The following is a 57,671-nucleotide window of genomic DNA, read 5'->3' as shown; positions in this document are numbered from 1 at the left end:
CCCGCCGCCACCGCCCGGTAACTCCATCAACGGGACGCCGATCCCGCCGCCGCCGCCCGCGCCCGCAGCGGACGGGGCGGTGCCCGTGGCGCCGAGTGCCTACGGCGCCAACGAGTCCGGTGGCCCGTCGGTAGCGGTCGCGCATTACAACCCGCAGACGGGGGAGTACATGACTCCCGACGGGTTGCTGCAGCAGCAGACGAATCTCGCCGGCAACGAAGCCAAGTCGTGGAAGGACCTGTTGCCGACCTGATCTGATCGGAGCGATACGGTTACGAAACCGCCTGTGCGCGAGCGGTGATCAGACCCTCTGCATCTTGACGGGCATCTCGATCACCACGGGCTGGTTGCTGCCGCAGGCACCGCTCGGGCCCTTGGTCTGGTCGCGCCCCATGAGGAAATCGGTTTCGTGGGTGTCGCGTTCGTTTCTGGCCGGGTTGAAGCCCATGAGGATGAACTTCTGGTGGCCGGGCGCGAAGCTGCCGTCGGGGCACGGTAGCCAGTTGGGGATGTCGTGGTCGACATACCAGAAGTCCTTGAGCCGAATGGTTGCGGTCCAGCCGCGGTCGCTTTTCACCTCGCCGATGCACTCGATCGGACTGACGCAGCTGGTGCTGACGGTCCAGGTTTGAACCACCGTCTGCTGGTCGAAGAACACGTCGGCACCACCGGGCGCCATGCCTCGCTTCGCCCATTCGCCGTCGGACATCACGCGGTAGGTGCCGTTGAGCGCGACCCCGAAATCGTCGGCGTACACCGGCGTCGCGGTGCCCACACTTCCGGCCAAAGCGATTGCCGCGGCGCTCGCGGCTAGACCTACTGCACGCATGCCGAAAGCCTATCGTGGCCAGTACATATCCTCTCCGAAAGGGAGAATTTCGTTCCCGTCATATGTGAGAATGGCGCAGTGCGATCCGTCGTCGCAGTGTTGGCTGCCCTGGTGACTCCCGCGTTGATGGCCGTTGCGCCGCCCGTGGCCGCGCAACCCGCGCTGCCACCGCTGCCACCGCCCGGTGCGGAGTGCAACCACCCGAACTGCACGCCCGGGATCCGGCCGGGCGTCGTGCTGGGTTCCTACTGCAACAACACCACTTACTACGTTTTCGGGGTGACGTCGTGGGGGCGGTTGGTGTTCTGCGGATCTCCGCGACGCTACGAGCCGCGCTGGTTCCGCTCACCGGTGATGCACGGCATCAAGATAGAGAACGATCTGTGCCCCGCTCTGGACGGCGATGTCGCCCAGGCCCCCGACGGCCTCTTCCTGACGTGCGTGTCGAAGGATGGCCGGACTTACTGGGAGCGCGGCGACCTCTGAGCCGTTCTACCAGAACGTCGAGACTGCGCACAGACCGCCGAAACCGCGAAAAGTACGATCCCTCCGCAGTTTCGGCGTCGTCCCTGCCCGTCAGCCGATCGGCTTGAACTCGATGTTGATCTCGGTGAGCCCACGCAGGATGAATGTGGGCTCGTAGACGTACCGACGGGCGTCGATCGGCCCGTGCTTCTCCTCGCTGACCGTGATGTCGGCCATCCGGTCGAGGATGCGCTCGATCGACACCCGGCCTTCGACGCGCGCGAGCGGCGCGCCAGGACACGAGTGGATGCCACGGCTGAACGCGATGTGCTCGCGTACGTTCTTGCGGTCGAGTGAGAACTCGTGCGGGTTGTCGAACCGCCTGGGGTCGCGGTTGGCCGCACCGGGGCTGACCATCACCGTGGTCCCCGCGGGCACCGGGGTGTCGCCGAGAGCCGTTGTCTTACGGGCCATCCGGAACACGCTCTTCACCGGGCTGTCCATCCGCAGGCACTCCTCGATGAAGATCGGGATGAGGCTGCGGTCGTCCCGCAACTGCTGCTGGATGTCGGGCCGGTCACTGAGCACCCGCATGGCGGCGCCGAGCAGTTTGGCGGTGGTCTCCTGGCCCGCGGCGAACAGGAACGTCGCGGTGCGGACCACGTCGACCACCTCGGGCGTCGAACCGTCCGGATACTTCGCGGTGGCGATCGAGGTGAGCACGTCGTCACGCGGCGACTCGCGGCGCTCCTCGATGTAGCGCGCGAACTTCTCGTCCGCCCACTCGAGCGGGTTGGTCGCGATCACCTCGTGATCGAGGCCGCCGATGTTCGAACCGGGGCGCTGGGCGCCGAACGACTCGCGGAACGCCTCGTGGTCCTCCTCGGGGACACCGAGCAGGTCGGCAACGACCAACAGCGAGAAGGGTTTCGCGTACGCGGCGAGGAACTCGCACTTGCCGTCGGCGATGAACTCGTCGATGTGACGGTCGGCCAACCGCCACATGAAGTCCTCGTTCTCCTTGAGGCGCTTGGGCGTCAACAATCGCGCCAGGATGGACCGCGCGTCGGTGTGCTGCGGCGGATCCATCGTGACCATGTGCTCGAACATCGGGATTTCGGTGCGGTGTTTCTCCAGTTGCTCGCAGATGTCGTCACCCTCGGGCGTGAACGGCATCGGCGTGAACGGTCCCATCACCGCAACACAGGAGGAGAAGTTCTCGCTGTCCTTGTAGACGCTGTTGGCGGCCTCCCAACCGGTCACCGCGAGCACACCGTTGTTGATCGGGCAACAGATCGGGTCCTTCGAGCGGATGTGGTCGTAGTAGGGGTGCGGGTCGGGGACGAGGGAGGGATCGGTGAAGTAGTCAACCGAATCAAAATCAGTGGTCATGGTCTGTGAGCCCTCCAGGGTCGACGCTTACCCGCGTGGTGATGAGCGGCCCACGCCGCTCCGCGAATTACTTGGCTGAATATGCTGAGCACTTGCTTAGCATGGGGTTAAGGTCGGGGTCAAGATCACACAACGGGCCCGCCACTACGATCGGCGTGTCGGAAGGGGCGGGAAGAGAAATGATCAAATGACATCGCCTTCTGGACCGGCGCGAAGGATCGGAGCGCCGGACGCGAAGAACCGCGGCGTACTGCTCGACGCCGCCGAACAGTTGCTCCTCGAGGAGGGCTACGCGGCCGTCACGTCGCGACGGGTGGCCGACAAGGCCGGACTCAAGCCACAACTCGTGCACTACTACTTCCGCACCATGGAAGACCTGTTCCTGGCGGTGTTTCGCCGGATGGCAGAGGCGGGCCTCGAAATGCTCACCGAGGCGCTCGCGTCGCCGCAGCCGCTGTGGGCGCTGTGGCGGTTCAGCACCCAGCCGGAGGCTACGCGGCTGACGATGGAGTTCATGGGTCTGGCCAATCACCGCAAGGCGCTGCGAGCCGAGATCATCTACTACGCCGAACGGTTCCGTGAGGAGCAGAACAAGGCCATCGCCGCCGTGCTTGAGCGGTATGGCGCCATGACCAACGAGGTGCCACCGGTGGTGTGGACGGTGTTCGCGACCAGCGTTTCGCAGGCGCTGGTGGTAGAACGGGCGCTCGGCATGACGACCGGCCACGCCGAAACATTTGCGTTCTGCGAGAAGTGGATTCGTCGACTGGAGGGTGAACCGCGGCCGGCCGATGGCACGGGTCCGTCAGATGCTCACCAATTCCGAATCGAGCAGAGCGCGCCCTTGGGACCCTGATTGGTGGCGACGACCACCCCGTCCACCGCGAGCACGCAGTGGATGTTCGGCTTCGCCTCGCCGGGGCCGCTGGTCGCCGTGACCATCGCCCATCGATCCGGGTCGGCCAGCTGCACATCAAGGTTCCACTGCTGATCGGGGCCGACCTGGGCCCGGGCCTTCGGGCTGAACTGATAGGGATTGTGGCTGTAGGCGGCCCAGTTCGGCGGATCGACGTCGCGGTAGTAGATCTCGACGTAATACGGCTGCTCGGCGAATACCGAGTACTTCACATTGTGCAGCGCTGGCGGCGGAGGGCCCTGCGCCACCGCCGGCGCGCTGACCGCCAGCACGCCGCCGGCCGTCAGCACGGTTGCTGCAACGACACCGAGCAAAGGCCGGGCCGGGCGACGGGGGCTGCGCGCGAAGATCATTTCCGGATCTTAGAACGATGTTCGCGGGTCAGGCCCCGAATCGAGAACCGCATCAGAGCGCGAGGATCGTCGCCGACGCGGTACCGGGAGCGCCGTACACCTGGGCCAATCCCACCTTGGGCTCTCCGGGCACCTGGCGGTCACCGGCCTCGCCGCGCAACTGCCGCACGAGTTCGTGCACCTGCCGCAGCCCCGAGGCCCCGATCGGCTCACCGTTGGCGATCAACCCGCCGTCGGTGTTGATCGGCAGCGAGCCGTGGATCTCGGTGGCACCGTCGGCGAGGAGTTTCTCCTGCTCGCCGTCGGCGCACAGGCCGGTCTCGGCCATGTGGATGACCTCGGCGCCCGCGTCCGTGTCCTGCAGTTGGGCGACGTCGACGTCCTCCGGGCCCAGGCCCGCGGCCTCATAGGCCGCCTTGGCGGCGTACACGGTCGGGGACGCGTCCTCGTCCAGCGGCGCTGACGTTGCGTGGACTTCGTAGGCGCCGAAGCGACGGGTGCGAATCTCGGTGGCCCGCACGTACACCGGCTTGTCGGTGAAGCGGTGCGCGATGTCGCCGCGGCACATGATGACCGCCGCCGCGCCCTCGTCGGGCGCGCAGAACATGTACTGGGTGAGCGGATAGTTCAGCACCGTCGAGTTGAGGATTTCGTCTTCCGGAATTGGCTTGCGGCGAAACGCATTCGGGTTCAACGCGCCGTTGCGGAAGTTCTTGGCCGCCACCTTGGCCAGCGTGGCCTGCGAGATGCCGTGCTTGTGGAGGTAGTGGTTGGCCTTCATCCCGAAGAATTTGGTGGTGACGAACTGGCCGTTCTCGGCGTACCACTGGGGCAGTGCCAGTTTGGCCGGGTCATCGGTGAACGCTCCGCGCGGATGCTTGTCCAGGCCGATCGCGATGCCGATGTCGTACTTGCCGAGCCGGATGGTGTCGGCGGTCTGCTGGATCGCGCTCGCGGCGGTGGCACACGCGTTGAACACGTTGGTGAACGTGATGCCGGTCAAGCCGACGAGGCGGGTCACCGCATCGGGATTGGAGACCTCGTAGCTGCCCCCGAAACCGAACTGGATGTCCTTCCAGTCCACACTGGCGTCGGTGAGCGCGGCCTGGATGGCCTCGGCGCCCATCTCCATCGCCGTCTTCGGAAATCGGCCGAACGGGTGCAACCCCACGCCGATGATCGCCACGTCGTTGGTCATCTCGGTCTCCTGTGTCTAGACGGGCTTGAAGGCGAAGGTGACGACTTCATTGCCCTCGTCGTCGGTGGTGAACGGCACCATCGTCAGCTCGACGTCCATACCGAACTCCAGCTTGGCGGGGTCGTTCTCGGTGAGCCGGCCCTCCACGCGGATGACGTCCTCGAGCTGGACCAGTCCGACGCCGAACGGCACGAAGTCATTGCCGGTCGGACCCTTGTATGGCGCGCCGGGGGGAAAGCCCTGGGTGGTCCACGCCACGAGCGTGCCGCGTCGGGGCAGTTTCACCTCGGACATCTCCCCGGCACTGCACCTCGGGCAGCGCTGCTGGACCGGGAACGCGGTGGCGCCGCATGCGCCGCACCGGCTTCCGATCAGCTGCGGGTTGTCATCGGGCCAGGTCGAGATTTCGGGCGCGAGCGCCACTTGCTGTGTCGGCACGCGCCGACGATAACCGGAAATGACGTTCTCGTCTAGAGAGAACCTGGTCGTCATCCCGGGGCGCCGGCTGTTAGCCTGCGCGGTGTGGACGATGACAAAGCGCAGATCGCCGAGGTGTTGATTCGCTACGCGACCGGAATCGACTCCAAGGACTGGGCGCTGTTTCGCACCTGCTGGACCGACGAAGTCGACATCGACTACGGCGATCTGGGGACCTTCACCGATGCCGACGCCTTCACCGCGCTGATGGAGCAGATCCACGGCGGCATGGGGCAGACGTATCACCGCATCTCCAACATCGTCATCGACGTGACGGCCGACCGGGCGACCGCGCGGTCCTACGTCCACGCCGTGTTGATGGCCGTACCCGGCGACGGTTCGAGTTGGATCGATGCGCTCGGCCATTACGACGACGAACTCACCCGCGCCGGCGACGGTTGGCGAATCGTCAAGCGCACGACCAACATCGCGCGTGTGATGAGTCCGGCGCAGTGACATCCGAGTTCGCGGCGCGGTACGGGCCGTGGGCCGTGATCGCCGGAGCGTCGGAGGGTATCGGTGCCGCGCTGGCCGACCAATTGGCCTCGCGCGGCCTCGATCTGGTGTTGATCGCGCGCAACGGTGCGCTACTCGGCGAGGTAGCGGCCACGGTTCGTGATCGATACGGCGTGCAGGCGCACGCACTCGTCCAGGATCTGACCGACCCGGACGTCGTCGCGAAGGTCGGGGCTGCCACCGACGGCCTCGACGTCGGTCTGCTCGTCTACAACGCGGGGGCGTCCGATCGGACGACGACCTTCTTCGAGAACGACCTCGACGATTCGCTCAAACAGGTCGCGCTGGACTGCATCGGGCCGATGGCGCTGGCCCGTCACTTCGGACCGGCGATGGCGCAGCGGGGCCGCGGCGGCATCGCGATCGTCGCGTCCCCGGCCTGTCTCGCCGGCTCGGCCACGCTCGCGGTGTATTCGGCGGTCAAGGCGTTCCAGCACACGTTCGCCGAGGGACTGTGGGCGGAGTTGCGTCCGCGCGGCGTGGACGTGTGTTGCACACCGCTCGGCATGACCTACACCCCGGCGCTGGCGCGGATGGGCGTCGAGTACGACCCGCAGACGCAGATGCGCTCCGAGGACGTCGCCGCGGAGATCATCGCGAACATCGGCAACGGCCCCACCTATGTCGTCGGCGAGAACAACCGTGCCATGGCGTCACAGGTGTGGACGATCGACCGGCGCACGCTCGTGGAAATGATCAGCGCGGCCTCAACCGATTTCGCCGCCAAGAGGAAGGGTTGACGAGCGCGCTGTGACGGTCCTACCGGGTCCGATCCGTCAGATCGGTTATGTCGTCAATGATCTCGACCGGGCGGTCGGGAGCTGGCTTCAACTCGGTGTCGGCCCGTGGTTCGTCATGCGGGAGCTCACGCTGGCCGCGCAGTACCGAGGCGAGCCGTGTGAGATCACCCAGTCGCTGGCGCTGAGCAACAGTGGAGACCTGCAGGTCGAGCTGATCCAGCAGCACAGCGAGGCGCCGAGCATCTTCACCGAGTTCCTCGACGCCAATGGCGAAGGATTTCACCAGTTTGCTCACTGGGCAACCGATTTCGACGCGACCATGCGGGCCGTGGCGGCGGCGGGATGGCCGGTCGTGTGGTCGGGTGGCGAGGACGTCGGCACCCGGTTCGCCTACGTCGAGCCGCCGGCCGGTCCAGCACACGTCGCGCACATCATCGAGATCATGGAGCTCACGGAGGTCACCAGCGGGATGGCGCAGTTCGTCCGCGACGCCGCCGCGAACTGGGACGGCAGGGATCCGATCCGGGTGCTGGGCAGTTAAGGCCGAGCAGACGCAAAGTGTCCCAAAATGACCGGTTACAGGGGCACTTCACGTCTGCTCGCGCCATAAAGGTGCGCGCCTACTTGGTGCGGTTCATCGCCTTGTCGGCCGCGGCCCAATGCTCGTCGGACACCCACAGCCGCGCGAACGCATCGACGGCCTCCTCGGTCGAGGCGCCCTTCATCACGCGCTTGATCTCGCCTGCCGCACGGTGCGCGAGCTGGCGGGCGATCGCGCGCCAGTCCTCGTCGAACGACTCGCGCGGCAGCACGCGGTCGACCAAGCCGATTCGCTCCGCCTCGGCGGCCGCAAGGACGGTGCCGGTGCCGGCCAGCAGTAGCGCCTTGCTGTAGCCGACAAGCGGGACCAACCGCTCGGCTCCGCCCCAGGCCGGCATGATCTCGAGTGCCACCTGGTTGAAGCCGATCTTGATGTCGGATGCCGCCAGGCGAATGTCGGCCGCGACGGCGAACTCCGCACCGCCGCCGAGCGCATGCCCGTTGAGGACGGCGACGGTGACGCCGGGAAACGCCGCGATGCGGTCGCACACCGAACGCATGCGCCGCGCCATGGCGGCCGCATCGGCCACGGTGCGCAGCGCGGCCAGAAGTTTGAGATCGCCGCCCGACACGAACGCGCGATCACCGGCGCCTCTGATCACCAGGGCCGTGGCGCCCTCCGCTCCGTCGAGCGCGGTGTGCAGCTGCTCCATGGTCTCGGGTGCGATCGCATTGCGCGCCTGCGGGCGATCGATGGTGATGACGGCCAAACCGTCGTCCAACTCGAGGTCGACCATCAAACGTTCTCCATTTGCGGTATTGGCATTCTCGTAACCAGAGAATAACATCGCCTCGAGTCGGAGCTGCCGCCCAAGTGTGGGGAGTCCATGCGCAACATTCCGGTCGAGCTGACCAAACGCTACGAGGAAGAAGGTTGGTGGACCCCCGAGACGCTCGGTGAGTTGTTGGCCCGCAACCTGGCCGCACATCCGGACACCGGGTTCTGGGTGCACTCCGAGGTACGTCCGTACGCCGGCACGTTCGCCGACGTCGAACTGCGGGCCCGGCGTCTCGCGGCGGGTTTGCGCAAGCGCGGGGTGGGACCGGGAGACGTGGTCGCGCTGCAGCTGCCCAACTGGATGGAGGCCGCGGTTGCGTTCTGGGCCTCCACGTTCCTGGGTGCGGTCGTGGTGCCGATCGTGCACTTCTACGGCCGTAAGGAGCTCGGCCACATCCTCTCGACGTCGCAGCCGAAGGTTTTCATCACCGCGCGAGAGTTCGGCCGGATGGCCTTTCAGCCGGACCTGTCCGGCGCCGTGCCAACCGTCGGCCTGGTGGGCGAGAACAGCTTCGACGAGCTTCTCGACGACGAGCCGATGGCAGGGACGCTGGCGGCCGATCCGGCGGGCCCGGCCCTGATCGCGTTCACCTCGGGGACCACGAGCAACCCGAAAGGCGTTGTGCACAGCCATCAGACGCTGGGTTTCGAAACCCGACAGCTGCTGGAGAACTACCCCAAGGACCGCGGCAGGCAGCTGACCGCGACGCCGGTCGGGCACTTCATCGGCATGATCGGCGCGTTCCTCATCCCGGTGCTCGAGGGTGCGTCGATCGATCTGTGCGACGTGTGGGACCCCGGCAAGGTGCTCAAACTCATGGAGTCCGAAGGCCTGTCGATCGGCGGCGGGCCGCCGTACTTCGTCACCAGCCTGCTCGACCATCCGAATTGCACAGACGCGCATCGCTCCCGGTTCACCACGGTCGGCCTCGGCGGATCCACCGTTCCGGCCGCGGTCACCCGCCGGCTCGCCGACATGGGTTTCTTCGTGTTCCGGTCGTACGGCAGCACCGAGCATCCGTCCATCACGGGATCCAGGCCGACGGCGCCGGAGGACAAGCGGCTCTACACCGACGGCGATCCGCGCCCCGGCGTCGAGATCAAGCTCACCGAAGAAGGCGAAATCCTTTCGCGCGGACCGGATCTGTGCCTCGGCTATACAGATGCGGCGCTGACCGCGCGGGCCTTCGACGACGAGGGCTGGTATCACACCGGCGACATCGGCGTGCTCGACGACGACGGTTACCTCACGATCACCGACCGCAAGGCCGACGTCATCATCCGCGGCGGGGAGAACATCTCCGCGCTCGAGGTCGAAGAGGTGCTGTTGAGCATGCCGAGCGTGGCCGAGGCAGTCGTGGTGGCCGCACCCGACGACCGCCTTGGGGAGCGGGCGGCTGCGGTGCTGCGCATCCGCGAGGGTCATGACATGCCGACGCTGGGGCAGGTGCGCGAGCACTTCAAGGCCGCGGGCGTAGCAATTCAGAAGTGGCCGGAGGAGCTGCACCGGGTCCCGGAGGGGCAGGACTATCCGCGCACGGCCAGCGGCAAGGTGCAGAAGTTCCGCGTCCGCGAACAGGTGCGCCAGCACGGCACCGCTGCCCTCGCGAGACGTACGCCGGGGTCGTGATTCGGGGCCGACCGACAGCCCTGGTGTAGCTGTCGCGAACTGAACAGGCGGCCCCGCAACGCCGGGAGGCACGTTGCGATTCCGGCGTAAATGAGAATAGGATTCTCCCGAGAGGAAAAGGAGTGTTCCATGGGACAACTTTCACACCGGGTGGATATACCGTTTCCGCTGTTCGATGCGGACAACCACCTCTATGAGCCGCCGGAGGCGATGACCAAGTACCTCCCGAAGGAGTACAAGGACATCGTCCAGTACGTCGAGGTCAACGGCCGCACCAAGATCGCCATCAAGGGACAGATCAGCAACTACATCCCGAACCCGACGTTCTCGCACGTCGCCAAGCCCGGCGCTTGGGAGGAGTACTTCAAGTTCGGCAACCCCGACGGGAAGAGCAAGCGCGAACTCTTCGGTGAGCCGATGCGGTCCATCCCGGCGTTCTTCGAGCCCGAGCCGCGGCTGGAGCTGATGAACGAGCTGGGCGTCGACCGCTCGCTGATGTTCCCGACGCTGGCGAGCCTGATCGAGGAGCGGCTGCGCGATGACCCGGTGGCGATCCACGTCATCATCCACTCCCTGAACCAGTGGCTCGACGAGGTCTGGGGCTTCAACTACCAGAACCGCATCTTCACCACCCCGGTGATCACGCTGCCGATCGTCGAGAAGGCGATCGAGGAGTTGGAGTGGGCGGTCGCGCGCGGTGCTCGTGCCATTCTCGTTCGGCCGGCGCCGGTTCCCGGCTTCCGTGGTCCGCGGTCGTTCGCGCTGCCCGAGTTCGATCCGTTCTGGGAGCGGGTCGTCCACCACGACATCTTCGTCGGCATGCACTCGTCCGACAGCGGTTACTCCCGCTACACCTCGGAGTGGGACGGCGTTGCGCAGGAGATGCTGCCGTTCCAGACGAACGCGATGTCGATCCTCAACGAGTGGCGACCGATCCAGGACGCCGTGGCCTCCTGGGTGATTCACGGCGCGCTGTTCCGGCATCCGAAGCTCAAGGTCGGCATCGTCGAGGCCGGTTCGAAGTGGATGTTCCCGCTGCTGGACTCGATGGCCGAGGTGTACAAGAAGGCGCCAGAGGCCTTCCTGGGCAACCCGATCGAGGAAATCAAGAACCGCATCTACGTCAGCCCGTTCTACGAGGAGGGCATCGACGACCTGATCAACCTGATCGGCGTGGAGCAGGTGCTCTACGGCTCGGATTGGCCGCACCCGGAGGGTCTCGCGGAGCCGACCCACTACGTGACCGCGCTCGAGCACCTCTCGGTCGAGGATCAGGCGAAGATCATGGGCGGCAACCTGGGTCGCCTCGTCACCGTGTGACGTACCGAGACACCTGGGAGACCATCCCCGAGATGGTCTTGAGCGCAGCGGACCGGTTCGGCGACGCGGAGGCTGTCGTCGACGGTCCGCTGCGCTTGTCCTTCACCGAGTTGGTGCAGCGAATACGTTGCGCCGCAGGAGCTTTCGTCGAACTCGGTATCGACAAGGGCGATCGGGTCGCGCTCTGGGCGCCGAACTCTGCGGGCTGGATCATCGCGGCCTTCGGCCTGTTGAGCGCCGGCGGCGTGCTCGTCCCGGTCAACACCCGGTTCAAGCCGGAGGAGGCGGCCGACATCATCGGCCGCAGCGGCGCGAAGGCCGTGCTGGTGCAGAAGGACTTCCTCGGCATGGACTACTCGCTGTCCTCGTCGACGCCGGCCGGGCTGCCACCGGTGATCGACCTGGGTTCGGACTTCCTGGCGTCGGGGTCCGCGTCCGACCGAGTCGATGACCTGAAGGGCACCGACGTCGCGGACGTGATCTTCACGTCCGGCACCACCGGTAGGCCCAAGGGCGCGATGATGAACCATCGGCAGACGCTGCGGGCCTACGAGGAGTGGGCGACGCTCGCGGATCTCCGCGAGGGCGACCGCTATCTGATGATCAATCCGTACTTCCATACGTTCGGGCTCAAAGCCGGCCTCGTCGCGTCCTTCCTCCGGGGCGCGACGATGCTTCCGGTGGCCGCGTTCGACGTCGACCGGGTTGTCGACCTCGTCGAGCGCGAACGCATCACGATGTTGCCCGGCCCGCCCACGCTGTACCACTCGCTGCTGACCGTCGCCGACAAGGACCGGCTCGCGACCCTGCGGGCGGGAGTGACCGGCGCGGCCGACATCCCGGTGGAGCTGATCCGCCGCATCCGCGACGAGTTGCCCTTCCAGTCCCTGATGACCGGTTACGGGCTGACCGAAGCCGGCAACGTGACGCTGTCGCGGCCAGGGGACACCCCCGAGGACGTCGCGACGACGGCCGGCCTGCCGTGCGAGGACGTGGAAGTGCGCATCGCCGGCGACGGCGAGGTGCTGGTGCGCGGTTACAACGTCATGCAGGGCTACCTCGACGACCCCGTCGCGACGGCCGAGGCCATCGACGCCGACGGTTTCCTGCACACCGGCGATCTCGGCGAGTTCACCGAGTCGGGACGGTTGCGGATCGTGGGTCGCAAGAAGGACATGTTCATCGTCGGCGGCTTCAACGCCTATCCCGCCGAGATCGAGGGGTTTCTGCTCGAACATCCGGCGGTCGCCCAGGCTGCGGTGATCGGAGTGCCCGATGAGCGGATGGGCCAGGTCGGTAAGGCGTTCATCGTGCGCAACCCCGGTCACGACGGCGTCACGCCAGAGGACCTCATTTCGTGGAGCCGGGAGCGAATGGCGGGTTTCAAAGTGCCGCGCTCTGTAGAGTTCCTCGACAGGTTGCCGTTGAACGCCACCGGCAAGGTGATGAAGGACCGCCTTCAGGACAATCACGGCTGAGCGTCCGCGCAGCGTGTAAATAACATTTCCGCAGGAAACCCCGCGTTGCCGGGGGCTGCGGACGCGGGTATCGTCGCGGCGATACTCAAAATTGGATAATGCCATTCTCACGATTGATGCATGAAGCAGATGAGGAGGTCGCTGTGCCGTCTTTCAGGCGCCGCGAGTCGGTGATCGACGCGGACCGCGTCGCACAGCCGCCGCAGGATGACCCTGAGCAGCGGTCAGCGGACTCGGACGAGGCGCTGGCCCTCGCCGAGGAGGCGGAGGCCGAAGCCGCGGAAGCGGAGGCGATTGCCGCAGCCGCCCGCGCCCGCGCCAAGGCCATCCGGCTACGCAGGCAGGCAGCCGAGGCGAAGACGACTGAAGAGGCCTCGGCGCCGGTCGAGGATGCCGACGCGAAGGCCGACGAAGCGCTCGAGGAAACCCCCCACGAAACAGAGGACGCAACAGAGGACGCAACAGAGGCGGCGCCCGAGGCGGCACCCGGCGAACCCGCCGACGACGCATCTGAGGACGCAGCGGTCGCTACGGCCGAGGCGCCGGGGCGGTCCCGTCGGCTGCGGATGCCACGGATCAGGTGGAAGTTCGTCGCCGCAGCGCTGGCTGTCCTGCTCATCCTGGCATTCGCCGCCGCCAGCGGTTTCATGGTGTGGCATCACCGGCAGGCTGTCGCGGAACAAGAGCGCACTGCGGAGTTCGCCGCTGCCGCGCGACAGAGTGTTGTGACGCTGATGTCGCTGGACTTCAACAAGGCCCAGGAAGACGTGAAGCGAATCATCGACAACTCGACGGGGCAGTTCAAGGCGGATTTCGAGGCGCAGGCTGAGGACTTCGCCAAGGTCGCCAAGGAATCGAAGGTGGTCACCGAGGTCACCGTCAACGTCGCCGCGGTCAAGTCGATGACCGACAACAACGCCACCGCGCTGGTGTCGGCCACCTCGCGGGTCACCAACACCGCCGGCGCCAATCAGGAGCCGCGCTCGTGGCGGCTGATGGTGGACCTGGTCCGCGAGGGCGACCAGATCAAGATGTCGAAAGTCGAGTTCGTACCGTGAGCACCGAAACCAACACCGAAGAGGTCGACGTGAACTCCGCGGCTTCCGACGAACCGGAATCCGCGGCAGCCGAACCGGAGTCGACTGCGGTCGAGGAAGCGACGCCGCAACCGGCCGCGAAAAGCAGGCCGAAGAGGTTGCCGGGCATCCGAAAACACCTCGGCGCCATCATGCTCACGCTTCTGCTCGTTGTGTCCGCAGGTGTCGCGGCGTGGCTGTACTTCTTCCAGTTCCGGGTCGATCAGCAGACGAACGAGGATGCCCAACAGGTCGCGTTGGACGCGGCGACAACGGGTACCACGGCGCTGCTGTCGTATGCACCGGAAACCATGGACAAGGATTTCGCGGCCGCAAAGTCGCATCTGACCGGCGACTTCCTGGACTACTACACGCAGTTCACCGAGCAGATCGTGACCCCGGCGGTCAAGGAGAAGCAGGTGAAGACCAGCGCGGCCGTCGTGCAGGCCGGCGTGGCGGAAATGCATCCCGACTCCGCGGTGGTGTTGGTCTTCGTCAACCAGACGACGACCAGTAAGGAGAACCCGGACGGGGCGTTTGCCGCGAGCGCGGTCAAAGTCGGCCTGACCAAGTCCGACGGCCGCTGGCTGATCAACACTTTCGACCCCGTGTAGCGTCGCCGCCGTGACGGCGACTCCTGCCCAACGTCTCTCGGCGATCGTGCCGTTGCCGTTGGCAGACCATGCTGCGGCGGTGTTCCAACCGCTGGCGGGGCAGGCACCGCTGGCGCGCGTCGTGCGAGACTGCCTGGACGCGGTCGCCGATCCAGCCCGCGTCGTCGTGTCGGTCGCCGAACACCTCGCCGGGGATGTTCGCGACCTGCTCACTCGCGAGGGAATGGCCGCGGTGGCAGTGGCGGTGGCCGAGGGACCGGCCGCCCGGGCGCAGTGTCTGGCGGCCGCGCTCGAACACGTTGTAAGCCAGCCTTTCTCGGCGCCGTTCGTGCTCGTGCACGATGTGCGGCAACCGCTGACGCCGCCGGACCTGCGCGACCGGGTGATCGCGCGCCTGGTGGATGGAGCGCCCGTGGTGCTGCCCGTGTTGCCGGTCACCGACAGCGTGAAGGTCGTCGACGACCGCGGGGCGGTGATCACGTCGCTGGATCGCTCAACCCTCCAGGCCGTGCAGTTCCCGCGCGGCTTCGCCGCCGATCACCTCGCCCGGTTACTCGCCGAGTCGGCCGGAGAGTTCGACGAGGCCGTCGCGGCGATTCGTTCGGCCACACCGATCACCACCGTCGACGGCGACGCGGAGGCCGTCCTCGCCGAACTGCCGCACGACTCCGAGTTCCTCGAGGCGCTCATTGCGAGTCGCCGCTCGTGCTGACGCCCACCAGGAGATGCTCGGCGACCGCGATGTCCCGCGCGAAAGTGACCTTGATGTTGCGCAGTTCACCGGGAAACGTATGCACCGCAACATCGGTGAACGCCTCGATGCACGACGACGTATCGGTCCCCTCGAAGCGGTGACGCTCAGCGCTTCGGTACGCCTCGAGCAGCGCGACGGCCCGGAAGGCCTGCGGCGTCTGCACCCGAACCAGCGTTGGTCCCCCGGCCGGCTGCTGTAACGCTGTGGTCATCACGGCCTTCAGCGGCAATGCGGGTACGGCACCGCCGAACTCACGTGCGACCGCGAGCGCGCGGACGAACATCTCGGGCCCGGCCACCGGCCGCGCGGCGTCATGGATCACCACGACATCGATCGCCCCTGACTCGATCGCGGCGGCGAGATGGCGCAGCACGTTGAGCTCCGAACCGTGCCGGCTGTCACCGCCCTCGACGAACTCCACCCGGGCCGTGGGCAATTCGCGCGCCACCACATCTTGGGCCAGGTCGAGTTCGCCGGGCCGGTAGACCAACACGATGCGCCCGACGCCGGGCACTCGGGTGAGTGTCTCGAGCGACCACGCCACCATCGGGCGACCCGCCACCCGAAGGTAGGCCTTGTTGCCACCGGCGCCGACCCTGGTTCCCATGCCCGCGGCCAGCACCACGGCCACGGCGTGGGGTTGCGGGACGGTCATCCCCGTATCTTGGCACTGACCGCGCTCGCCGCCCGGCACAGGCCGACGGCTATGCCTGGATCGCTGCCATGCACTGCGGTGGAATGTAGCGGAGGGAGGACGGCGACGATGAGCGAGACGGAGCGCGTATCGGCGGCCATACCGCATCGGATGCGCAAAATGTCCGGTCGCGATCCCGACGAGCAGCACCGCGTGGCCACGCCGCTGGAACTGCTCTTCGATCTGACGTTCGTGGTCGCGTTCGGCATCGCGGCCAACGAGTTCGCCCACCTGCTCGCCGAGAACCGCGTAGGTCCGGGGGTGCTCGGTTTCTCGTTCGCGACGTTCGCGGTGTGCTGGGCGTGGATCAACTTCAGTTGGTTCGCGTCGGCCTACGACACCGACGACTGGATCTACCGGCTGATGACCATGCTGCAGATGGTCGGCGTCATCGTCATGGCGCTCGGTTTCCCGCCGATGTTCGCGTCCATCGACCATGGTGCGCACATCGACAACCGTGTCATGGTCGCGGGCTACGTCGTGATGCGTATCGCCTTGGTGGGGCAGTGGTTACGGGCGGCCGCGCAGGACCCGCAGCACCGCTCCGCATGCCTGACGTACGTCGCCGCCGTCACCTTGGCTCAGGCGCTGTGGATCGTGAGCATCTTCCTGGACACGTCGGGACTGGTGACGTTGATGATTGTCGTCGTGCTGATCGGAATCGAGACGCTGGGGCCGCTTCTCGCGGAGACCCGTCGTGGCGGCACGCCGTGGCACGCCCACCACATCGCCGAACGCTATGGGCTGCTGACGATCATCGCGCTCGGTGAGGGCGTCGTCGGCACGGTCGCGTCGTTGACGGCAGTGGTCAACTCACAGGGGTGGACGTTCGACGCCGCGTTCGTCGTCGTGGCCGGTATCGGGCTCACGTTCGCGATGTGGTGGATGTACTTCCTGATGCCTCAGGCCGAGCGGCTACACGCCCGCCGCGACCGGTCCTTCTGGTTCGGGTACTTCCCGATGGTGACGTTGGGCGCGATCGTCGCGACCGGTGCCGGTCTCCATGCGGCCGCCTACTACATCGAGCACCATTCCGAACTCGGCTCTGTCGGAACCGTGCTCGCGGTCGCGGTGCCCGTGGGCATCTTCGTGGTGTCGGTGTACGCGCTCCACACGCTCATGGTGCGCACGGTGGCGGCCGTGCATGTGCTGCTGATCGGGCTCACCGTCGCGGTGCTCGGCCTGGCGGTGTGGCTTGCGGCGACGGGGATCTCGATGGCCAACTGTCTGCTGGTCGTCACGCTCGCACCGATCGTGACCGTCGTCGGGCACGAAATCATCGGAGTAAACCGCCGTTCGAGGGCCGGTTTGCGCAGCTGACGCCTCGGGTACGCGTTCTGCATGCCGAAGACAACGAAGGGTGGCAGTGCCCGCAAGAGTGAACTGCCGAGCACGCTGCAGAAGTCGGACGCCAAGGCCCAACGGACCTTCGCCAAGGCGCACGACGCCGCAGCCAAGGAATACGGCGAAGGCGAACGCGCGCACCGCGTCGCCTATAGCGCGCTCAAACACAGCTACGAGAAAGTCGGCGACCACTGGGAGCCCAAGTCCAAGAAGGGCCCGTCGGATCGTCGAGCGCGTAGCGGCGGACCGAATGCCAAAGGGGACACCGCAGAGGGCGTCAACGCGAGTGCTACCAAAAAGCATCTGATGGAAGTCGCTCGGCGGCTGGATGTTTCAGGCCGGTCGACGATGTCGAAGAACGAACTGGTATCGGCGATCAAGAAGGCGAACCGCCGCGCGACCGCCCGCAGTCGCTAGTTCGGGTTTCGTCAAGGCGCTATGCCGGCCGGGCGTCCAGCCCCTCCAGCAGCATCCGTTCCTGCTCGACGGCCATCAGTCTGCGGGCCTTGCGCCGGGTGATGAGGATGCCGGCCACCGCCAGCGCCCAGATCGCGTACTGCACGATCCACGCCGACCGGAACGAGTCGAAGGAGATCTCTCCGGCGGTGTCGAGGATGACTCCCATCGCCTGCATCACCAACAGCGAGGCGATGAAGCCGCCCATATTGACCAGGCCGGAAGCGGTGCCGAGGGTGGCGCTCGGGTTGAAGGTCCGCGCGAAGTCGAAGCCGACCATCGAACCGGGCCCGCCCACCGAGATCACCACGATCAGCACCACCAGCAGCCAGAGCGGCGCCGGCCCCGACAGCGCCAACACCACAGTCCACATGAACGCGTTGCTGGCGATGATTGCCAGGACAAGCCGCGAGCGCCGGTGTGGGCGTCGTCCGGTGAAGATGCCGATCAGCACGCCGGCCGTGATGGCGGCCAGCACCGAAACCGTCAACAACGCGCCAGCCAAGCCGGCCGAGAGGCGCTGGGCACTGGTCAGATACGGGACGCCCCACATCAGCGCGAACACGGTCACCGAGAACTGTGTGCCCATGTGGGTGAAGAACCCGAGCCGGGTGCCGGGTCGCAGCCAGACAGTCTTGACGCTGGTCAGCGTCTCGCGCACGGAGGTCGTCTCCACCTCGACCGCGTTGCCGGCCGGAGTGTTCTTCACCAGCGTCACGGTCAGGACCATCGACAACACGCCCAGCGCGGCCACCGACACGTATGCCGTGGACCAGCCCCAAGCGTTGAGAATGGCGAAGAACGGGACCGCCGAAAGCACCTGACCGAGCTGCCCGCAGATTCCGGTCAGCTGCGTGACCAGGGGAACTTGTCGAGGACTGAACCAGTGCGGCACCAGCCGTAGCACCGAGATGAAGGTGACCGCGTCGCCCAAGCCGAGCAGCGCTCGCGCGCCGATGGCCGTCGGTAGCGATTCGGTGAACGCGAGCGCTAGTTGGCCGGTCGCCATGAGCGTGGCGCCGACGACGATCAGCGTCTTGGAGCCGAAACGGTCCAACAGCAACCCCGCGGGCACCTGCGCGCCGGCGTAGACGATGACCTGCAGCACGACGAACGTCGACAGCAGGCTGGGGCTGGCCTGGAACCGTTCTGCCGCATCGAGGCCGGAGACGCCCAATGTGGTGCGGTCGAGAACTGCGACGATGTATGCGAACAGTCCGGTGGCCCAGACGATCCAGGGACGCACACCGAACCTTCCGATGGTTGATAAGTCTGACTTTTCAATGGTTCCGTATGCCGGGTCCCGGAGGCCAATCCGACGACGGTGAGTTCGCTCACCGATGCCGCCGACACTTGGGTGAAGTTGGCTGAGACGGAATCTGTCGCGCGGAAGTCGCCTAGCCGATGCCGATAACAGCGCTGATAGGGATGGTTAGGTGGGCTTGCTGGCAAACCGCGATGAGTCCACGCCGACCTTCGCTCGCAAACGCCCAAGCGCGGTTACAGTGATCCCATGGAGCGTCGCGGTGCACTGCCGGACCGCGCCCCCGGCAGCGGCGGCGGTCGCGGCGTTGGCTGAGTACCGCCTCGACGAATTGGCGCAGATATCCGGTGTCAGCGCCCGCAACATCCGCGCGTACCGAGAGCGTGGACTGCTCGACCCGCCACGGCGAGTCGGCCGCTCGGCGTTCTACGACGACTATCACCTGTCGCAGCTGCGCACCATCAACCAGTTGCATCGCCGCGGTTTCAGCTCCGCCCACATCGCCGAGTTCTTCGCCAGCCTCCGACGAGGCGCCGACCTCGCCGACATTCTCGGAATACAACGGGCCGTCCTGGGCCCGAGAACCGAAGCCGGTGAGGGCGCGCCCATGGTGGCCGACACGGCGCCGCGAGCGCTCGACATCGACCCCGACAGCGATGAGGCGCTCCGGCTGGTCAACGCCGGCCTGGCGCAACTGAGCGACGGTGTCATGACGTTGACCGATCCCGCGGTGGCGCAGGTGGTGGCGCGTGCGACGGAACAACGCGACTACGTCCGTGCGCTGCTGCACATCTCCGAGGCCACCGGTCGGGCGATCGACGGGCTGGCGGAGGGGTTCTTACAGGGGCTCGACGAATGTGTGGCCGCGCGGTTCGGTGAGGGCCGGACGCCCCGGCCGGAGGACGCCGAAGAACTCGGCCAGCTGGTGCGCGACTACCGCGACCTGTGGACGAGTGTGGTGTCGCATCGACTCGACAAGGCGTTGCATGAGCACACGGCGGCCGCCGACTCCGGGTACGCCGCGGGCGTCCTGCTCAGCGGCCGCCGCGAGTCCTGAGCCTCACCCCTTGATCTGCTGCCACTTGGCGATCCACTCGTCGTACGTCGTGCAGTCGTCGCCGGAGCCGTCGACGCAGTCCTTCTGAGGGGTGGTCCAGTAGTGGATCTTGGCGGCAAAGCCCGCGTCGGCGGCGTGGTAGATGTCGCAGAAATCCCGCTCGGTGGTGTGCTCACAGGCCTTCACGTTGGCGGGCGCCTCGCCGAAGAACTCGGCGGCTTCGGCGTTGACCTCCGGTGAGGAGATCCAGTTCATCCACTTGTACATGCAGTTGGGATGAGCCGCCTTCGACGAAATCATCCAGGTGTCCGACCAACCGGTGGAGCCCTCCTTGGGCAGCACCGTGTTGACCTGAACCTTGTTGCGCGCGCCGATCGTGTTGGCGATCACCTGCCAGGTGGTGCCGATGACCGAGGCGCCGGACTCGAAGCCCTGCACCTCCTTGGTGTAGTCCGACCAGTACTGGCCGATGTTCTCGCGTTGCTTCTCGAGCAGTTCGACCGCGGCGTCGAGTTGTTCGTCGCTCAACGAGTACGGATCCTCAATGCCCAGTTCGGGTTTCGTCTTGGACAGGTACAGCGCGGCATCAGCGATGTAGATGGGCGAGTCGTATGCTGTGACCTTGCCCTTGTACCTGCTTGCGTCGTCGAACACCGCGGCCCATGAATTCGGCGCGTCGCGGACGACCTCGATGTTGTACATCAGCAGATTGGCGCCCCAGCCATGCGGAATGCCGTACATCTGTCCGTCGACCGAGTTCCACGATTTGTTCTTGAGGAACGACGAAATGTCTTCGTAATTCGGCACCAGCGAGGTGTTCACCGGTGCCACATCGCCGGCGTAGATGAGGCGCAGCGTTGCGTCGCCGGATGCCGAGACGCCGTCGTAGTTTCCGCTGCGCATCAACTGGACCATCTCGTCGGAGGTGTTTCCGAGCGTCACCTCGGTCTGACAACCGGTCTGTTGTTCGAACGGTGTCACCCAGTCGGCGCCGCGGTCGTTCGAGCCGTCTTCGGCGTAGCCCGCCCACGCGATCAAGTTGAGGCGTCCTTCGCCCTTGCCGACCGTGGCGAGCGGTTCGAGCTTGGGTGGCGTCTGGCCGGTCGCCGAACTCCGCTCGTTCGAACACGCGGTTGTCAGCGCCAGCACGAGGGCGGCGCAGCTGATGACGACCGAACCGGTCCGCGCGGCGCACGCCATGAGCGGCATCTGCTACTCCTCGTTCGATAGGTCGCCGGAGACCTTCCGGACGCCGATCAGCTGGACCTGCGGGTCGTCCACGCCAGCAGTAGCATTCGCCGCCGCCGGTGCGCCGACCGCATCCGAGGGCATAGCCAATCCTAGGAACGTGCGCACCGGGCAGTGGTTCATTGGCAGTCCCGCGTGTCCCCTTAGCTCGGCAACCCGACGGCTTTTGGTAACCATGATGCGGTTGTGACCAGTGGGGTTGGAGCGACTATTGGGGCAGCTGGATGTGGTCGGAGCGTACTTCTGGCGGCACACTGGGGATCGCCTGGGAGGGCCGCCCACGCCACCGCGCATCTGCATCAGGTGGAGATCGATAAACGGTCCGTCTCCGGGGTCGGCGTGGACATCGATCACGTCCTGAAGCCGCGCTTCGGGCAGCGGGGCTAAACCTTACCGATCAGTAAGTCGAGCCAGCAAACAAATTCCAGTGGCCGACGGCCCCGAGAAGACAAATCGCGTCCGATTGTCTCCTTTCGCCGCGGTGACGGCGCTGGTGAGGCCGGGCGAAAATTTTTACATAACGATTCGATAACAATACTGCTTTGATCAGCGCAGTTCTGCCTACTCGACCGTAACCACCTGCATGCAGGACGTTTGTCCCGAATGGCTTCCGCCGGTGCAGAACTGCGCGTTATCCCGCGACGGGTTACCCGAGCGTAGAACTGATCAGTAACCATTTTGGAGGCTAAAAAGCCTCTCCTCTTATGACACTCTTAGTACGGCTGGAGTGCACGGAAGGCGGTCCGCGAGGCACCGCGGGACCGCCCGCCCGGACCAGTCGGGATTCAATGCCGAATCGCGTGGCGCCGCGGCAGGGAGCCGGCAGCGCGGGAGCTTCTCAGACACAGCCGACGACGAGCATGACGCGGGACAGAGGGAGATAACGAGACGTGACGATCAACGAGCAGCACCGGGTGTCCACTGACCGCACCACGGGAGCCGCGCACGCCGGTACCCACGCGCTCGTCGATCGGCTGAACGCCGGTGAACCCTACGCCGTGGCCTTCGGAGGACAGGGCGGCTCCTGGCTGGAGAACCTCGAGGAACTGGTCAGCTCGGCCGGCATCGAGTCCGAGCTCAGCGAGGTGGCCGGGGAGGCCGCGCTGCTGCTCGAGCCGGTCGCCCGTGAACTGGTGGTGGTGCGACCGATCGGCTTCGAGCCGCTGCAATGGGTACGCGCGCTGGCCGCCGACGAACCGCTGCCCCCGACCAAGCAGCTCATCACCGCGGCGATCTCCGGACCGGGCATCCTGCTCGCACAGATGGCCGCGATCCGCGCCGCCGTCCGCCAGGGACTCGACCTGTACGGCGCCCCGCCGGTCGCCATGGCGGGGCATTCGCAGGGCGTCATCGCCTGCGAATCGCTGCGCACACGGGGCGCCAAGGACGCCGAACTGCTGGCGCTGCTGCAACTGATCGGCGCGGCCGGATCACTGGTCTCGCGGCGGCGCGGCATGGTGGGTCGCGGGGACAAGTCGCCGATGGTCTCGGTGACCAACGTCGATCCGGACCGCATCGCAGAACTGCTCGAGGAGTTCTCCACCGACGTGCGCACGGTGCTGCCGCCGGTGCTGTCGATCCGCAACGGCAGGCGGTCGGTCGTCATCACCGGAACCCCCGAGCAACTGGGACGGTTCGAGCTGTACTGCGCCAAGATCACCGAGAAGGAAGAGGCCGAGCGCAAGAACAAGGTCCGCGGCGGCGCGGTTTTCAGTCCGGTGTTCCACGGGGTGCAGGTCGAGGTCGGGTTCCACACCCCTCGGCTCGCAGACGGGGTCGAGCTGGTCGACCGGTGGGCCGAAAAGTGCGGGATCGACGCCGAACTCGCGCACGAGATGACCGAGCACATCTTCGTGCGCCCGATCGACTGGGTCGCCGAGGTGGAGCGGCTGCACGAGGCCGGTGCGAAGTGGATCGTCGACCTCGGCCCGAGCGACACCGTGACGCGGCTGACGGCCCCCATCATCCGCGGGCTGGGGGTGGGCATCGTGCCCGCCGCAACGCGGGTCGGACAGCGCAATCTGTTCACCGTCGGTGCTGAGCCCGAGGTGCCGCCGGCGTGGTCGAGCTACGCCCCGACCACCGTGCAGTTGCCCGACGGCTCGGTGAAGCTGTCGACGAAGTTCACCCGGCTCACCGGGCGCTCGCCGATCCTGCTCGCGGGGATGACCCCGACCACCGTCGACGCCAAGATCGTCGCGGCCGCCGCCAACGCCGGCCACTGGGCCGAACTCGCCGGTGGTGGACAGGTCACCGAGGAGATCTTCACCGACCGCATCGCCGAGTTGACGACGCTGCTCGAGCCGGGCCGTGCCGTGCAGTTCAACTCGCTGTTCCTCGATCCGTATCTGTGGAAGCTGCAGCTGGGCGGAAAGCGCCTGGTGCAGCGGGCGCGTCAGTCCGGTGCACCGATCGACGGCGTCGTCGTGTCCGCGGGCATCCCCGAACTCGAGGAAGCCGTCGAGCTGATCGACGAGCTCAACACCGTCGGCATCACCCACGTGGTGTTCAAACCGGGCACGGTCGACCAGATCAAGTCCGTCATCAAGATCGCCGCGGAGGTGCCGGGCAAGGACGTCATCGTGCACATCGAGGGTGGCCGCGCCGGCGGGCACCACTCGTGGGAGGACCTCGACGACCTGCTGCTGAGCACCTACGGGGAGCTACGCAAACTGCCCAACATCACCGTCTGCGTCGGCGGCGGAATCGGCACCCCCGAGCGGGCGGCCGAGTACCTGTCCGGCCAGTGGGCCACCGAGTACGGGTTCCCCGCGATGCCGGTCGACGGCATCCTGGTGGGCACCGCGGCGATGGCGACGCTGGAGGCCACCACTTCGCCCGCCGTCAAGCAGATGCTGGTCGAGACCACTGGCACCGAACACTGGATCAGCGCCGGAAAAGCCCAGGGCGGCATGGCTTCCAGCCGCAGCCAACTCGGCGCCGACATCCACGAGATCGACAACGCCGCATCACGCTGCGGCCGGCTGCTCGACGAGGTCGCCGGTGACGCCGAAGCGGTGGCGGCCCGCCGCGACGAGATCATCACCGCGATGGCCACCACCTGCAAGCCGTACTTCGGCGATGTCGTCGAGATGACCTACCGCCAGTGGCTGGAACGCTACGTCGAATTGGCGATCGGCGACGACGACAGCACCGCCGACACGAAGCTGCCGAACAGCCCGTGGCTGGCCGACACCTGGCGCGACCGCTTCGCCGACATGCTGCACCGCGCCGAGGCCCGGCTGCACCCACAGGATTCCGGCCCGATCGCCACGCTCTTCGGTGACGCTGCGCTGCTTGATGATCCGGACCGGGCGATCGCCACGCTGGTGGGGCACTATCCGGAATCGGAGACGCTGCGGTTGCACCCGGCCGACGTGCCGTGGTTCGTCACGCTGTGCAAGACCCCCGGCAAGCCGGTCAATTTCGTGCCGGTCATCGACAAGGACGTGCGGCGGTGGTGGCGCAGCGACTCGCTGTGGCAGGCCCACGACGCCCGCTACACCGCCGACGAGGTGTGCATCATCCCCGGCACGCAGGCGGTCGCGGGCATCACCCGCGTCGACGAGCCGGTCGGCGAGCTGCTCGACCGCTTCGAGCAGGCCGCGATCGACGAGACGCTCGCCGCCGACGGTAACCCGGTGCCGGTGGTTTCGCGCCGCCAGGCGCGCGCCGACGTCACCGGGCCGCTCGCGGTGGTGCTCGACTCGCCCGACGTGTTGTGGGCGGGCCGCGTCGCGATCAACCCGGTGCACCGAATCGGCGCTCCAAATGAGTGGCAGGCCAACGAAAACCGCAATGCGACGCACCCTTCCACCGGGGCTCGGCTCGAGCTCAGCGGTGACCGGGTGACGTTGAGCGTGCCGCTGTCCGACATCTGGGTCGACATCCCGTTCACGCTGCCGGAGTGCACGGTCAACGGCGGCATGCCCGTCGTCACGGTCGAGGACGCGTCAACCGCGATGCGTGCCGTGCTGGCGATCGCGGCCGGCATCGAAAGCTCGGGCGGGCCCGACGATTTACCCCCGGTGCGCGACAACGTCGCGACGGTGACCGTCGACTGGGATCCCGAACGGGTCGCCGACCACACCGGCGTCACCGCGACGTTCGGCGCCCCGCTGGCGCCGGGCCTCACGCTCGTCCCCGACGCGCTCGTCGGCCACTGCTGGCCCGCGGTTTTCGCGGCGATCGGGGCGGCGCTCACCGAAGACGGCTTCCCCGTCGTCGAAGGCCTGCTGAGTCTGGTGCATCTCGACCACGCCGCGCATCTGCTGGGCCAGATGCCGAAAACCCGGGCCGAATTGGCAATCACCGCAACGGTTTCGACCGCCACCGACACCGAATACGGACGCGTCGTGCCCGTGGAGGTGCAGATCCGCGACGCCGAGGGCGACCTGCTGGCCACTCTCGAGGAGCGCTTCGCGATCCGCGGTCGCACCGGCGCAGCCGAACTCGCCAATCCGCCGCGTGCCGGCGGGGCAATCACCGACAACGCGACCGACACCCCGCGGCGCCGGCGCCGCGACGTGACCGTCACCGCGCCGACGGACATGAGCGCCTTCGCGGTCGTCTCCGGTGATCACAACCCGATCCACACCGACCGCGCCGCCGCATTGCTGGCGGGCCTCAAATCGCCCATCGTGCACGGCATGTGGCTGTCGGCGGCCGCACAGCACGTCGTCGCCGCCACCGACGGCAAGCCAGCCCCGCCGGCGCGCGTCGTCGGCTGGACCTCGCGCTTCCTCGGCATGGTGCTGCCCGGTGACGAGGTCGACTTCCGCGTCGACCGCGTCGGAATCGACCGTGGCGCAGAGATCGTCGAGATCACCGCCAAAGTCGCGGGCGACCTCGTCATGTCCGCGACGGCGCAGCTCGCCGCGCCCAAGACCGTCTACGCGTTCCCGGGCCAGGGCATCCAGCACAAGGGCATGGGGATGGAGGTGCGCGCACGCTCCAAGGCCGCCCGCAAGGTGTGGGACACCGCCGACAAGTTCACCCGCGACACGCTGGGCTTCTCGGTGCTGCACGTGGTGCGCGACAACCCGACCAGCCTGATCGCCAGTGGCGTGCACTACCACCACCCCGACGGCGTGCTGTTCTTGACCCAGTTCACCCAGGTCGCGATGGCGACGGTGGCCGCCGCCCAGGTGGCCGAGATGCGCGAGCAGGGCGCGTTCGTCGAAGGAGCCATCGCCTGCGGTCACTCCGTCGGCGAGTACACCGCGCTGGCGTGCGTCAGCGGTGTCTACGAGCTGGAAGCGTTGCTGGAGGTGGTGTTCCACCGCGGCAGCAAGATGCACGACATCGTGCCGCGCGACCACCTCGGCCGGTCGAACTACCGGCTCGCCGCGATCCGGCCGTCGCAGATCGACCTCGACGACGCCGACGTCAAACAGTTTGTCGCTGACATCGCCGCGAATACTGGGGAATTTCTAGAGATCGTCAACTTCAACCTGCGCGGATCGCAGTATGCGATCGCCGGCACCGTGCGCGGGCTGGAGGCACTGGAGGAAGAAGTCGAGCGGCGCCGCGAGATCACCGGCGGCAAGCGGTCGTTCATCCTGGTGCCGGGCATCGACGTGCCGTTCCACTCGTCGGTGCTGCGGGTCGGTGTGGCCGACTTCCGCCGCTCGCTGGAGCGCGTGATGCCGCGTGACCAGGACCCGGCGCTGATCGTCGGCCGCTACATCCCGAACCTGGTTCCGCGGCCGTTCACCCTCGACCGCGACTTCATCCAGGAGATCCGCGACCTGGTGCCGGCCGAGCCGCTCGACGAGATCCTCGCCGACTACGACACCTGGCGGAACGAGAAGCCGGCCGAGCTCTGCCGCAAGGTCGTGATCGAGCTGCTGGCATGGCAATTCGCCAGCCCGGTGCGCTGGATCGAAACCCAGGATCTGCTGTTCATCGAGGAAGCCGCGGGCGGCCTGGGCATCGAGCGCTTCGTCGAGATCGGCGTGAAATCCGCGCCGACGGTGGCGGGCCTGGCGGCCAACACCCTGAAGCTGCCCGAATACTCGCACAGCACAACCGAAGTGCTGAACTCCGAGCGCGACGCGGCGGTGCTGTTCGCCACCGACACCGACCCCGAGCCCGAACTCGGTGACGAGCCGGCCCCCGCTCCCGCGCCTGAGGCCACCGCACCCGTCGAGGCCGCCGCACCGGCCGCCCCGGCTCCAGCGCCCGCAGCGCCCGCCGGCGCTCCGCGGCCGGACGACATTACGTTCGACGCCGCCGACGCCACCATGGCGTTGATCGCGCTGTCGGCGAAGATGCGCATCGACCAGATCGAGCCGCTGGACTCCATCGAATCGATCACCGACGGCGCGTCGTCGCGACGTAACCAACTGCTGGTCGACCTGGGCTCGGAGCTCGACCTCGGTGCCATCGACGGTGCGGCGGAAGCGGATCTGGCCGGGCTCAAGGGCCAGGTCACCAAGCTGGCCAGGACCTACAAGCCCTTCGGCCCGGTGCTGTCCGACGCGATCAACGACCAACTGCGCACGGTGTTCGGTCCGTCGGGCAAGCGGCCCGCCTACATCGCCGAGCGCGTCACCAAGACGTGGGAACTGGGCCCGGGATGGATCAAGCACGTCACCGTCGAGGTGGCGCTCGGCACCCGCGAGGGGTCCAGCGTCCGCGGTGGCGACCTGGGCGGCCTGCACGACGGCGCGCTGGCCGACGCGGCCACCGTCGACAAGGTGATCGACGCGGCGGTCTCCGCGGTGGCGGCAAGGCGCGGTGTTGCGGTGTCGCTGCCGTCCGCCGCGGGCGGCAGCGGGGGCGTGGTGGACTCCGCCGCGCTGTCCGAGTTCGCCGAGCAGGTCACCGGCCGCGACGGCGTGCTGGCCTCGGTGGCCCGCACGATCCTGGGTCAGCTGGGTCTCGAGACCGCGGTCCCTGTACCGGAGGCCACCGACGCCGAGCTGATCGACCTGGTCACCGCCGAACTGGGTTCGGACTGGCCGCGTTTGGTGGCGCCGGTGTTCGACGGTCGCAAGGCAGTGCTCTTCGACGACCGCTGGGCCAGTGCTCGCGAGGATCTGGCCAAGCTGTGGCTGCTCGACGAGGACGAGATCGACGCGGACTGGCAGCGGCTCTCGCAGCGTTTCGAGGGCGCCGGTCACGTCGTCGGCACGCAGGCCACCTGGTGGCAGGGTAAGGCGCTGGCGGCGGGTCGCAATATCCACGCCTCGCTGTACGGGCGCGCCGCGGCGGGTGCGGAGAACCCCGGCGCAGGTCGCTACAGCGACGAGGTCGCCGTCGTCACCGGTGCCTCGAAGGGGTCGATCGCCGCGTCCGTGGTGGCGCAATTGCTCGACGGCGGGGCGACGGTCATCGCGACGACGTCCAAGCTCGACGACGACCGGTTGGCGTTCTACCGCACCCTCTACCGCGACCACGCCCGCTGGGATGCCAAGTTGTGGGTGGTGCCGGCCAACATGGCGTCCTACACCGACATCGATGCGCTGGTTCAGTGGGTCGGCAGCGAGCAGACCGAAAGCCTTGGGCCGCAGTCGATCCACCTCAAGGACGCCCAGACGCCGACGCTGCTGTTCCCGTTCGCCGCGCCGCGGGTGGCCGGCGACCTGTCCGAGGCCGGGTCGCGCGCCGAGATGGAGATGAAGGTGCTGCTGTGGGCCGTGCAGCGGCTGATCGGCGGACTGTCACACATCGGGGCCGAACGTGACATCGCCGCGCGACTGCACGTCGTGCTGCCCGGCTCACCGAACCGCGGAATGTTCGGCGGTGACGGCGCCTACGGCGAGGCCAAGTCCGCGCTCGACGCGCTGGTGACCCGATGGAAGGCCGAAACATCGTGGGCGCAGCGGGTTTCGTTGGCCCACGCGCTGATCGGGTGGACCAAGGGCACGGGCCTGATGGGTCACAACGACGCGATCGTCGGCGCGGTCGAAGAGGCCGGTGTGCGCACGTACACGACCGACGAGATGGCCCACATGCTGCTCGGGTTGTGCGACATCGAGTCCAAGGTGGCCGCGGCGCGCGAGCCGCTGCAGGCCGACTTCACCGGTGGGTTGGCCGACGTCGACATCGACATGGCCGAACTGGCCGCCAAGGCTCGCGATGAGATGGTGACCGAAAGCCGAACCGAGGAAACCGATCACGAGGGCACCGTGCGTGCGTTGCCGTCGCCGCCGCGGGGCTACAAGTCCGCGCCGCCGCCGGAATGGGCGGACCTCGACATCGACCCGGCCGACATGGTGGTCATCGTCGGCGGCGCCGAGCTGGGGCCGTACGGCTCCTCGCGCACCCGCTTCGAGATGGAGGTCGACAATGAGCTGTCGGCGGCCGGCGTGCTCGAGCTGGCATGGACGACCGGCCTGGTCAAGTGGGAGGACGATCCGACGCCGGGCTGGTACGACACCGAAACCGGCGAGCTGGTCGACGAGGGCGAGCTGGTGGAGCGTTACCACGACGCCGTGATCGAGCGGGTTGGTATCCGCGAGTTCGTCGGCGACGGTGCGATCGACGCCGACCACACTGCGCCACTGCTGGTTTCGGTGTTCCTCGACAAGGACTTCACCTTCGTGGTGTCCAACGAGGAGGAGGCCAGGGCGTTCCTCCGCGCCGATCCGGAGCACACCGTCATCGCACCCGTTTCGGACAGCGGTGACTGGCAGGTCACCCGCAAGGCGGGCACCGAGATCCGGGTGCCGCGCAAGACGAAGCTGTCGCGCACCGTCGGTGCGCAGATCCCCACCGGCTTCGATCCGATGGTCTACGGCGTCAGCCAGGAGATGATGAACTCCATTGACCGGCTGGCGATCTGGAACCTGGTCACCACCGTCGACGCGTTCCTGTCCGCCGGCTTCACGCCAGCGGAACTGATGCGCTGGGTGCACCCCAGCCTGGTGGCCAGCACGCAGGGCACCGGCATGGGCGGCATGACGTCGATGCAGACCATGTACCACGGCAACCTGCTGGGCCGGAACAAGCCGAACGACATCCTGCAGGAGGTCCTGCCGAACGTGTACGCGGGGCACGTCGTGCAGTCCTATGTGGGCAGTTACGGCGCGATGATCCACCCCGTCGGGGCCTGCGCCACCGCGGCGGTGTCGGTCGAGGAGGGCGTCGACAAGATCAAGCTCGGCAAGGCGGAGTTCGTGGTCGCCGGCGGGTACGACGACCTGACGCTCGAGGCCATCATCGGGTTCGGTGACATGGCCGCGACCGCGGACACCGAGATGATGCGGGCCAAGGGCATCAGCGACTCGAAGTTCTCCCGCGCCAACGACCGTCGTCGGCTCGGGTTCGTCGAGGGCCAGGGCGGTGGCACCATCCTGCTGGCCCGCGGTGATCTCGCGCTCAAGATGGGGTTGCCGGTGCTCGCGGTGGTCGGCTACGTGTCGTCATTCGGCGACGGTGTGCACACCTCGATCCCGGCCCCGGGCCTCGGCGCGCTGGCGGCGGGCCGTGGCGGTCGCGGCTCGCAGTTGGCGCGCTCGCTGGCAGAACTCGGCGTCGGACCCGACGACATCGCGGTGGTCTCCAAGCACGACACCTCGACGCTGGCCAACGATCCCAACGAGACGGAGCTGCACGAGCGGCTCGCCGACTCGCTGGGCCGGTCGGAGGGGGCACCGTTGTTCGTGGTGTCGCAGAAGAGCCTGACCGGTCATTCGAAGGGCGGCGCGGCTGCATTCCAGATGATGGGGCTGTGCCAGATCCTGCGCGACGGCGTCATCCCGCCGAACCGCAGCCTCGATTGTGTCGACGACGAACTCGCCGGTGCTGCGCACCTGGTCTGGCTGCGGGACACGCTGGACTTCGGGGACAAGTTCCCGCTGAAGGCGGGGCTGATCACCAGCCTGGGCTTCGGCCACGTGTCCGGTCTGATCGCGCTGGTGCATCCGCAGGCGTTCCTCGCCGCGCTCAGCCCCGAGGAACGCGCGCAGTACAAGCAGCGCGCGGACGCCCGCGTGCTGGCGGGTCAGCATCGGCTCGCGTCGGCGATCGCGGGCGGCAAGCCGCTGTACGAGAAACCGGCCGACCGCCGGTTCGGCCACGACGCCCCGGAGAAGCGGCAGGAAGCCGAGATGCTGCTCGATCCGGCGTCGCGGCTCGGCGACGACGACGTGTATGTGCCCGCACACGCGTGAGATAGCGTTTCGCCCATGGCGATAGTCGGGGTGGGGATCGACCTGGTCTCCATACCCGAGTTCGCCGAGCAGGTCGACCAGCCGGGGACCGTTTTCGCCGAGACGTTCACGCCCGGCGAGCGGCGGGACGCCGCCGACAAGAGCTCGTCGGCGGCGCGACACCTGGCGGCCCGGTGGGCGGCGAAGGAGGCCGTGATCAAGGCCTGGTCGGGCTCGCGGTTCGCCAAGCGGCCCGTGCTGCCCGAGGCGATCCACCGCGACATCGAGGTGATCACCGACATGTGGGGCCGCCCGAAGGTGCGACTGTCCGGGGCGATCGCCGAGCACCTGCGCGACGTCACGATCCACCTGTCGCTGACGCATGAGGCCGGCACCGCCGCCGCGGTCGCCATCCTCGAAGAGCGCTAGGTCTATTCCGCGAGCGACCGTGTCTGCACACGACACGCCGCGCTTTGCTGGCATCATGCGGTCGCTCGCGGGGGATGACTGACCCGCTAGCGTCGATGTCATGAGCGATCTGAAACAGCTGGTGCGCGACGTGCTGCCGTCGGTGCGGCGCGACCTGGAAGACCTGGTGCGCATCGAGTCGGTGTGGGCCGACCCGGCGCGGCGCGGCGAGGTGCAGCGCAGCGTCACCGCGGTGGCAAAGCTGTTGACCGACGCCGGCTTCGGCGACGTACAGATCGTCAGCGAGGGCGGCGCGCCCGCCGTCATCGCCCGCCATCCCGCGCCGCCGGGTGCGCCGACGGTGCTGCTGTACGCCCATCACGACGTACAACCCGAGGGCGATCCGGCGCAGTGGCATTCGCCGCCGTTCGAGCCCACCGAGCGCGACGGACGCCTGTACGGCCGCGGTACTGCTGACGACAAGGCCGGCATCGCAACACATTTGGCTGCCTTTCGGGCGCACGGCGGCGATCCGCCGGTCGGTGTCACGGTGTTCGTCGAGGGCGAGGAGGAGTCGGGCTCACCGTCGCTGCCACGCCTGCTGGCGGCGCATCGCAAGACCCTGGCCTGCGACGTGATCGTGCTCGCCGACTCGGACAACTGGAGCACGGAGGTGCCGTCGCTGACGGTGTCGCTGCGGGGACTGGCCGACTGCATCGTCGAGGTCGCCACGCTGGATCACGGCCTGCACTCGGGGCTGTGGGGCGGTGTCGTGCCCGACGCGTTGAGTGTGCTGGTGCGGATGTTGGCCAGCCTGCACGACGACGACGGCAATGTCGCGGTCGCGGGTCTGCACGAGGCCACCGCTGCTGACCTCGACTATCCGTCGGAACGTGTGCGCAAGGAAGCCGCGCTGCTGGACGGCGTATCCGAAATCGGTTGCGGCTCGGTGCCGCAACGGTTGTGGGCCAAACCGGCGATCACGGTCATCGGCATCGACGCCACGCCCGTCGACAAGTCGTCGAACACCTTGATTCCGCGGGCGCGCGCCAAAGTCAGCATGCGCGTCGCGCCCGGCGGCGATGCCGCAGAGCACCTGGCGGCGTTGACGCGGCACCTCGAGCAGCACGCGCCGTGGGGTGCGCAGGTGACCGTCACAGCGGGTGACCTCGGGCAGCCGTACGCGATCGACGCCAGCGGACCGGTCTACGACGCGGCCCGGGCCGCCTTCCGGGAGGCGTGGGGCGCCGAACCGGTCGACACGGGAATCGGCGGTTCAATTCCGTTCATCGCCGAGTTCGCCGCCGCGTTCCCGTCGGCGAAAATTTTGGTGACCGGAGTGGAAGACCCTGCGACGCAGGCGCATAGCGTCAACGAGAGCTTGCACCTCGGAGTGCTCGAGCGCGCCGCGGTCTCCGAGGCCCTCTTGTTGGCCGAACTGGGGAAGTGCGGCTCAGACGGACAAATCGCGACGTAGCTTCGCGACGTGCCCGGTGGCGCGCACGTTGTACTGCGCCTCGGCGATCCTGCCCTCCTCGTCGACGACGAACGTCGACCGGATGACACCCTGAACGGTCTTGCCGTACATCATCTTCTCGCCGAACGCGCCCCAGGCGGTGAGCACTTCGCGATCGGGGTCCGAGAGCAACGGGAAGGTCAGCTTCTCCTTGTCGCGGAACTTGGCCAGCTTCTCCGGCTTGTCGGGGGAGATGCCGATGACGTCGAGCCCGGCGTCGTTGAGCTCACGAAGGTTGTCCCGGAAATCACACGCCTGCTTCGTGCAGCCAGGGGTCGACGCCGCCGGGTAGAAGTACACGACGACCTTGCGGCCCTTGTAGTCGGCGAGCTTCACGGTGTTGCCGTCGGCGTCGGGCAGGCTGAACGCAGGGGCTTTGTCGCCTACCTCGAGTCGCGGAGTCTGTGGCACGCGGGGGCATCCCTTCTGTCGACCGGTGCGCTGCGGCGAGCGCGGGCTGCTCTAGGGTAGATCGGCAGGCTTCATCCCCGAAGCTGCGACTTGGACGGCTTGGAGGCGCACGTGGCGGACCGCGATCCCGAGACCATCAAGCGGGATATCGATCAGGCTCGGGAGCAGCTCGCGACCACAGTGGACACACTCGCCGAGCGCGCCAACCCCAGCCGATTGGCCGACGACGTCAAATCCGCGATCGTGCGGTTCGTCACGAAACCGGCGGTGGCGATCTCGCTCGCCGGCGTGGGAGCGCTCACGCTCGTGCTTGTGGTGCGTCGGATCCGGCAGCGCTGAGCGCAAGCGAATCAGCGACGTCGCGCCGAGCGGAACCAGTCGACGACGGAGAAACCGGGGGGATTGGCGACCCGGCCGAGCCGGTTGCACGAATACACGGCGATCGGGACCTGCGCAGTTAATTCGTCGGGCGCATCCGCATCCCCTGCACAGGCTCCGAATGAACCGCCTAGCTGGACCATCAGCTAAGTACCCGTTTCCTTCCGGTCACCGCCCGTCGGGAGGCGTTTGGCTGTTCAGCTAACTAGACTGTAACAGAGATCGCCACCTTACCGCAGTTTGAACCCCGAAATATCGTGAAGCGGAGCCAACCCGCAACTGCCCGAACTGCCCAGCCAACATCTCTGCCAACGGGCACCTGCCCATCTCAGCACACTTGCTGCCGGCGCGCGCGCCAACAAGGCAAATAATTTACGCGACAGTTACTGGCAATCAGCCGCTGGCCGCTGGACGGCGATGTGGCCCGAGAACCGAACGCGACCGTGACGAAGTGGCCACGGTCGCGTCGAAGTTGAAACTGAGTGCGCCGTCAGGGTTTCGAACCCCGGACCCGCTGATTAAGAGTCAGCTGCTCTACCAACTGAGCTAACGGCGCGCGGGTGCGACAATAACAGGCCCCACCACGCAGGGTGAAATTCCCGCTAACTCGGATGGTCGACGACGCCGGCATGGCGCCTCGTGTCCGAGATTGCCCTTAGACTGTTGCCAAGAATCATCGATTTGTCAGCCCTGGTTGCGAGGTGGAGTGAGCAATGTGGCGAGTCCGTTCAGTGGCCCGTCCGCGTCGACGCGCATGGTTGGTGGCTCTTGCGCTGGTTCCCGCCGTGGCGCTCGGGCTGTCCGCATGCGGTGGCAACTCGGCGCCGCCACCGCCGCAGGTGATCGAGCACAAGGGCACCCCGTTCGGTGACCTGCTGATTCCGAAGCTCACCGCGTCGGTGACGGACGGCGCCGTCGGCGTGAGCGTGGATACGCCGGTGACCGTGAGCGCGGGGGACGGCGTGCTCGGCGCGGTCACCATGGTGAACGAGTCCGGGAAGACCGTTGCCGGCAAGTTCAGTCCCGACGGGCTGTCCTGGTCCACCACCGAACCGCTCGGCTTCAACAAGAGCTACACGCTGACGGCGGAATCGCTCGGGCTCGGCGGGGCCACCAAGAGGGAGATGACCTTCGAGACCCATTCGCCGGAAAACCTGACGATGCCCTACGTCATTCCCAACGAGGGTGAGGTGGTCGGCGTCGGGCAGCCGGTCGCAATCCGGTTCGACGAGAACATCCCCAACCGGTTGGCCGCTCAGAAAGCCATCAAGATCAAGACCGACCCGCCGGTCGAGGGTGCGTTCTACTGGCTCAGCAACCGCGAGGTGCGCTGGCGGCCGGCGAAGTACTGGAAGCCCGGCACCAAGGTCGAGGTCGCGGTCAACACCTACGGAGTCGACCTCGGCGACGGCCTGTTCGGCCAGGACAACGTCAGCACGCGCTTCACCATCGGCGACGAAGTGATCACCACCGTCGATGACAGCACCAAGACGCTGACGGTCAAACGCAACGGCGAAGTGATCAAGACCATGCCGGTGTCGATGGGCAAGAACAGCACGCCGACCAACAACGGCACCTACATCGTCGGCGACCGCCTCTCGCACATGGTGATGGATTCGTCCACCTACGGCGTTCCGGTCAACTCGCCCAACGGATATCGCACCGAGGTGGACTGGGCCACCCAGATCTCCTACAGCGGCATTTACGTACACGCCGCGCCGTGGTCGGTGGGCAGCCAGGGCTACAGCAACGTCAGCCACGGCTGCATCAACGTCAGCACCAGCAATGGGCGATGGTTCCATGACAACTCCAAGCGCGGGGACATCGTCGAGATCGTCAACACCGTGGGATCGACGCTGCCCGGCACCGACGGTCTGGGCGACTGGAACATCCCGTGGGAGCAGTGGAAAGCGGGCAACGCCGGCGTCTGACCCGGAAAACGCCGAACGCGGCCCCGGCATCTCTGCCGAGGGCCGCGTTCGTATCTGCGGGGTGGCTGACGGGACTCGAACCCGCGACAGCCAGGATCACAACCTGGTGCTCTACCAACTGAACTACAGCCACCATCGCCGCGTGCCCGAGCGGGCAGGACGGCGACGTCGATACTAGCCGCTCGGACGCTCAGCGACCGAATCGATATCCTTCGGGCCCCCGTTCGAGGAGCCCAATTCTCCGGCGATGGCGGCGATATCGCTGGTCGAAGGTCCCGGGGCCGGCACGAACGCGGTGCGGCGGTAATACTGCAATTCGCGGATCGATTCGTGGATGTCGGCCAGTGCCCGGTGCGCGAGGCCCTTCTCGGGTTGGCCGAAGTAGATCCGGGGATACCAGCGTCTGCACAACTCCTTGATGGAGCTCACATCGATCATCCGATAGTGCAGGTAGTCATCGAGCTTGGGCATGTCGCGGGCGATGAAGCCGCGGTCGGTCGCGATCGAGTTGCCGGCCAGCGGCGCCGTCTTGGCCTGTTTGACGTGCGTGCGGATGTAGTCGAGCACCAGTTCCTCGGCCTCGGGCAGCGTGACGGTCGACGCTCGCACCTCCTCGATGAGCCCCGATCGCGTGTGCATCTCGGTGACCACCGGGATCATCGACGACAACGCCTCGTCGTCGACGTGGATGACTACGTCGAGACCCTCGCCGAGGATGTTGAGGTCTGCGTCTGTCACCAACACCGCGATCTCGATGAGCAAGTCGGACTTCAAGTCGAGGCCGGTCATCTCGCAGTCGATCCATACCAGTTCGTCGCGCACGACGCTCACAGTAAGCCTTACAGCGCTGCGTGGCCCGTTGCACCCGCCCGAACGGCGTGCCCCGCGAGTTAAGGTGCCAGCCATGACCACTGAGCCGACCGCCAGTCCCGCACAGCAGATCGCCGCAGGTTATGCCGTCGAAGGTGCGGCGCTCGAGCTCGGCGGCGTCGTCGTCGACGGCACCTGCGACCCGGCCGCGCAGGTCCGCATTCCGCTGGCCACCGTCAACCGTCACGGGCTGATCGCCGGTGCCACAGGCACCGGCAAGACCAAGTCGCTGCAGGTGCTCGCCGAACAGCTCTCGGCCGCGGGCGTGCCCTGCGTGATGGCCGACGTGAAGGGCGACCTGTCGGGGCTGTCTCGGCCCGGTGAGGCCGACGAGAACATCCAGGCGCGGGCCAAAGACACCGGAGACGCCTGGACGCCGACGACCTATCCGGTCGAGTTTCTGTCGCTGGGCACGTCGGGCATCGGTGTCCCGGTGCGCGCGACGATCTCCAGCTTCGGGCCGATCCTGCTGTCGAAGGTGCTCGAACTGAACGCGACCCAGGAGTCGACGCTGGGCCTGATCTTCCACTGGGCCGATCAGAAGGGCCTCTCGCTGCTCGACCTCAAGGACCTGCGCGCCGTCATCCAATACCTCACCAGCGACGAGGGCAAGCCGGAGCTGAAGGCGCTCGGCGCGGTGTCCAAAACGACGGCGGGCGTGATCCTGCGGGCACTGGTGAACCTCGAAGCCGAGGGCGGCGACACGTTCTTCGGTGAGCCCGAGCTGGAACCCGACGATCTGCTGCGGGTCGACGATCAGGGGCGCGGCATCATCTCGCTGCTCGAGCTCGGCAGCCAGGGCGCACGGCCGGTGATGTTCTCGACGTTCCTGATGTGGGTGCTCGCCGACTTGTTCTCGACGCTGCCCGAGGTCGGCGACCTCGACAAACCCAAGCTGGTTTTCTTCTTCGACGAGGCTCATCTGCTTTTCTCGGACGCGTCCAAGGCGTTCCTCGAGCAGGTCGAGCAGACGGTGAAGCTTATCCGGTCGAAGGGTGTGGGCGTGTTCTTCTGCACGCAGTTGCCCACCGACGTGCCCAACGACGTGCTGTCCCAGTTGGGCGCACGAATTCAGCACGCGCTGCGGGCGTTCACGCCGGACGACGAGAAGGCGCTGTCGAAGACGGTGCGCACATACCCGAAAACCGATGTGTACGAACTCAAGTCGGCGTTGACGTCGCTCGGTATCGGCGAGGCCATCGTCACGGTGCTCTCGGAGAAGGGCGCTCCGACGCCGGTGGCGTGGACGCGGATGCGTGCCCCGCGATCGCTGATGGACACCATCGGACCGGAGGCGATCACCTCGGCGGCGAAAGCCAGTCCGCTGCAAGCCGAATACGGCCAGACCATCGACCGCGAGTCCGCCTACGAACGGCTCAACGCCAAGCTGGCACCGCCGGCGCCGCCCGCCGACGACGCGTTACCTCCGCCGTTGCCACCGGATGTCGGCGGGGCGACCGCCTCGGGTGAGGTGCGCTCGCGCGACACCGCCGAACCCGGGATGCTGGAGAAGATGATGAGCAGCCCCGCGTTCAAGAGCGCGATGCGCTCGGCGGGCACGGTGATCGGTCGTGAGATCACCCGCAGCATCTTCGGCACCGGCCGCCGACGGAGCCGCCGTCGCCGCTGACGCCGCCCATCGAGACTGCTCACAGATCGCGATCCGGCGGAAATTCGCGATCTGTGAGCAGTCTCGTCGCACCAGAGCGTGGGTTATCCGCCTCAGCCGCCGCCGAGTTTCTTGTAGACGGCTCCGACGATCGGCGTCACTATCGACCGCGGCGTGTACCCCGCCGCCACCGACATCGCCTTCGACGTCACGCCGGGGACGACGCGCATCTTGTTGCGCTCCAACGCGTCCAGTGACTGTTTGGCGGTGTACTGCGTCGAAATCCACAAGAAGTCGGGAATCAGCTTCTCCACCAGCGACTGCTCCTCCGCGGAGGGCAGCGTCTCGCGCACGGGGCCTGGGGCGAGCAGCGTCACGTGCACGCCGGCGCGCTTGAGCTCACCGCGCAGCGACTCGCTGAATGTGTTGACGAACGCCTTCGTCGCGGCATAGGTCGCATTGTTGGGAATCGGCGAATTCCCGGCCGCCGAACCGGAAATCAGGATGCCGCCGGCCTTGCGCTCGACCATCCCGGGCAGCACGGCGAGCACCAGGTCGTGCACGCCCAGCACGTTCAGCTGGACCTGCGCCTTCTCGTCCGCCGGATCCAGCGATGCCACGGGGCCGAACGTCGCGGTGCCCGCGTTCGCGCACAAGATCGAGATGTTGCGGGTCGCCAACTCGTCGCACAGCTTGGTGCGTTCGGTCGGGTCGGCCAGGTCGACGGGTCGCACCTCCACCGTCACGCCGTACTGCTCGGTGAGCCGGTCCGCCAGCGCTCGCAGGACATCTTCGCGGCGCGCGGTGATGATCAGGTGGTGTCCACGGGCGGCGAGTTCGGCGGCCAACGCCTCGCCGATGTTCTGCGATGCGCCGGTGACCACTGCGCGGGCATCGGCGCTGGGAGCGGGTACTGACACGCGACGGACTATATCGTGGGCGGACCATGACCGACCCACCCGATTCAGACCTGCTGCCCGCGCGGACCGCCAGTCGGCGGCAGGTCATCTCGTGGGCGTTGTGGGACTTCGGGGCGACCGGGATGAACGCGGTGGCGGTGACCTTCGTGTTCTCGATCTACCTGACCAACTCCGTCGGCGACGACCTGCCTGGCGACATCAGCGCAACCAGCTGGCTGGGGTGGGCGCTGGGCCTGGCCGGGCTCGTGGTCGCGCTGCTGGCCCCGGTGACGGGGGTGTGGGTCGACGCACCGTGGCGGCGGCGGCGCGTGCTGGCCGTGCTCAGCGCGACCGCTGTGGTGCTGATCGCGTCGACGAGCTTTGTCCGCGACGACTACCGCTACCTGGCGCTCGGCCTGCTGCTCCTGGGCTGCGCTTCGGCGTGCAACGAACTCGCCACCGTGCCCTACAACGCGATGCTGCGCCAGCTGTCGACACCGCAGACATCCGGGCAGATCTCCGGATTCGGTTTGGGCCTGGGCTATTTCGGCAGTGTCACGCTGCTGTTGGTGGTGTACCTCGGGTTCATCTCGGGCGACGGTGGAATGTTGAGCCTGCCGGTCGACGACGGCCAAAACGTCAGGGCCGCCATGGTTTTCACGGCCGTCTGGTTCGGGCTGTTCGCCGTGCCGGTGCTGCTCGCCGTGCCCAGCGCGATGCCGGGGCCGATGGACAGCCGCGAAACCGTCGGCTTCATCGGTGGATACCGCAAGCTGTGGACGGACATCCGCAGCGAATGGCGTCGTGACCACAACGTCGTCTATTACCTGATCGCCAGCGCGGTCTTCCGCGACGGCCTCACCGGGATCTTCGCGTTCGGCGCGGTGCTCGGCGTGCGCGTCTACGGCGTCTCGGAGGCCGACGTGCTGTTGTTCGGCGTGAGCGCGAGCACCATCGCCGCGGTCGGCGCCGTCCTCGGCGGTCTGCTCGACGACCGCTTCGGCGCCAAGCCGGTGATCGTCGCCGCGTTGACCGCGATGATCGCCGTCGGTCTCACGCTGATGACGCTCGACGGGGCGCTCGCGTTCTGGATCTGCGGGCTGGCGCTCTGCCTGTTCATCGGCCCGACGCTGTCGTCTGCGCGCACCCTGATGATGCGCCTGTCGGCCGAGGGCAAGGAGGGCGTCGCGTTCGGCCTCTACACCACCACCGGCCGCGCCGTTTCGTACCTGGCGCCCATGCTGTTCTCGGTGTTCATCGCGGTCTTCGACACCGACCGTGCGGGTATGGGCGGGCTGGTCGTCGTGCTCGCCGCCGGGTTGTTGGCCATGCTCGCGGTGCGCGTCCCGCCCCGGCCGACGGGCTAACCGCTGGCGGTGCAGATGGTCAGGCCCGCGCCGGAGCGCTGCTGCACCACGGCGCCGTCGATGGTGATCGAACAGTTCACCTCGCGGCCGACGTTGATGATGCTGACGCTCGCCGACGCGGCGGCCGATTCGGACAACTCCACTTCCTTGCTCCAGGGCAGCATCACGTTGAACTCGGTCTGCAGCAGGCCGCCGCTGTCGACGTAGGTGATGTTGATCGCACGTCCGGTGCCGCTGACGACGTAGACGACGGTCTGCGTCGCACCGGGGGTGGTCCGGCCGGGCGAGGACGGCACGGTGGGCACAGTCGGCAGCGGCAGGCCCGGGTTGGTGGGCGTGCGCGGCGTTGTCGTCGGGGTCGGCGTGGTGTAGTTGGGCTCTTGCATAGGGGGCGGCGCGACGACCGTCTGCTGCTGCGAAGAGTTCACGATCACCAGCGCGATCACCAGGCCGATCACGGTCAGCACCGCGATGCCCGCCAGCAGCCACAGCCAGCGTGGCGACTTCGGTCCCTCCGGCGGTGGCTGGGACGGGTCGCCGGGCGGGTACGGCGCGCCGTACTGGCCGGTTCCGTAGGGGTCGTACCCATACGCGGACGACGGCAGCTGCTCCGTCGGTGCAGGTCCGGGAGGTGCCTGATAGGTGGGGCCGTAGGCCTGGCTGGCGTATGCCGGATCGTTGTATTCCAGGTACGGGTAGCCCTGCGGTTGCTCATCGCGGCCGGGCCGTGGTGTGTCGGTCATACCCACCTCATGGGTGCGAGGGTACCTGTGCGACCGCTCAACTGACCGCCCCTCGGCGCCCGGCTCGCCAGGTATGCAGAATTGGTCCGGTGGGAGAACAGGTTCGCCGGGTCTACGGCGCGTCGATGTCGCCCGACGCGACCGCGTTCGCACACCTGGTCGACGACGGCGGCTTCCCCCGCGCGGTGCAGCGGTTCCTGCGCGGCTGGCGCGCGAGTTCGTCACGCGACGTCGAGCTGCCCATCGAGGGTGCCGTCACCCGGGTGCTGCACTCCGCAGACGGCCACTGGCTCGCCTGCGAGGTTGCGCCCGACGGTGGTACCCGCACGCAGATTTGGGTTGTCACAACGGATCCGGATGACCGCGACGCGCGTCGTATCGACACCTGGCCATCGGAGATGCTGGAAGGGGCCGCCGAGCTGATCAGCTGGGACGGTACGCAAGTCGCCGCGATCCTGACCGGCGAGGACGGTGTCGGCAGTTCCTGTCTGATCGATCCCGCGACCGGTGACACCGTCGTGCTGGACCGCCGCACGAGCGGTCGACTGGTCGATTCGTGGGCCGGCGCCGCGCTGGTGCGGGTCGGGCCGCGCGGCTACCGAGACCTGATCATGCTGCGCGGACGAACCGAAACCGCGCTGCTGCCATACGATCCGGGCTCCACCTCCGATACCGGCATCATCCTTGACGACCATCACCCCCGCCGGCTACGCGCCGGACTGGAAGGCGAGACCACCAAGCTCTACTACCCGGCGAAGGCCTACGACAACAGCACCGAAGGCTTTGTGCGGGCACTGATCCGCAGCGAGAACGGCGCGGAGTACGCGCGTCTACTGGAGGTCACCACCACGGCCGACGGTGTGGCCTACCAGGTCCTCGCCGAGCGTCCGGACCACGAGCTCGACGAGTTCACCGTCAGCGATGACCTGTCCACCGTGGCGATGTTGTGGAACATCCACGGGGCCAGCGAGTTACAGATCCTCGAGCTCGGCGACAACACCCTGCACGAGCCGATCCCGCTGCCCGGCATGGTGGCCACCCAGTTGAGCATCAGCGCGGGCGGGTCGATGCTGGCGGTGACGGTCGAGGGCCCCTCGACCCCGCCGACCGTCGAACTGGTCGACCCCCGCACCGGGGTGTGGGAGATCGTCGACCGCGAACCCAGCTCCGGACCGCTCAGCGCCGATCCGACCCTGGAGACCGTGACGGCGCGGGACGGCCTGCAATTCACCGGCTGGCTGTTCCGCCCGCCCGAGAGCATTCCGACGATCGGCGCGATGCTGTTCCTGCACGGCGGACCCGAGGGGCAGGGCAGACCCGGGTACAACGAGTTCTTCCCGGCGCTGCTCGAGGAGGGCATCAGTGTGTTCCTGCCGAACGTGCGAGGCTCGGGCGGATTCGGCCGGTCGTTCATGCACGCCGATGACCGGGAGCGACGGTTCGCCGCGATCGACGACGTCGCCGATGCGGTGGCGTACCTCGTCGAGCACGACGTCGCGCCCGCTGAACGCATCGCGTGTTGCGGATGGTCCTACGGCGGCTACCTGACCCAGGCGGCGCTCACCTTCCACCCGGACCGGTTCGCCGCCGGAATCAGCATCTGCGGCATGAGCGATCTGAACACCTGGTACCGCACCACCGAGCCGTGGATCGCGGCCGCCGCATACCCGAAGTACGGCCACCCGATCAGTGACCGCGAGCTGCTCGAGCAGCTGTCCCCACTGCAGCGCGTCGAGGCAATGACGGCGCCGTTGCTGCTGGTGCACGGCGCCAATGACACGAACGTTCCGCCCACCGAATCCCAGCAAATGTTCGAAGCGCTGCAAGCGCTTAACCGAAGGGTCGAACTGCTGATGTTCGACGACGACGGCCACGAGATCGACAAACGCGAGAACCGCGCGGTGCTGGTCAAAGCCATGCGCGAGTGGCTGATTGCGTCGTTCGGCGCTCACCGCAGCTTGTAACGCGATTGTGGCCGTAGCCAGGTTTACCGAAATTATCTGCGGGGTAAACACGCTGCGCACGCGCCGACCGGCGCTGTTGAAGGAGGCGCAGCATGCGAGGTGGCGGAATTCTCGGCGTTGTAGTTCTCATCTGGTTGCTGATCGGTGTGGTTGCCGCGTATCAGCGGGATTACTTCAGCAATAGCGAAACCAATTGTGCGACAGCGGGCAGCATCGCCCTCACCGTGGTCGTCGGGCCGTTGAACTACGCGGGCGTCAACCCGAAGGTCACGAACTGCAACCTGCCTGAACCAAGCCAGTGACCAACTGGCACTGAACAACTCAAAAGGAATGGAGTCACGATGATTGTTCTCGGAGCAATTCTGCTCATCCTCGGTCTGGTGTTCGGGATCTCGATCCTGACCTATATCGGTGTGGTGCTGCTCGTCATCGGTGCCGTCTTCTGGATCCTCGGGTCCGTCGGACGTCCGGTCGGTGGGCGAAAAGTCTGGTACTAGCGCCTAGCCGTTCCGACCGGCCGAGGTCAGCGCTGCGACCGTCATCGCCTTCAAGACGGCTCGTGGGTTGGCCTCGGCCGTTTTGGTCGCTCCGGGCTTGAGGACATGCGGTGTGGAGTTCAACAGGCCGAACGTCGCGTGCGCCATCAATCGGGCGTCGGCCTCGGCCAGTGAGTCGTTCGCCTGCCTGAGCACATCCACCCAGATCTCGACGTACTGCCGCTGCGCCTTGCGCACCTGGCGCTTGGCGGAGGCGGGCAGGTTGCCGAGGTCGCGGTCCTGGATTCGGATGAGGTCGGGCTCGCCGAGCGTGAACTCCAGATGGAAGTCGATCAGGCCGTCCAATGCTGAGGCCGGATCCTCGGCGGCCGCGACGACCTCCCTCGCGCCGGCCAGCAGCCGGGTGCTGATCCCGACGAGCAGCTCGACCAGCAACGCCTCCTTGTTGGGGAAGTGCCGGTAGATCGCCGGTCCACTGACGCCTGCCGCGGCGCCGATGTCCTCCAGCCGCACCGCCAGATATCCCCGTTCGGCCACCAGTCGTTCGGCCGCGGCGATCAACTGCGACCGGCGGTCCGATTTCGCCTTGCTGCGGTTGGTGGTGGGCAGCTGAGGGGCCGGAGTAGGGGACAACGCGCCTCCCGCCTGCTGGTAGACATTTGGGTTAATCGTGACTAACATACCACGAGTTAATCGTTATTAACTCAACCGGAACGGGTTCATCGATGACACCGCGGTCTTCACACCGCGAGGAACACCTCGCGTTGGTCGACGAACTGCGTTCGAAGCTCGCCGCTGCGGCGCTCGGCGGCTCCGAGCGCGCCCGCGAGCGCCACGTCAGCCGCGGCAAGCTGCTGCCCCGCGACCGGGTGGACGGCCTGCTCGATCCCGGCAGCCCGTTCCTCGAACTCACCCCGCTCGCCGCCGATGGGATGTACGACGACGAGTGTCCGGGCGCGGGCATCATCACCGGTATCGGCCGGGTCTCGGGCCGGGAGTGCGTGATCGTCGCCAACGACGCGACGGTCAAGGGCGGCACGTACTACCCGATCACGGTCAAGAAACATCTGCGCGCCCAGGAGGTCGCCGGACAGAACCGGCTGCCGTGCATCTACCTCGTCGACTCGGGCGGCGCCTTCCTGCCGCGGCAGGACGAGGTGTTCCCGGACCGGGACCATTTCGGTCGAATCTTCTACAACCAGGCCAATCTGTCGGCCGAGGGCATCCCGCAGATCGCGGCTGTGCTGGGGTCGTGCACCGCGGGCGGCGCGTACGTGCCCGCGATGAGCGACGAGGCCGTGATCGTGCGCAATCAGGGCACCATCTTCCTGGGCGGACCACCCCTGGTGAAGGCGGCGACGGGTGAGGTGGTCACGGCCGAGGAACTCGGCGGCGGCGATCTGCATTCCAAAACCTCCGGTGTGACAGACCATTTGGCCCATGACGATCGCGATGCACTGCATATCGTGCGGCGCATCGTCGCCACGCTCGGTCCCCGCGAGCCGCTGCCGTGGGACGTCCGGCCGGTCGAGGAACCGGTGGCCGACCAGACGGAGCTCTACGATGTGGTGCCGGTCGACTCGCGGGTTCCCTACGACGTACACGAGGTAATCACCCGCATCGTCGACGGTGGCGAGTTCGCCGAGTTCAAGGCCGAGTACGGCAGCACACTGGTCACCGGCTTCGCCCGCATCCACGGCCATCCGGTCGGCATCATCGCCAACAACGGCGTGCTGTTCAGCGAATCAGCGCTCAAGGGAGCGCATTTCATCGAGCTGTGCGACAAGCGGAACACACCGCTGCTCTTCCTGCAGAACATCTCCGGCTTCATGGTCGGCCGTGACTACGAGGCGGGCGGTATCGCCAAGCATGGCGCGAAAATGGTCACCGCGGTGGCGTGCGCGCGGGTGCCGAAGCTGACCGTCGTCATCGGCGGCTCCTACGGAGCGGGCAACTATTCGATGTGCGGGCGCGCGTATTCCCCGCGCTTCCTGTGGATGTGGCCCAACGCACGGATCTCCGTGATGGGCGGTGAGCAAGCTGCCGCGGTGCTGGCGACCGTGCGCGGCGAGATGACGGCCGAGGAGGAGGAGACCTTCAAGGCGCCCATCCGCGCGCAGTACGAACACCAGGGCAACCCCTACTACTCGACCGCACGGTTGTGGGACGACGGGGTTATCGATCCCGCCGACACCAGAACCGTTCTGGGGCTGGCGCTCTCGGTGGTCGGTCAGGCGCCGCTCGAATCGGTTTCCTACGGCGTGTTCCGGATGTGAGTGAAGACATGAACTTCGACACCGTTCTGGTGGCCAACCGCGGCGAGATCGCCGTGCGGGTCATCCGCACGCTGCGGGCGATGGGTATCCGTTCGGTCGCGGTGTTCAGCGATGCCGATGCCGGTGCTCGCCATGTCGCCGAGGCCGACGTCGCGGTCCGCATCGGTCCGGCGGCCGCGCGGGAGAGCTACCTCGACATCGACGCGGTGATCACGGCGGCCCGACGGACCGGCGCGCAGGCCGTCCACCCCGGCTACGGATTCCTCTCGGAGAACGCGCAATTCGCCGCTGCGCTGCAGTCCGCGGGGATCGTGTTCATCGGTCCACCGGTCGGTGCGATCCAGACCATGGGGGACAAGATCGCGGCGAAGGCCGCGGTGTCCGCGTTCGGGGTGCCTGTGGTGCCCGGCGTGTCCCGCCCGGGCCTGACCGACGACGATCTCGTCGCGGGTGCCGAAGAGGTCGGCTTCCCCGTCCTCGTCAAGCCGTCGGCGGGCGGCGGCGGCAAGGGTATGCGCGTCGTGCATGAGCCCACGGAGTTGCCGGCCGCCCTCGTCTCGGCGCGTCGCGAGGCCGCCGCCGCATTCGGCGACGACACGCTGTTTCTCGAACGGTTCGTGTTGAACCCGCGCCATATCGAGGTGCAGGTGCTCGCCGATGGTTACGGCGCCGTGGTGCATCTCGGCGAGCGCGAGTGCAGCCTGCAGCGCCGCCACCAGAAGGTCGTCGAGGAGGCGCCGTCCCCGCTGCTGGACGAGGCAACGCGGGCGCGGATCGGCGCGGCCGCGTGCGACACCGCCCGCAGTGTCGACTACACCGGTGCGGGCACCGTCGAGTTCATCGTGTCCGCCGATCGGCCCGACGAGTTCTTCTTCATGGAGATGAACACCCGCCTGCAGGTCGAGCACCCGGTCACCGAAATGGTCACCGGCGTCGACCTCGTCGAGCAGCAGGTGCGCATCGCGGCGGGGGAGAAGCTGTCCATCGCGCAAGCCGACATCACCATGTCCGGGCACGCGATCGAGGCCCGTGTCTACGCCGAGGATCCTGGGCGCGGCTTCCTGCCGACCGGTGGCCGGGTGCTCGACCTAGCCGAACCGCAGGGGCCCGGCATCCGGGTGGACTCCGGCCTGACCCGGGGTTCGGTGATCGGCAGTGACTATGACCCGATGCTGTCGAAGATCGTCGCCCACGCCGACGACCGGGCCGGTGCCCTACGGGCGTTGGACCGGGCGCTCGCGCAGACCGCGGTCCTCGGTGTCACCACGAATATCGAGTTCCTGCGATTCCTGCTCGCCGACCCCGACGTCGTGGCCGGCCGGCTCGACACCGGTCTGCTCGACCGTCGGAGCCCGGACTTCCGGTCGGCGACCGCGGAGGATGCCGACCTGGCCGCGGCCGCGGCTTACAGGTGGCTGCGGGCGTGGCCGCAACCCGTCGGTGACCTGTGGGCCGTCCCGTCGGGCTGGCGGATGGGCCGGCACGCGCCGACCACGTACCGGTTGCGATCGGGTGAGCGCACCGACCACGTCCACCTGAGCGGCACGCCGACAGCGGCGAGCGCGGTGATCGAGGACGGTCAACCACATTCGCTGTCGGCATCGTTGGCCGGTGACCGGCTGGCGGTCACGTTCGACGACGTGCGCACCGACTACGTCGTCGCAGCCGAGGACGGACGGACCTGGCTGGCCGGTCCCGGTCGCACCGTCGCGGTCGAGGAAGTCCGCGAAGCCCCGGTGCGGCCCGACGACGCGCATAGCGGCGACGCCGAGCTGACCAGCCCGATGCCGGGTTCTGTTGTCGCCGTCGGAGTTACCGACGGAGAACGGGTCGCGGCAGGCGCAGTCGTGGTGACCGTCGAGGCCATGAAGATGGAACACGCCCTGGCGGCGCCGGTCGACGGCGTGGCGGAACTCCTTGTCGCCGTGGGCGATCAGGTGAAGGTGGGCCAGCTGCTGGCACGAGTCGCCGCGGAGACCACCACAGCGGAGAAGGAAGAGCTATGACTGAATTTCTGGCGACCGGCATGCTGCCGGACCACTACGAACAGCTGGCCAAGACGGTCCGCGACTTCGCTCAGAGCGTGGTGGCGCCGGTCGCGGCCAAACACGACGAGGAACACTCGTTCCCGTACGAGGTGGTCGCGGGGATGGCCGACATGGGCCTGTTCGGCCTGCCATTCCCCGAAGAGTACGGCGGCATGGGCGGCGACTACTTCGCGTTGTGCCTCGCGCTGGAGGAACTCGGCAAGGTCGACCAAAGCGTGGCGATCACGCTCGAGGCTGGTGTGTCACTGGGCGCGATGCCGGTGTACCGGTTCGGAACCGAGGAGCAGAAGCAGGAGTGGCTGCCGCTGCTGGCAAGCGGCAAGGCCCTCGGTGCGTTCGGGCTCACCGAAGCCGGCGGCGGTAGCGACGCCGGCGCCACCAAGACGACGGCCAAGCTCGACGATGGGCACTGGGTGATCAACGGGTCCAAGCAGTTCATCACGAACTCGGGCACCGACATCACCAAGCTCGTGACGGTTACGGCCGTCACGGGCGAAAGCGGTGGCAAAAAGGAGATCTCGGCGATCCTGGTGCCCGTTCCGACGCCGGGCTTCACCGCCGAACCGGCGTACAACAAGGTCGGCTGGAACGCGTCGGACACCCACCCGTTGAGCTTCGACGACGTGCGGGTGCCCGAGGAGAACCTGCTCGGCGAACGCGGCCGGGGCTACGCAAACTTCCTGCGCATCCTCGATGAGGGCCGCATCGCGATCGCCGCGCTGTCGGTCGGATCCGCGCAGGGTTGCGTCGACGAATGTGTCCGCTACGCCAAGGAACGCGAGGCGTTCGGCGCCGCGATCGGCACCTACCAGGCGATCGCGTTCAAGATCGCGCGGATGGAGGCACGGGCGCATATCGCGCGCACGGCCTACTACGACGCCGCCGCACTGATGCTGGCCGGAAAGCCGTTCAAGAAGGCGGCTGCGATCGCCAAAATGGTTGCCAGTGAGGCCGCGATGGACAACGCCCGCGATGCAACGCAGATCTTCGGGGGCTACGGCTTCATGAACGAATATCCCGTTGCACGGCACTACCGTGACAGCAAGATCCTCGAAATCGGTGAGGGCACAACCGAAGTGCAGTTGATGCTGATCGGACGGGAGCTGGGTCTGTGAGCGGACAAGACGCTTCGAAGAAGGTCGTGATCCAGCGTGGGTTGTGGTACGAGGAGTTCGAGACCGGCGTGCTGTACCAGCATCGGCCGGGGCGCACCATCACCGAGGCGGACAACGTCCTGTTCACGACGCTGACGATGAACACCCAGGCGCTGCATCTGGACGCCGCGTTCTCAGATGCTTTGCCGCCGTTCAACCAGCGGCTGGTCAACTCGATGTTCACGCTGTCCACGCTGGTCGGGCTGTCGGTGGCGCAGCTGACGCAGGGCACCATCGTCGGCAATCTCGGGTTCGGCGAGATCGCGTTCCCGAAGCCGCTCTTCCACGGCGACACCCTGTACGCGGAGTCCGAGGTGCTCGAGAAGCGGGAGTCGAAGAGCCGGCCGGGTGAGGGGATCGTGACGTTCGCGCACACCGGCCGCAACCAGCACGGTGACATCGTGGCGACGGCGTCGCGCAAGACGATGGTGCGCATGAAGCCGGCGGAGCAGAGCTGATGGCCCTCGACAAGCCGGGCGTCGCCTGGTTGTTCTGCCCGGCCGACCGCCCGGAACGGTTCGAAAAGGCCGCCGCTGCCGCCGATGTCGTGATCCTCGACCTCGAGGACGGGGTCGCGGCCAAGGACCGGGAGGCCGCCCGCGCAGCGCTGGTCGACAGTCCGCTGGACCCGGCCCGCACGGTGGTGCGGGTCAACCCGAGCGCCACCGCCGATCACCAACTGGACCTCGAGGCGCTGTCGAAGACCTCCTACACCACTGTCATGCTCGCCAAAACCGAGGACCCGCAACAGGTGCGCGACCTCGCACCGCTGGATGTCGTCGTGCTGATCGAGACGCCGCTCGGTGTGCTCGCGGTGACCGATCTGGCGCGCATGGACAACGCGGTCGCGCTGATGTGGGGCGCCGAGGACCTGTTCGCGGTCACCGGCGGCACGGCCAACCGCTATCCCGACGGCAGCTACCGCGAGGTCGCCAGGCACGTGCGCTCGCAGACGCTGCTCGCGGCCAAGGCGTACGGGCGGCTGGCGCTGGACTCGGTGTTTCTCGACATCAAGAACCTCGACGGTCTGCGCGCCGAGGTCGACGACGCGGTGGCCGTCGGTTTCGACGTGAAGGTCGCGATCCATCCGTCGCAGGTCGCGGTCATTCGGGAGGGCTATGCTCCGTCGGCTGATCAGGTCGAATGGGCGCGACACGTGCTGGCTGCCGCCCGCGATGCTAGGGGTGTCTTCCAATTCGAAGGCATAATGGTGGATGCCCCAGTACTGCGGCGGGCAGAGCGAATCGTCGCGTTAGCGCCACACCCCGGCGACTAGCCGACACCCCCACACCGGGGGCCTGCTCTGAACGTCTCCGTGCTGAGCACCTCAGTCGCCTGACGGCGCGATCCGCCGTCAGTGACCCTAGGAGGCGGTATGGCAGGGTCTGTTCAGGCATCCCTGGATGTCGAGTTGCAGCCGGTTCAACTGGTCGCCCCGGACGGGACGCCGACCACCGCGAGCGCCGCCTCTCGATACCGCCGAGACCTCCCACCCGAGACGTTGTCGTGGCTCTACGAGTCGATGGTCGTCACGCGCGAAATCGACACTGAGTTCGTCAACCTGCAGCGACAGGGCGAGTTGGCGCTGTTCGCGTCGTGCCGCGGGCAGGAGGCCGCGCAGATCGGCGCCGCCGCCTGCCTACGCAAAACCGATTGGCTGTTCCCGCAGTACCGGGAGATCGGCGCGTTTCTGCTGCGCGGAATCAGTCCCGCCCAGATGGGCGCCGTGTGGCGCGGTAAGTGGCACGGTGGGCTCGGGTTCACCGAAAAATGCGTCGCCCCGATCGCGATCCCGATCGGCACCCACGGACTGCACGCGGTCGGCGCCGCGATGGCCGCGCAACGCCTCGGTGAGGATTCGGTGACGGTGGCGTTCATCGGCGACGGCGCCACCAGCGCGGGCGACGTCCACGAGGCAGTCAACTTCGCCGCGGTGTACCGGGCGCCGTGCGTGTTCTTCGTGCAGAACAACCAGTGGGCCATCTCGGTGCCCGTCAGCAAGCAGCTGGCCGCGCCGTCGATCGCGCATCGCGCCCCCGGCTACGGCATACCCGGCGTCCGCGTCGACGGCAACGACGTGCTGGCCTGCTATCAGGTGGTGGCGGAGGCGGCAGCTCGTGCACGCGAGGGTTGTGGCCCCACATTGATCGAGGCCATCACCTATCGCATGGGACCGCACACCACTTCCGACGACCCGACCCGCTACCGGTCGCAGGAGGAGGTCGACGCATGGGCGGCCCGCGATCCGATCAGTCGCTACCGCACGTATCTGCAGTCGATTGACGTCTGGACCGACCGGCTCGAGGAACGCGTGCGGGCCAGATCGAAACGGCTGCGCGCCGAATTACGCGAGGCCATCGTCGGGGCCGAGGACTTCGACGTCTCCGAGATCTTCGACACCGTCTACCACGACATCACGCCCGACTTGGCGGCCCAGCGCGAACAACTGACGGCCGAACTGGCGAAGGAGGCGTGACATGACCCAGATCATCGAACGGCCCCCGATGCACGGCGACGACGCACCGGAGCCGCGCGGACCGCTGCTGACGCCGGTGCCGGCGGACTCTGTTCTGCCGACGCTGACCATGGCGCAGGCCATCAACCGCGCCCTGCACGACGCGATGGCCTCCGACGATCGGGTGCTCGTGTTCGGCGAAGACGTGGCCACCCTCGGCGGCGTGTTCCGGGTCACCGAGGGCCTGGCCGAAACCTTCGGCGAGCAGCGCTGTTTCGACACCCCGCTGGCGGAGTCGGCGATCGTCGGCATCGCAGTCGGAATGGCGATCCGCGGACTCGTACCCGTCCCGGAGATCCAGTTCGACGGGTTCGCCGCCCCGGCATTCGATCAGATCGTCAGCCATCTGGCCAAATACCGGATGCGTACCCGCGGCGGCCTCGACATGCCGGTGACCATCCGCATCCCGTCGTTCGGCGGAATCGGTGCCGTCGAACATCATTCGGAGTCCACCGAAACCTATTGGCTGCACACCGCCGGATTGAAGGTGGCGGTTCCGTCGACACCGTCGGATGCGTATTGGCTGCTGCGCCAGTCGATCACCAGCCGCGACCCCGTCATCTACCTCGAGCCCAAGCGCCGGTACTGGGTGCGTGAACCGGTCGACACCACCACACCGGGTCTTCCGCTCGGTCGGGCGGCGATCCGGCGTGCCGGCGCGGACGTCACCGTGGTGACATACGGTCCGCTGGTCGCCACCGCGCTGAGCGCAGCGGAAATCGCTGCCGAGCATCATGACTGGAACATCGAGGTGCTCGACCTGCGCACGTTGAACCCGTTGGACTTCGACGCGGTCGCCGAATCGGTGCGACGCACCGGCCGGGTCGTGGTGATGCACGAAGGCCCGCGCACGTTGGGCTTCGGCGCCGAACTGGCCGCCCGAATCCAGGAGGAGTTGTTCTACGACCTGGAGGCTCCGGTGTTGCGGGCCACGGGATTCGACACGCCGTATCCGCCTGCCCGGCTGGAGAAACTGTGGCTGCCCGGGGTGGACCGGCTGCTCGACTGCGTCGAACGAACGTTGGAGCAGCCGTGAGCGTGATGGATTTCCGGGTTCCCGATCTCGGCGAGGGACTCGAAGACGCGACGATCACCGCGTGGAGCGTCTCGGTCGGCGACGACGTCGAGCTGAACCAGACGCTGTGCACCGTCGAGACCAACAAGGCCGAAGTCGAGATCCCGAGTCCCTACGCGGGCCGCATCGTCGAACTCGGCGGGCGCGAGGGCGACACGTTGCCCGTCGGCGCCACGCTGGTGCGCATCGCGACCGATGCCGAGCCGCCCGCCCAGAAGCGCAAACCCGTACTGGTCGGGTACGGCGCCGACGACGCCATGGACAACAGCAGGCGGTCGAGCACGCCGCCGCCACACCGCGGTCGCGCCAAGCCACCGGTCCGGAAACTGGCCGCCGAGCTCAACGTGGACCTGGGCGCGCTGGCCGGTTCCGGTCCCGGCGGTATGATCACCCGCGAAGACGTGCTCGCAGCCGCGGGCCGGTCCGCGCCGAGCCCCGACATGGTGGCGGTGCGCGGTGTACAGGCCGAGATGGCGCACCGAATGACCTTGTCACGCAGGGAGATTCCAGACGCCCACGCCTCTGTCCAGGTCGACGGGACGAACCTGCTCCGGCTGCGCGACCGGCTGGGCGACCGAGCCGAGGAGGACGCGCCGGTCACGCCGTTCGTGCTGACGCTGCGGCTGTTGACGATCGCGCTGCGGCATCACCCGAACCTGAACGCCACCTGGGTCGACACCACCGACGGCGCGCAGATCCACCTGCATTCGGCCGTGCATCTCGGGTTCGGGCTCGCGGCGCCGCGCGGCCTGTTGGTGCCGGTGGTCACCGATGCGCATCTCAAGACGACCCGGGAACTGGCGGTGACGGTTGCGCGGCTGATCCGCGAGACCCGGGCGGGCACCGTCAAACCCACCGAACTGCAGGGCTCGACGTTCACCGTGTCGAACTTCGGGGCGCTCGGACTGGATGAGGGCGTGCCCGTGATCAACTACCCCGAGGCCGCCATCCTCGGCGTCGGCGCGCTCAAGCCGCGCGCGGTCGTCGTCGACGGTGCAGTCGTCGCGCGGCCCACGATGAACCTCACCTGCGCCTTCGACCATCGCATCGCCGACGGTGCGCAGGTGGCAGCCTTCCTGGGAGAACTGCGCGACCTCATCGAAGCACCGGAGACAGCGCTGCTCGATCTCTAGCTATCTGCGTTTCGCGGCGGCGAGGCGCTGCTGAAACTCCGGCGACTGGATCGAGGCGGCCTGCGGGCCCAATTCGATGCCGACCGCGACGCCGTGCTGGTCGGTGTCGACGGCGCCGGGGTTGACCGTCGCCCGCATCGACGCCTTGGTCGACAGCACCACCTCGCGCGGTGCGCCGGCCGGGCCTGCGGCCAACTCGCGGGCCGCGGCCACCGGATCGTCGGCGACCGCAAGCGCCAACCCGTGCCGCACGGCCGATTCCGCATCGAAACGCATGCCGAACAGCAGCGAGGCGCGCGCAACCTGCGGCCCCACGGCGCGCTGCAGCATCCAGGTCGCACCACCGCCCGGGTGGATGCCCAGCTTCTGGAAGCGTGGGTCGAACAGCGCCGCCGGCCCCGCGATGCGCATGTCGGCGGCCAGCGCCAGGTTCAGTCCCGCCCCGACCGCTGCACCGTTGACCGCCGCGATCGTCGGCAGCTTGCAGTGGGCGACCGCCAGGAAACCGTCGTAGATCCTGCGCAAGCCGTCCTCGGTGGCCTCGCCGAGTGCGCTCAGATCCGCTCCGGCGCAGAACGCCTTACCCGCGCCGGTGACGATCAGCGCGTGTACATCGGGATCGGCCTCGGCGGCATCGACGGCTTCGCGCAGCGCGGCGGATATCTCGAAGGTGACGGCGTTGCGGCGTTCCGGGTCGTTGACGGTCAGGACTGCGATGCGGTCCTCGATGTGGACCAGTACCGGATCAGACACCCGCTCAGCCTAATGACCGATGCGGGCCGGGTTCAGTTGGCGACCGTGAGCGTGACGTTGTGCAGTGCCACGGCGACGTCGGTGGGCAGGATGTCGACGAAGGTCGGGGCGTTACGGTCGGCCGGCGCCGAGGCGATCACATTCGCGGGATAGCTCGGGCTGCACGGGAAGTTGTGGCATCGGTACCAGAAGCCCTGTGCGCTCTGATACGGCGGCATGCTCGGTGCCTGGTCGACCCGGTAGCGGCCCGGTTCGATCGTTGCCGTCGCCCACCCCGGCCGGGGATTGGTGATGACGTTGAAGACGCCGTTGCTGCCATAGCTCGGCGGGCCGGCGTGCACGGGTGCCGCGAGCGATCCCATCAGCACTGCACTGGCTGTGAGGGCCGCAAGGCCGCGCCCGATGTTCACGTCGACGAGTGTATCGACCGCGTGCGCATTACGCTGCGGCGTCGGCGTTTCCGGCGGCGGAGTCCACGGAGTCGTCCTGGGTATCGGTGTCGGTGTCGGTGTCGCGGCCGATCGGGTCTGCATCGATCGGCTCGGTGCCGACCTGCTCCGACGGAGCTGTGGTGATCGACTCTTCCTCGGCCGCAACGTCTTCCGGATCCTCTTTGGTGTCGTCCACACCGGGGGTACCGGGCTCGGCCTTTATGCTGTCCCGCACGACGTTGATCTGCGGCTTGCGCTTGACCGCTGACGGCGTGGTGTCCGGATTGGACTGTTCCGCCGTCGCCGCCAGCGACCGTCGCTCGGTGTCCTCGTTGTCCTCGATATCCGCGTTGTCCTCGTTGTCCGTGGTGTCCTTGGTGGCCGGCTCCTGCGACTGAGCGGGCGGCGAGACCGACGTAAGGCCCTGCTGGATCGCGGTCGGGACCTTCGCCGCGGCGGCCAACAGCTCGGCGGGCGAGGGGAAGAGCCGGGCCGGGCGGTAGGCGCTGGGATCGCTGGGTATCGGGTTGCCGCCGTAGTACGCCGAGTCCACGACGACCTTCAGCAGCGGCCCGGTCAGATCGGCGATTTGGTCACCGAAGACGTCGCGAATCAGCCGGGTCAGCGGCAGCTCTTCGGCGGTGTACGTGACGTACGTCGTGTTGTTTCTGGTGGTGACGTAGGTCGTGATCCTGTCCGCGGGGGAGCTGCAGCGCGCGTCGGGGCAGTCGAGGACGGCGCCGGACACCGTGATCGCGCAGGTGTTCGCGCCGCAGGAGACGGTCGGCTTACCCTCGGCGTCGACCGGCAGATCGCGCTCGGACTGGTTCAGGCGCGTGTAGAGGTAGCCCACCAACGAGTTGACCGCGGCCACCGGGTTGAGCACGTCGGCCGGGGCGTTGGAGTTGTAGTCGTACTCGTAGCCGATGTTGACCGCGCGCAGGGCGGGCACGTCACTCGGAGTCGGGATCGGGTTGACCCCGATCAGCGCGAACCACGGGTATCTGGTGCCGAAACCGCCATCGGGCCGCGCGACGTCGTTGTCGAGGATGAAGACGGTTTGGTCCAGGTCGGGTCGGTCCCGCAGCAGCAGCAAACTGGCGTTGGCCGCCCCCCAGCCGGAGGCCAGCACCGCGTTGCGCTCGCCGGCGTTGTCATCGAGCGCCTGCTGGATGCCGGCGGGCCCGGTGCGAAAGTCGACGTAGACGATGTCGTTGCCGCCGTCGTAGTTCGTGTAGATGGGATCGTTGAACTTCCCGCCGAAGAATTCGGTCACTCCCTCGCCGGTCGGGTTCGTCGAACTGCCGACGACGATCAGGGCCGACAGGTCGACCAGCGTTGCCGAGATCGAGGCCGGGTGGGTTACGGCCAGGCCGACCACACTGGTCGCGACGCCGGCCGCGGCGACGGTCATCGCAAACCTCGTCGCCCGCTTGCCCCCGGATCCGGCCATCCCGTCGTCCTTCCCGCCCCCCACGCAGCAAACGCGCGCGGCTGCCGGAAATGGTACGCGAGGCCGGCCGCTACAGTTTGGCGATCAGCGCGGCTGCGCGGACGTCGTCCCCGACGGTCAACGCGATGTGCACCCCATCTTCGCGCTGCGCCCACCGGAGGCTGACATCCTCGCCGTAGCGGATCGGCCTGCGGTACTCGACGACCGCGCGATACGGGGCGCGGCACACCTCAGGGGTCAACGGCATCACTTCGTGGACGGCGTGCCAGTAGGCGGTGTTGGTGACGTGCTCGAAGATGTCGATGTCGGTGCGACGCAACGGAAATGGCGTCTCGTCGGTGGCGTCCTCGAGGTTCGTCAGCCAGGGCCGCCACTTGAGGCGCAGCTCGTCGGTGGTTGTCGCGAAGCGCGCGATCAGGCTGTCGGAGGCGCGCTGCGGCGTCAGCGTCTTGCTGTTGATGGCGATCCAGAAGCCCTCGGTCTCGATCCGGCCACCGTCGCTGCCGACCAGGTCGACGCGCATCGTGCACCATCGGGTCGACAGCGCCGAGCACCACCGACTGAACGAGACCTCGTTGGGAAACTCGATCGGCTCGATCACGTCGATGACGGTGCGCTGGACAAGCCAGTGCGGGTGGTCGTCGGCCTCGCCGGCATCGACGAGGTGCTGCGCGCCGACCTCCTGGATATAGCGCGCCACGCCGTCCAGGCGCAGATGCAGGTTGCCGTCGATGTCGCCGGTCGCGACCGGCCATGCAGTCCGGTAGACGTAACCGGTCTGCGGTAGCGGACTCAGCCGGTGCTCGCCGTCGTTGGTTGGCATCGGGTCATGTGTAGCAGGCCGGAGATCTCATCCCTGCGCCCCCTGTCTGACGTCGGTTGATCCTTGACGAATCTGTTTCGGTTGATCCTTGACACTCGGTGTTAGTGGTTTAGGCCTG

The 57,671-nt window shown here is 67.3% G+C and carries 51 protein-coding genes, 2 tRNA genes and 1 pseudogene (1 of these 54 running past the window's edge); 34 read left to right on the top strand and 20 right to left on the bottom strand.

Translation table 11 applies throughout. The features are described 5' to 3' along the window. Positions 1-253, top strand: partial view of an MCE family protein gene (locus tag AU185_RS22250; RefSeq protein ID WP_059101916.1) — the 3' portion only. 1,451 nt of this gene lie to the left of the window's left edge; only the last 253 of its 1,704 coding nucleotides appear in the window; its start codon lies off the left edge, out of view; its stop codon occupies positions 251-253. Positions 254-301: 48 nt separating this feature from the next. On the opposite strand, the gene AU185_RS22245 is transcribed toward AU185_RS22250, so the two are convergent. Further along, positions 302-829, bottom strand: a complete 528-nt coding sequence (locus AU185_RS22245) for an Rv2253/PknI dimerization domain-containing protein (RefSeq protein WP_059101915.1) — start codon at positions 827-829, stop codon at positions 302-304. 78 nt (positions 830-907) lie between these two features. On the opposite strand from AU185_RS22245, the gene AU185_RS22240 reads away from it, so the two are divergent. Then, positions 908-1,315 carry a hypothetical protein gene (locus AU185_RS22240; RefSeq protein WP_059101914.1) on the top strand — a complete coding sequence of 136 codons (408 nt, stop codon included), beginning with the start codon at positions 908-910 and terminating at the stop codon, positions 1,313-1,315. Positions 1,316-1,405: 90 nt separating this feature from the next. On the opposite strand, the gene AU185_RS22235 is transcribed toward AU185_RS22240, so the two are convergent. After that, the gene (locus tag AU185_RS22235) at positions 1,406-2,686 is read right to left on the bottom strand and encodes a cytochrome P450 (protein ID WP_059101913.1); all 1,281 of its coding nucleotides are present in this window, start codon (positions 2,684-2,686) and stop codon (positions 1,406-1,408) included. A 187-nt stretch (positions 2,687-2,873) separates the two neighbouring features. On the opposite strand from AU185_RS22235, the gene AU185_RS22230 reads away from it, so the two are divergent. Continuing rightward, complete coding sequence (locus AU185_RS22230; RefSeq protein ID WP_059101912.1) at positions 2,874-3,542, top strand: TetR/AcrR family transcriptional regulator; 669 nt, start codon at positions 2,874-2,876, stop codon at positions 3,540-3,542. Here the strand turns inward: AU185_RS22230 and AU185_RS22225 are convergent. From AU185_RS22225 to AU185_RS22215, 3 genes are read right to left on the bottom strand one after another with little or no spacing between them, the layout of a single operon-like run. Next, entirely contained in the window at positions 3,500-3,955 is a 456-nt protein-coding gene (locus tag AU185_RS22225; RefSeq protein ID WP_059101911.1) for an Rv2576c family protein, read from the bottom strand. The genes AU185_RS22230 and AU185_RS22225 overlap by 43 nt on opposite strands. Positions 3,956-4,007: 52 nt before the next feature. Beyond that, positions 4,008-5,153 carry a thiolase family protein gene (locus tag AU185_RS22220; RefSeq protein ID WP_059101910.1) on the bottom strand — a complete coding sequence of 382 codons (1,146 nt, stop codon included), beginning with the start codon at positions 5,151-5,153 and terminating at the stop codon, positions 4,008-4,010. Between the two features lie 15 nt (positions 5,154-5,168). Continuing rightward, positions 5,169-5,645: a Zn-ribbon domain-containing OB-fold protein gene (locus AU185_RS22215; protein ID WP_231740453.1), complete on the bottom strand. Its 477-nt coding sequence runs from the start codon at positions 5,643-5,645 to the stop codon at positions 5,169-5,171. A gap of 30 nt (positions 5,646-5,675) precedes the next feature. On the opposite strand from AU185_RS22215, the gene AU185_RS22210 reads away from it, so the two are divergent. From AU185_RS22210 to AU185_RS22200, 3 genes are read left to right on the top strand one after another with little or no spacing between them, the layout of a single operon-like run. After that, positions 5,676-6,086: a nuclear transport factor 2 family protein gene (locus AU185_RS22210; protein ID WP_059101909.1), complete on the top strand. Its 411-nt coding sequence runs from the start codon at positions 5,676-5,678 to the stop codon at positions 6,084-6,086. Further along, complete coding sequence (locus tag AU185_RS22205; protein WP_059101908.1) at positions 6,083-6,886, top strand: SDR family NAD(P)-dependent oxidoreductase; 804 nt, start codon at positions 6,083-6,085, stop codon at positions 6,884-6,886. Before AU185_RS22210 ends, AU185_RS22205 begins: the two co-directional genes overlap by 4 nt. A 10-nt stretch (positions 6,887-6,896) precedes the next feature. Then, positions 6,897-7,427, top strand: a complete 531-nt coding sequence (locus tag AU185_RS22200; RefSeq protein ID WP_059101907.1) for a VOC family protein — start codon at positions 6,897-6,899, stop codon at positions 7,425-7,427. A 79-nt stretch (positions 7,428-7,506) separates the two neighbouring features. Here AU185_RS22200 and AU185_RS22195 read toward each other — a convergent pair whose 3' ends face one another. After that, on the bottom strand, positions 7,507-8,223 hold the full coding sequence (locus AU185_RS22195) for an enoyl-CoA hydratase/isomerase family protein (RefSeq protein ID WP_059101906.1): 717 nt from the start codon (positions 8,221-8,223) through the stop codon (positions 7,507-7,509). Between the two features lie 90 nt (positions 8,224-8,313). Here AU185_RS22195 and AU185_RS22190 point away from each other — a divergent pair, with 90 nt between their 5' ends. The 6 genes from AU185_RS22190 (at position 8,314) to AU185_RS22165 (ending at position 15,094) form a co-directional block, all read left to right on the top strand. After that, on the top strand, positions 8,314-9,894 hold the full coding sequence (locus AU185_RS22190) for an AMP-binding protein (RefSeq protein ID WP_059101905.1): 1,581 nt from the start codon (positions 8,314-8,316) through the stop codon (positions 9,892-9,894). A gap of 129 nt (positions 9,895-10,023) precedes the next feature. Continuing rightward, positions 10,024-11,214, top strand: coding sequence for an amidohydrolase family protein (locus tag AU185_RS22185; RefSeq protein WP_059101904.1), 1,191 nt, complete (start codon positions 10,024-10,026; stop codon positions 11,212-11,214). Next, positions 11,211-12,692, top strand: a complete 1,482-nt coding sequence (locus AU185_RS22180) for a FadD3 family acyl-CoA ligase (RefSeq protein ID WP_082684032.1) — start codon at positions 11,211-11,213, stop codon at positions 12,690-12,692. Before AU185_RS22185 ends, AU185_RS22180 begins: the two co-directional genes overlap by 4 nt. Before the next feature lie 143 nt (positions 12,693-12,835). Beyond that, positions 12,836-13,750: an Rv1363c family protein gene (locus tag AU185_RS22175; protein ID WP_059102094.1), complete on the top strand. Its 915-nt coding sequence runs from the start codon at positions 12,836-12,838 to the stop codon at positions 13,748-13,750. Further along, on the top strand, positions 13,747-14,382 hold the full coding sequence (locus tag AU185_RS22170) for an Rv1363c family protein (protein ID WP_082684031.1): 636 nt from the start codon (positions 13,747-13,749) through the stop codon (positions 14,380-14,382). Before AU185_RS22175 ends, AU185_RS22170 begins: the two co-directional genes overlap by 4 nt. 10 nt (positions 14,383-14,392) lie before the next feature. Further along, positions 14,393-15,094 (top strand): IspD/TarI family cytidylyltransferase, encoded by a 702-nt coding sequence (locus tag AU185_RS22165; protein WP_059101903.1) that lies wholly within the window; start codon positions 14,393-14,395, stop codon positions 15,092-15,094. Here the strand turns inward: AU185_RS22165 and AU185_RS22160 are convergent. Beyond that, positions 15,069-15,791, bottom strand: a complete 723-nt coding sequence (locus AU185_RS22160; RefSeq protein ID WP_172800177.1) for an IspD/TarI family cytidylyltransferase — start codon at positions 15,789-15,791, stop codon at positions 15,069-15,071. The two genes, AU185_RS22165 and AU185_RS22160, sit on opposite strands and share 26 nt — an antisense overlap. A gap of 108 nt (positions 15,792-15,899) precedes the next feature. Here AU185_RS22160 and AU185_RS22155 point away from each other — a divergent pair, with 108 nt between their 5' ends. Next, positions 15,900-17,150, top strand: a complete 1,251-nt coding sequence (locus tag AU185_RS22155; protein ID WP_059101901.1) for a low temperature requirement protein A — start codon at positions 15,900-15,902, stop codon at positions 17,148-17,150. Positions 17,151-17,171: 21 nt separating this feature from the next. Continuing rightward, positions 17,172-17,591 (top strand): ChaB family protein, encoded by a 420-nt coding sequence (locus AU185_RS22150; protein ID WP_059101900.1) that lies wholly within the window; start codon positions 17,172-17,174, stop codon positions 17,589-17,591. A gap of 19 nt (positions 17,592-17,610) precedes the next feature. On the opposite strand, the gene AU185_RS22145 is transcribed toward AU185_RS22150, so the two are convergent. Further along, positions 17,611-18,876: an MFS transporter gene (locus AU185_RS22145; RefSeq protein ID WP_059101899.1), complete on the bottom strand. Its 1,266-nt coding sequence runs from the start codon at positions 18,874-18,876 to the stop codon at positions 17,611-17,613. A 280-nt stretch (positions 18,877-19,156) separates the two neighbouring features. Between AU185_RS22145 and AU185_RS22140 the strand changes: the two genes are divergently transcribed. Then, entirely contained in the window at positions 19,157-19,951 is a 795-nt protein-coding gene (locus AU185_RS22140) for a MerR family transcriptional regulator (RefSeq protein WP_353612191.1), read from the top strand. A gap of 3 nt (positions 19,952-19,954) precedes the next feature. Here the strand turns inward: AU185_RS22140 and AU185_RS22135 are convergent, their stop codons facing one another. Further along, entirely contained in the window at positions 19,955-21,151 is a 1,197-nt protein-coding gene (locus tag AU185_RS22135) for an ABC transporter substrate-binding protein (protein WP_059102091.1), read from the bottom strand. Between the two features lie 271 nt (positions 21,152-21,422). On the opposite strand from AU185_RS22135, the pseudogene AU185_RS25920 reads away from it, so the two are divergent. The 4 genes and pseudogenes from AU185_RS25920 to AU185_RS22120 form a co-directional block, all read left to right on the top strand. Continuing rightward, positions 21,423-21,586: pseudogene (locus AU185_RS25920) on the top strand (hypothetical protein); the annotation flags it as partial. A 503-nt stretch (positions 21,587-22,089) separates the two neighbouring features. Further along, a complete protein-coding gene (locus AU185_RS22130; protein WP_059101898.1) occupies positions 22,090-31,320 on the top strand; it encodes a type I polyketide synthase in 9,231 nt (3,076 codons plus the stop codon). Between the two features lie 15 nt (positions 31,321-31,335). After that, positions 31,336-31,728 carry a holo-ACP synthase AcpS gene (gene acpS, locus AU185_RS22125; RefSeq protein ID WP_059101897.1) on the top strand — a complete coding sequence of 131 codons (393 nt, stop codon included), beginning with the start codon at positions 31,336-31,338 and terminating at the stop codon, positions 31,726-31,728. 100 nt (positions 31,729-31,828) lie between these two features. Next, positions 31,829-33,184: a dipeptidase gene (locus tag AU185_RS22120; RefSeq protein WP_059101896.1), complete on the top strand. Its 1,356-nt coding sequence runs from the start codon at positions 31,829-31,831 to the stop codon at positions 33,182-33,184. Here the strand turns inward: AU185_RS22120 and bcp are convergent. Next, positions 33,161-33,634 carry a thioredoxin-dependent thiol peroxidase gene (bcp, locus tag AU185_RS22115; RefSeq protein WP_059101895.1) on the bottom strand — a complete coding sequence of 158 codons (474 nt, stop codon included), beginning with the start codon at positions 33,632-33,634 and terminating at the stop codon, positions 33,161-33,163. The genes AU185_RS22120 and bcp overlap by 24 nt on opposite strands. A gap of 111 nt (positions 33,635-33,745) precedes the next feature. Here bcp and AU185_RS22110 point away from each other — a divergent pair, with 111 nt between their 5' ends. Then, on the top strand, positions 33,746-33,973 hold the full coding sequence (locus AU185_RS22110; RefSeq protein ID WP_059102090.1) for a DUF3618 domain-containing protein: 228 nt from the start codon (positions 33,746-33,748) through the stop codon (positions 33,971-33,973). 522 nt (positions 33,974-34,495) lie between these two features. On the opposite strand, the gene AU185_RS22105 is transcribed toward AU185_RS22110, so the two are convergent. Beyond that, positions 34,496-34,568, bottom strand: a tRNA-Lys gene (locus tag AU185_RS22105). Positions 34,569-34,725: 157 nt separating this feature from the next. Here AU185_RS22105 and AU185_RS22100 point away from each other — a divergent pair. Further along, positions 34,726-35,943, top strand: a complete 1,218-nt coding sequence (locus AU185_RS22100; protein ID WP_059101894.1) for a L,D-transpeptidase — start codon at positions 34,726-34,728, stop codon at positions 35,941-35,943. Positions 35,944-36,003: 60 nt separating this feature from the next. Here AU185_RS22100 and AU185_RS22095 read toward each other — a convergent pair. Then, positions 36,004-36,076, bottom strand: a tRNA-His gene (locus AU185_RS22095). A 41-nt stretch (positions 36,077-36,117) separates the two neighbouring features. After that, entirely contained in the window at positions 36,118-36,765 is a 648-nt protein-coding gene (gene orn / locus AU185_RS22090) for an oligoribonuclease (protein WP_059102089.1), read from the bottom strand. Positions 36,766-36,847: 82 nt separating this feature from the next. Between orn and AU185_RS22085 the strand changes: the two genes are divergently transcribed. Then, complete coding sequence (locus AU185_RS22085; RefSeq protein ID WP_059101893.1) at positions 36,848-38,443, top strand: helicase HerA-like domain-containing protein; 1,596 nt, start codon at positions 36,848-36,850, stop codon at positions 38,441-38,443. A 92-nt stretch (positions 38,444-38,535) separates the two neighbouring features. On the opposite strand, the gene cmrA is transcribed toward AU185_RS22085, so the two are convergent. Continuing rightward, positions 38,536-39,342, bottom strand: coding sequence for a mycolate reductase (cmrA, locus tag AU185_RS22080; RefSeq protein WP_059101892.1), 807 nt, complete (start codon positions 39,340-39,342; stop codon positions 38,536-38,538). 26 nt (positions 39,343-39,368) lie between these two features. Here cmrA and AU185_RS22075 point away from each other — a divergent pair, with 26 nt between their 5' ends. After that, positions 39,369-40,688 carry an MFS transporter gene (locus AU185_RS22075; RefSeq protein WP_059101891.1) on the top strand — a complete coding sequence of 440 codons (1,320 nt, stop codon included), beginning with the start codon at positions 39,369-39,371 and terminating at the stop codon, positions 40,686-40,688. On the opposite strand, the gene AU185_RS22070 is transcribed toward AU185_RS22075, so the two are convergent. Further along, entirely contained in the window at positions 40,685-41,431 is a 747-nt protein-coding gene (locus AU185_RS22070) for an MmpS family transport accessory protein (RefSeq protein WP_059102088.1), read from the bottom strand. The two genes, AU185_RS22075 and AU185_RS22070, sit on opposite strands and share 4 nt — an antisense overlap. Positions 41,432-41,556: 125 nt before the next feature. Here AU185_RS22070 and AU185_RS22065 point away from each other — a divergent pair, with 125 nt between their 5' ends. From AU185_RS22065 to AU185_RS25395, 3 genes are all read left to right on the top strand, one after another. Continuing rightward, positions 41,557-43,395, top strand: coding sequence for an alpha/beta hydrolase family protein (locus AU185_RS22065; RefSeq protein WP_082684046.1), 1,839 nt, complete (start codon positions 41,557-41,559; stop codon positions 43,393-43,395). Between the two features lie 92 nt (positions 43,396-43,487). Further along, the gene (locus AU185_RS22060) at positions 43,488-43,697 is read left to right on the top strand and encodes a hypothetical protein (protein WP_059101890.1); all 210 of its coding nucleotides are present in this window, start codon (positions 43,488-43,490) and stop codon (positions 43,695-43,697) included. A gap of 39 nt (positions 43,698-43,736) precedes the next feature. Then, complete coding sequence (locus AU185_RS25395) at positions 43,737-43,892, top strand: hypothetical protein (RefSeq protein WP_165606493.1); 156 nt, start codon at positions 43,737-43,739, stop codon at positions 43,890-43,892. Between the two features lie 3 nt (positions 43,893-43,895). On the opposite strand, the gene AU185_RS22055 is transcribed toward AU185_RS25395, so the two are convergent. After that, positions 43,896-44,525, bottom strand: a complete 630-nt coding sequence (locus AU185_RS22055; protein WP_059101889.1) for an SACE_7040 family transcriptional regulator — start codon at positions 44,523-44,525, stop codon at positions 43,896-43,898. A gap of 92 nt (positions 44,526-44,617) precedes the next feature. Between AU185_RS22055 and AU185_RS22050 the strand changes: the two genes are divergently transcribed. From AU185_RS22050 to AU185_RS22015, 8 genes are all read left to right on the top strand, one after another. Beyond that, the gene (locus AU185_RS22050) at positions 44,618-46,168 is read left to right on the top strand and encodes a carboxyl transferase domain-containing protein (RefSeq protein WP_059101888.1); all 1,551 of its coding nucleotides are present in this window, start codon (positions 44,618-44,620) and stop codon (positions 46,166-46,168) included. A gap of 8 nt (positions 46,169-46,176) precedes the next feature. Next, positions 46,177-48,174 carry an acetyl-CoA carboxylase biotin carboxylase subunit gene (locus AU185_RS22045; RefSeq protein WP_059101887.1) on the top strand — a complete coding sequence of 666 codons (1,998 nt, stop codon included), beginning with the start codon at positions 46,177-46,179 and terminating at the stop codon, positions 48,172-48,174. Beyond that, positions 48,171-49,331, top strand: a complete 1,161-nt coding sequence (locus AU185_RS22040) for an acyl-CoA dehydrogenase family protein (protein ID WP_059101886.1) — start codon at positions 48,171-48,173, stop codon at positions 49,329-49,331. Before AU185_RS22045 ends, AU185_RS22040 begins: the two co-directional genes overlap by 4 nt. Continuing rightward, positions 49,328-49,828, top strand: coding sequence for a MaoC family dehydratase (locus AU185_RS22035; RefSeq protein ID WP_059101885.1), 501 nt, complete (start codon positions 49,328-49,330; stop codon positions 49,826-49,828). The genes AU185_RS22040 and AU185_RS22035 overlap by 4 nt, the downstream gene beginning before the upstream one ends. Beyond that, positions 49,828-50,646, top strand: a complete 819-nt coding sequence (locus tag AU185_RS22030; RefSeq protein WP_059101884.1) for an HpcH/HpaI aldolase/citrate lyase family protein — start codon at positions 49,828-49,830, stop codon at positions 50,644-50,646. Before AU185_RS22035 ends, AU185_RS22030 begins: the two co-directional genes overlap by 1 nt. Positions 50,647-50,745: 99 nt before the next feature. Beyond that, positions 50,746-51,846: a pyruvate dehydrogenase (acetyl-transferring) E1 component subunit alpha gene (gene pdhA, locus AU185_RS22025; protein WP_059101883.1), complete on the top strand. Its 1,101-nt coding sequence runs from the start codon at positions 50,746-50,748 to the stop codon at positions 51,844-51,846. Between the two features lies 1 nt (position 51,847). Further along, the gene (locus AU185_RS22020; RefSeq protein ID WP_059101882.1) at positions 51,848-52,921 is read left to right on the top strand and encodes an alpha-ketoacid dehydrogenase subunit beta; all 1,074 of its coding nucleotides are present in this window, start codon (positions 51,848-51,850) and stop codon (positions 52,919-52,921) included. 5 nt (positions 52,922-52,926) lie between these two features. After that, positions 52,927-54,093 carry a dihydrolipoamide acetyltransferase family protein gene (locus AU185_RS22015; protein WP_502688000.1) on the top strand — a complete coding sequence of 389 codons (1,167 nt, stop codon included), beginning with the start codon at positions 52,927-52,929 and terminating at the stop codon, positions 54,091-54,093. Here the strand turns inward: AU185_RS22015 and AU185_RS22010 are convergent, their stop codons facing one another. The 4 genes from AU185_RS22010 to AU185_RS21995 form a co-directional block, all read right to left on the bottom strand. After that, entirely contained in the window at positions 54,094-54,846 is a 753-nt protein-coding gene (locus tag AU185_RS22010) for an enoyl-CoA hydratase (protein WP_059101880.1), read from the bottom strand. 32 nt (positions 54,847-54,878) lie between these two features. After that, the gene (locus AU185_RS22005) at positions 54,879-55,208 is read right to left on the bottom strand and encodes a hypothetical protein (RefSeq protein ID WP_059102086.1); all 330 of its coding nucleotides are present in this window, start codon (positions 55,206-55,208) and stop codon (positions 54,879-54,881) included. A 76-nt stretch (positions 55,209-55,284) separates the two neighbouring features. Then, positions 55,285-56,730: a PE-PPE domain-containing protein gene (locus AU185_RS22000; RefSeq protein ID WP_059101879.1), complete on the bottom strand. Its 1,446-nt coding sequence runs from the start codon at positions 56,728-56,730 to the stop codon at positions 55,285-55,287. Between the two features lie 70 nt (positions 56,731-56,800). Continuing rightward, the gene (locus AU185_RS21995) at positions 56,801-57,553 is read right to left on the bottom strand and encodes an acyl-[acyl-carrier-protein] thioesterase (RefSeq protein WP_059101878.1); all 753 of its coding nucleotides are present in this window, start codon (positions 57,551-57,553) and stop codon (positions 56,801-56,803) included. Between the last annotated feature and the right edge of the window lie 118 nt (positions 57,554-57,671).

Source organism: Mycobacterium sp. GA-0227b (assembly GCF_001499855.1).
In the GTDB taxonomy this organism is placed as follows: domain Bacteria; phylum Actinomycetota; class Actinomycetes; order Mycobacteriales; family Mycobacteriaceae; genus Mycobacterium.
This window is presented reverse-complemented; position numbering and strand designations above follow the sequence as displayed.

Coding starts and splice junctions, on each gene's coding strand:
- AU185_RS22135 (WP_059102091.1), bottom strand. CDS start 21,151: ATGGCGTGCGCCGCGCGGACCGGTTCGGTCGTCATCAGCTGCGCCGCC.
- AU185_RS22190 (WP_059101905.1), top strand. CDS start 8,314: ATGCGCAACATTCCGGTCGAGCTGACCAAACGCTACGAGGAAGAAGGT.
- AU185_RS22185 (WP_059101904.1), top strand. CDS start 10,024: ATGGGACAACTTTCACACCGGGTGGATATACCGTTTCCGCTGTTCGAT.
- AU185_RS22100 (WP_059101894.1), top strand. CDS start 34,726: ATGTGGCGAGTCCGTTCAGTGGCCCGTCCGCGTCGACGCGCATGGTTG.
- AU185_RS22195 (WP_059101906.1), bottom strand. CDS start 8,223: ATGGTCGACCTCGAGTTGGACGACGGTTTGGCCGTCATCACCATCGAT.
- AU185_RS22005 (WP_059102086.1), bottom strand. CDS start 55,208: ATGGGATCGCTCGCGGCACCCGTGCACGCCGGCCCGCCGAGCTATGGC.
- AU185_RS22070 (WP_059102088.1), bottom strand. CDS start 41,431: ATGACCGACACACCACGGCCCGGCCGCGATGAGCAACCGCAGGGCTAC.
- AU185_RS22045 (WP_059101887.1), top strand. CDS start 46,177: ATGAACTTCGACACCGTTCTGGTGGCCAACCGCGGCGAGATCGCCGTG.
- acpS (WP_059101897.1), top strand. CDS start 31,336: ATGGCGATAGTCGGGGTGGGGATCGACCTGGTCTCCATACCCGAGTTC.
- AU185_RS22065 (WP_082684046.1), top strand. CDS start 41,557: ATGTCGCCCGACGCGACCGCGTTCGCACACCTGGTCGACGACGGCGGC.
- AU185_RS22075 (WP_059101891.1), top strand. CDS start 39,369: ATGACCGACCCACCCGATTCAGACCTGCTGCCCGCGCGGACCGCCAGT.
- AU185_RS22050 (WP_059101888.1), top strand. CDS start 44,618: ATGACACCGCGGTCTTCACACCGCGAGGAACACCTCGCGTTGGTCGAC.
- AU185_RS22215 (WP_231740453.1), bottom strand. CDS start 5,645: ATGACGACCAGGTTCTCTCTAGACGAGAACGTCATTTCCGGTTATCGT.
- AU185_RS22235 (WP_059101913.1), bottom strand. CDS start 2,686: ATGACCACTGATTTTGATTCGGTTGACTACTTCACCGATCCCTCCCTC.
- AU185_RS22220 (WP_059101910.1), bottom strand. CDS start 5,153: ATGACCAACGACGTGGCGATCATCGGCGTGGGGTTGCACCCGTTCGGC.
- AU185_RS22020 (WP_059101882.1), top strand. CDS start 51,848: ATGACCCAGATCATCGAACGGCCCCCGATGCACGGCGACGACGCACCG.
- AU185_RS25395 (WP_165606493.1), top strand. CDS start 43,737: ATGATTGTTCTCGGAGCAATTCTGCTCATCCTCGGTCTGGTGTTCGGG.
- AU185_RS22040 (WP_059101886.1), top strand. CDS start 48,171: ATGACTGAATTTCTGGCGACCGGCATGCTGCCGGACCACTACGAACAG.
- AU185_RS21995 (WP_059101878.1), bottom strand. CDS start 57,553: ATGCCAACCAACGACGGCGAGCACCGGCTGAGTCCGCTACCGCAGACC.
- pdhA (WP_059101883.1), top strand. CDS start 50,746: ATGGCAGGGTCTGTTCAGGCATCCCTGGATGTCGAGTTGCAGCCGGTT.
- AU185_RS22015 (WP_502688000.1), top strand. CDS start 52,927: ATGGATTTCCGGGTTCCCGATCTCGGCGAGGGACTCGAAGACGCGACG.
- AU185_RS22245 (WP_059101915.1), bottom strand. CDS start 829: ATGCGTGCAGTAGGTCTAGCCGCGAGCGCCGCGGCAATCGCTTTGGCC.
- AU185_RS22225 (WP_059101911.1), bottom strand. CDS start 3,955: ATGATCTTCGCGCGCAGCCCCCGTCGCCCGGCCCGGCCTTTGCTCGGT.
- AU185_RS22150 (WP_059101900.1), top strand. CDS start 17,172: ATGCCGAAGACAACGAAGGGTGGCAGTGCCCGCAAGAGTGAACTGCCG.
- AU185_RS22030 (WP_059101884.1), top strand. CDS start 49,828: ATGGCCCTCGACAAGCCGGGCGTCGCCTGGTTGTTCTGCCCGGCCGAC.
- AU185_RS22000 (WP_059101879.1), bottom strand. CDS start 56,730: ATGGCCGGATCCGGGGGCAAGCGGGCGACGAGGTTTGCGATGACCGTC.
- AU185_RS22120 (WP_059101896.1), top strand. CDS start 31,829: ATGAGCGATCTGAAACAGCTGGTGCGCGACGTGCTGCCGTCGGTGCGG.
- AU185_RS22230 (WP_059101912.1), top strand. CDS start 2,874: ATGACATCGCCTTCTGGACCGGCGCGAAGGATCGGAGCGCCGGACGCG.
- AU185_RS22160 (WP_172800177.1), bottom strand. CDS start 15,791: ATGACCGTCCCGCAACCCCACGCCGTGGCCGTGGTGCTGGCCGCGGGC.
- AU185_RS22155 (WP_059101901.1), top strand. CDS start 15,900: ATGAGCGAGACGGAGCGCGTATCGGCGGCCATACCGCATCGGATGCGC.
- AU185_RS22060 (WP_059101890.1), top strand. CDS start 43,488: ATGCGAGGTGGCGGAATTCTCGGCGTTGTAGTTCTCATCTGGTTGCTG.
- AU185_RS22085 (WP_059101893.1), top strand. CDS start 36,848: ATGACCACTGAGCCGACCGCCAGTCCCGCACAGCAGATCGCCGCAGGT.